Source organism: Kocuria sp. CNJ-770, from assembly GCF_001942375.1.
GTDB lineage: Bacteria > Actinomycetota > Actinomycetes > Actinomycetales > Micrococcaceae > Kocuria > Kocuria oceani.
This window is the reverse complement of record NZ_MKJW01000166.1, coordinates 1-56456: the sequence shown is the minus strand read 5'-3', so window position 1 is coordinate 56456 and position 56456 is coordinate 1. Positions and strand designations below refer to the sequence as shown.

At 73.5% G+C, this 56456-nt stretch carries 51 protein-coding genes, 1 tRNA gene, 2 pseudogenes and 1 riboswitch (1 of these 55 running past the window's edge); of the genes and pseudogenes, 23 read left to right on the top strand and 31 right to left on the bottom strand.

The features are described 5' to 3' along the window. Positions 1 to 1226, bottom strand: partial view of a molecular chaperone DnaK gene (gene dnaK / locus BJF77_RS19135; RefSeq protein ID WP_075873161.1) — the 5' portion only. Its footprint begins 631 nt before the window's first position; only the first 1226 of its 1857 coding nucleotides appear in the window; it begins with the start codon at positions 1224 to 1226; the stop codon falls past the left edge of the window. A 338-nt stretch (positions 1227 to 1564) separates the two neighbouring features. On the opposite strand from dnaK, the gene BJF77_RS19130 reads away from it, so the two are divergent. The 4 genes from BJF77_RS19130 (at position 1565) to BJF77_RS19115 (ending at position 5686) form a co-directional block, all read left to right on the top strand. Beyond that, positions 1565 to 3559, top strand: coding sequence for a BCCT family transporter (locus tag BJF77_RS19130; RefSeq protein ID WP_082157499.1), 1995 nt, complete (start codon positions 1565 to 1567; stop codon positions 3557 to 3559). Positions 3560 to 3648: 89 nt separating this feature from the next. Continuing rightward, entirely contained in the window at positions 3649 to 4185 is a 537-nt protein-coding gene (locus BJF77_RS19125) for a low molecular weight protein-tyrosine-phosphatase (RefSeq protein ID WP_075873160.1), read from the top strand. Further along, positions 4182 to 4775, top strand: coding sequence for a uridine kinase (locus tag BJF77_RS19120; protein ID WP_075873159.1), 594 nt, complete (start codon positions 4182 to 4184; stop codon positions 4773 to 4775). The genes BJF77_RS19125 and BJF77_RS19120 overlap by 4 nt, the downstream gene beginning before the upstream one ends. Positions 4776 to 4804: 29 nt before the next feature. Further along, a complete protein-coding gene (locus BJF77_RS19115) occupies positions 4805 to 5686 on the top strand; it encodes an aminodeoxychorismate lyase (RefSeq protein WP_075873158.1) in 882 nt (293 codons plus the stop codon). Positions 5687 to 5788: 102 nt separating this feature from the next. On the opposite strand, the gene BJF77_RS19110 is transcribed toward BJF77_RS19115, so the two are convergent. The 10 genes and pseudogenes from BJF77_RS19110 to BJF77_RS19060 form a co-directional block, all read right to left on the bottom strand. After that, positions 5789 to 6586 (bottom strand): energy-coupling factor transporter transmembrane protein EcfT, encoded by a 798-nt coding sequence (locus tag BJF77_RS19110; protein ID WP_075873157.1) that lies wholly within the window; start codon positions 6584 to 6586, stop codon positions 5789 to 5791. Further along, positions 6583 to 8348: pseudogene (locus tag BJF77_RS19760) on the bottom strand (ABC transporter ATP-binding protein). The gene BJF77_RS19110 and the pseudogene BJF77_RS19760 overlap by 4 nt, the downstream one beginning before the upstream one ends. Then, the gene (locus BJF77_RS19095; RefSeq protein ID WP_047804448.1) at positions 8345 to 8965 is read right to left on the bottom strand and encodes an ECF transporter S component; all 621 of its coding nucleotides are present in this window, start codon (positions 8963 to 8965) and stop codon (positions 8345 to 8347) included. Before BJF77_RS19095 ends, BJF77_RS19760 begins: the two are co-directional and overlap by 4 nt. 88 nt (positions 8966 to 9053) lie before the next feature. Beyond that, positions 9054 to 9175: riboswitch (TPP riboswitch) on the bottom strand. Between the two features lie 232 nt (positions 9176 to 9407). Further along, positions 9408 to 9686, bottom strand: coding sequence for a DUF4235 domain-containing protein (locus BJF77_RS19090; RefSeq protein WP_047804449.1), 279 nt, complete (start codon positions 9684 to 9686; stop codon positions 9408 to 9410). Positions 9687 to 9743: 57 nt separating this feature from the next. Continuing rightward, positions 9744 to 10232: a monovalent cation/H(+) antiporter subunit G gene (gene mnhG, locus BJF77_RS22950; RefSeq protein WP_369821449.1), complete on the bottom strand. Its 489-nt coding sequence runs from the start codon at positions 10230 to 10232 to the stop codon at positions 9744 to 9746. Between the two features lie 5 nt (positions 10233 to 10237). Continuing rightward, complete coding sequence (locus tag BJF77_RS19080; protein WP_047804451.1) at positions 10238 to 10510, bottom strand: monovalent cation/H+ antiporter complex subunit F; 273 nt, start codon at positions 10508 to 10510, stop codon at positions 10238 to 10240. Beyond that, positions 10507 to 11235 carry a Na+/H+ antiporter subunit E gene (locus BJF77_RS19075; protein WP_047804452.1) on the bottom strand — a complete coding sequence of 243 codons (729 nt, stop codon included), beginning with the start codon at positions 11233 to 11235 and terminating at the stop codon, positions 10507 to 10509. The genes BJF77_RS19080 and BJF77_RS19075 overlap by 4 nt, the downstream gene beginning before the upstream one ends. After that, positions 11232 to 12872, bottom strand: a complete 1641-nt coding sequence (locus BJF77_RS19070; RefSeq protein ID WP_075873153.1) for a Na+/H+ antiporter subunit D — start codon at positions 12870 to 12872, stop codon at positions 11232 to 11234. Before BJF77_RS19070 ends, BJF77_RS19075 begins: the two co-directional genes overlap by 4 nt. After that, positions 12869 to 13384 carry a Na(+)/H(+) antiporter subunit C gene (locus BJF77_RS19065; RefSeq protein ID WP_075873152.1) on the bottom strand — a complete coding sequence of 172 codons (516 nt, stop codon included), beginning with the start codon at positions 13382 to 13384 and terminating at the stop codon, positions 12869 to 12871. Before BJF77_RS19065 ends, BJF77_RS19070 begins: the two co-directional genes overlap by 4 nt. After that, a complete protein-coding gene (locus BJF77_RS19060; protein WP_075873151.1) occupies positions 13381 to 16491 on the bottom strand; it encodes a Na+/H+ antiporter subunit A in 3111 nt (1036 codons plus the stop codon). Before BJF77_RS19060 ends, BJF77_RS19065 begins: the two co-directional genes overlap by 4 nt. 272 nt (positions 16492 to 16763) lie before the next feature. Here BJF77_RS19060 and BJF77_RS19055 point away from each other — a divergent pair, with 272 nt between their 5' ends. Next, entirely contained in the window at positions 16764 to 18113 is a 1350-nt protein-coding gene (locus BJF77_RS19055) for an MFS transporter (RefSeq protein WP_075873150.1), read from the top strand. 127 nt (positions 18114 to 18240) lie between these two features. On the opposite strand, the gene dcd is transcribed toward BJF77_RS19055, so the two are convergent. Next, positions 18241 to 18816 carry a dCTP deaminase gene (gene dcd / locus BJF77_RS19050; protein ID WP_047804492.1) on the bottom strand — a complete coding sequence of 192 codons (576 nt, stop codon included), beginning with the start codon at positions 18814 to 18816 and terminating at the stop codon, positions 18241 to 18243. 124 nt (positions 18817 to 18940) lie between these two features. Between dcd and BJF77_RS19045 the strand changes: the two genes are divergently transcribed. From BJF77_RS19045 to BJF77_RS19015, 7 genes are all read left to right on the top strand, one after another. Beyond that, positions 18941 to 19011, top strand: a tRNA-Gly gene (locus tag BJF77_RS19045). A 169-nt stretch (positions 19012 to 19180) separates the two neighbouring features. Then, on the top strand, positions 19181 to 19627 hold the full coding sequence (gene panD, locus BJF77_RS19040; protein WP_075873149.1) for an aspartate 1-decarboxylase: 447 nt from the start codon (positions 19181 to 19183) through the stop codon (positions 19625 to 19627). Positions 19628 to 19738: 111 nt separating this feature from the next. Continuing rightward, entirely contained in the window at positions 19739 to 20665 is a 927-nt protein-coding gene (locus BJF77_RS19035; RefSeq protein ID WP_075873148.1) for an AEC family transporter, read from the top strand. A 212-nt stretch (positions 20666 to 20877) separates the two neighbouring features. Then, on the top strand, positions 20878 to 22200 hold the full coding sequence (locus BJF77_RS19030; RefSeq protein ID WP_075873147.1) for an extracellular solute-binding protein: 1323 nt from the start codon (positions 20878 to 20880) through the stop codon (positions 22198 to 22200). Beyond that, entirely contained in the window at positions 22197 to 23189 is a 993-nt protein-coding gene (locus BJF77_RS19025) for a carbohydrate ABC transporter permease (RefSeq protein ID WP_075873146.1), read from the top strand. Before BJF77_RS19030 ends, BJF77_RS19025 begins: the two co-directional genes overlap by 4 nt. Positions 23190 to 23193: 4 nt before the next feature. After that, entirely contained in the window at positions 23194 to 24027 is an 834-nt protein-coding gene (locus tag BJF77_RS19020) for a carbohydrate ABC transporter permease (RefSeq protein ID WP_047804461.1), read from the top strand. A 52-nt stretch (positions 24028 to 24079) separates the two neighbouring features. Then, the gene (locus BJF77_RS19015; RefSeq protein ID WP_047804462.1) at positions 24080 to 25339 is read left to right on the top strand and encodes an ABC transporter ATP-binding protein; all 1260 of its coding nucleotides are present in this window, start codon (positions 24080 to 24082) and stop codon (positions 25337 to 25339) included. A gap of 79 nt (positions 25340 to 25418) precedes the next feature. Here BJF77_RS19015 and BJF77_RS19010 read toward each other — a convergent pair whose 3' ends face one another. Next, positions 25419 to 26069 carry a hypothetical protein gene (locus BJF77_RS19010; protein ID WP_075873145.1) on the bottom strand — a complete coding sequence of 217 codons (651 nt, stop codon included), beginning with the start codon at positions 26067 to 26069 and terminating at the stop codon, positions 25419 to 25421. A 281-nt stretch (positions 26070 to 26350) separates the two neighbouring features. Between BJF77_RS19010 and BJF77_RS19005 the strand changes: the two genes are divergently transcribed. Further along, on the top strand, positions 26351 to 27331 hold the full coding sequence (locus BJF77_RS19005; RefSeq protein WP_075873144.1) for a hypothetical protein: 981 nt from the start codon (positions 26351 to 26353) through the stop codon (positions 27329 to 27331). 141 nt (positions 27332 to 27472) lie between these two features. Here the strand turns inward: BJF77_RS19005 and BJF77_RS19000 are convergent, their stop codons facing one another. From BJF77_RS19000 to BJF77_RS18945, 12 genes are all read right to left on the bottom strand, one after another. Continuing rightward, entirely contained in the window at positions 27473 to 29368 is a 1896-nt protein-coding gene (locus BJF77_RS19000; RefSeq protein WP_047804465.1) for an NHL domain-containing thioredoxin family protein, read from the bottom strand. A 40-nt stretch (positions 29369 to 29408) separates the two neighbouring features. Further along, positions 29409 to 31571 (bottom strand): cytochrome c oxidase assembly protein, encoded by a 2163-nt coding sequence (locus BJF77_RS18995; RefSeq protein WP_075873143.1) that lies wholly within the window; start codon positions 31569 to 31571, stop codon positions 29409 to 29411. Positions 31572 to 31878: 307 nt separating this feature from the next. Next, the gene (locus BJF77_RS18990; RefSeq protein WP_047804467.1) at positions 31879 to 32457 is read right to left on the bottom strand and encodes a copper resistance CopC family protein; all 579 of its coding nucleotides are present in this window, start codon (positions 32455 to 32457) and stop codon (positions 31879 to 31881) included. A 171-nt stretch (positions 32458 to 32628) separates the two neighbouring features. Continuing rightward, entirely contained in the window at positions 32629 to 33264 is a 636-nt protein-coding gene (locus BJF77_RS18985; RefSeq protein WP_075873142.1) for a hypothetical protein, read from the bottom strand. Positions 33265 to 33599: 335 nt separating this feature from the next. Further along, positions 33600 to 33884, bottom strand: a complete 285-nt coding sequence (locus tag BJF77_RS18980; protein ID WP_047804493.1) for an HU family DNA-binding protein — start codon at positions 33882 to 33884, stop codon at positions 33600 to 33602. A gap of 72 nt (positions 33885 to 33956) precedes the next feature. Further along, positions 33957 to 34262 (bottom strand): 30S ribosomal protein S14, encoded by a 306-nt coding sequence (gene rpsN, locus BJF77_RS18975; RefSeq protein ID WP_047804469.1) that lies wholly within the window; start codon positions 34260 to 34262, stop codon positions 33957 to 33959. A 4-nt stretch (positions 34263 to 34266) separates the two neighbouring features. Then, positions 34267 to 34434 carry a 50S ribosomal protein L33 gene (rpmG, locus tag BJF77_RS18970; protein WP_017832642.1) on the bottom strand — a complete coding sequence of 56 codons (168 nt, stop codon included), beginning with the start codon at positions 34432 to 34434 and terminating at the stop codon, positions 34267 to 34269. 1 nt (position 34435) lies between these two features. Then, positions 34436 to 34672, bottom strand: a complete 237-nt coding sequence (rpmB, locus tag BJF77_RS18965; protein WP_047804470.1) for a 50S ribosomal protein L28 — start codon at positions 34670 to 34672, stop codon at positions 34436 to 34438. Positions 34673 to 34930: 258 nt separating this feature from the next. Then, positions 34931 to 35830, bottom strand: coding sequence for an SGNH/GDSL hydrolase family protein (locus tag BJF77_RS18960; protein ID WP_075873141.1), 900 nt, complete (start codon positions 35828 to 35830; stop codon positions 34931 to 34933). 41 nt (positions 35831 to 35871) lie between these two features. Next, the gene (gene malQ / locus BJF77_RS18955; RefSeq protein ID WP_047804471.1) at positions 35872 to 38082 is read right to left on the bottom strand and encodes a 4-alpha-glucanotransferase; all 2211 of its coding nucleotides are present in this window, start codon (positions 38080 to 38082) and stop codon (positions 35872 to 35874) included. Positions 38083 to 38139: 57 nt separating this feature from the next. Continuing rightward, a complete protein-coding gene (locus BJF77_RS18950; RefSeq protein WP_075873140.1) occupies positions 38140 to 39186 on the bottom strand; it encodes an NAD(P)-dependent alcohol dehydrogenase in 1047 nt (348 codons plus the stop codon). A gap of 71 nt (positions 39187 to 39257) precedes the next feature. Then, a complete protein-coding gene (locus BJF77_RS18945) occupies positions 39258 to 40250 on the bottom strand; it encodes an LLM class flavin-dependent oxidoreductase (RefSeq protein ID WP_075873139.1) in 993 nt (330 codons plus the stop codon). Positions 40251 to 40385: 135 nt separating this feature from the next. Here BJF77_RS18945 and BJF77_RS18940 point away from each other — a divergent pair, with 135 nt between their 5' ends. Beyond that, complete coding sequence (locus BJF77_RS18940) at positions 40386 to 41102, top strand: HAD family phosphatase (RefSeq protein WP_075873138.1); 717 nt, start codon at positions 40386 to 40388, stop codon at positions 41100 to 41102. 34 nt (positions 41103 to 41136) lie between these two features. On the opposite strand, the gene BJF77_RS18935 is transcribed toward BJF77_RS18940, so the two are convergent. Together BJF77_RS18935 and BJF77_RS18930 are read right to left on the bottom strand one after the other, a co-directional pair. After that, on the bottom strand, positions 41137 to 41982 hold the full coding sequence (locus BJF77_RS18935; RefSeq protein ID WP_075873137.1) for a CoA ester lyase: 846 nt from the start codon (positions 41980 to 41982) through the stop codon (positions 41137 to 41139). 120 nt (positions 41983 to 42102) lie between these two features. Next, positions 42103 to 43181: pseudogene (locus BJF77_RS18930) on the bottom strand (glutathione S-transferase family protein). Positions 43182 to 43365: 184 nt separating this feature from the next. Here BJF77_RS18930 and BJF77_RS18925 point away from each other — a divergent pair. From BJF77_RS18925 to BJF77_RS18915, 3 genes are read left to right on the top strand one after another with little or no spacing between them, the layout of a single operon-like run. Then, on the top strand, positions 43366 to 43821 hold the full coding sequence (locus BJF77_RS18925) for a hypothetical protein (protein ID WP_075873136.1): 456 nt from the start codon (positions 43366 to 43368) through the stop codon (positions 43819 to 43821). Then, positions 43800 to 44042, top strand: a complete 243-nt coding sequence (locus BJF77_RS18920) for a hypothetical protein (RefSeq protein WP_075873135.1) — start codon at positions 43800 to 43802, stop codon at positions 44040 to 44042. The genes BJF77_RS18925 and BJF77_RS18920 overlap by 22 nt, the downstream gene beginning before the upstream one ends. Before the next feature lie 59 nt (positions 44043 to 44101). Further along, the gene (locus BJF77_RS18915; protein ID WP_255396369.1) at positions 44102 to 44506 is read left to right on the top strand and encodes a MarR family winged helix-turn-helix transcriptional regulator; all 405 of its coding nucleotides are present in this window, start codon (positions 44102 to 44104) and stop codon (positions 44504 to 44506) included. A gap of 482 nt (positions 44507 to 44988) precedes the next feature. On the opposite strand, the gene BJF77_RS18910 is transcribed toward BJF77_RS18915, so the two are convergent. Next, a complete protein-coding gene (locus BJF77_RS18910; RefSeq protein ID WP_047804479.1) occupies positions 44989 to 45876 on the bottom strand; it encodes a LysR substrate-binding domain-containing protein in 888 nt (295 codons plus the stop codon). 178 nt (positions 45877 to 46054) lie between these two features. Between BJF77_RS18910 and BJF77_RS18905 the strand changes: the two genes are divergently transcribed. Further along, entirely contained in the window at positions 46055 to 46669 is a 615-nt protein-coding gene (locus BJF77_RS18905; protein ID WP_047804480.1) for a flavin reductase family protein, read from the top strand. Positions 46670 to 46679: 10 nt separating this feature from the next. On the opposite strand, the gene BJF77_RS18900 is transcribed toward BJF77_RS18905, so the two are convergent. Beyond that, complete coding sequence (locus BJF77_RS18900; RefSeq protein WP_075873134.1) at positions 46680 to 48386, bottom strand: long-chain-fatty-acid--CoA ligase; 1707 nt, start codon at positions 48384 to 48386, stop codon at positions 46680 to 46682. A 74-nt stretch (positions 48387 to 48460) separates the two neighbouring features. Here BJF77_RS18900 and BJF77_RS18895 point away from each other — a divergent pair, with 74 nt between their 5' ends. From BJF77_RS18895 to BJF77_RS22410, 5 genes are all read left to right on the top strand, one after another. Next, a complete protein-coding gene (locus BJF77_RS18895) occupies positions 48461 to 49483 on the top strand; it encodes a hypothetical protein (protein ID WP_139318665.1) in 1023 nt (340 codons plus the stop codon). Between the two features lie 136 nt (positions 49484 to 49619). Next, entirely contained in the window at positions 49620 to 50336 is a 717-nt protein-coding gene (locus BJF77_RS18890; RefSeq protein ID WP_047804482.1) for a LuxR C-terminal-related transcriptional regulator, read from the top strand. Positions 50337 to 50369: 33 nt separating this feature from the next. After that, the gene (locus BJF77_RS18885; RefSeq protein ID WP_053005047.1) at positions 50370 to 51665 is read left to right on the top strand and encodes a sensor histidine kinase; all 1296 of its coding nucleotides are present in this window, start codon (positions 50370 to 50372) and stop codon (positions 51663 to 51665) included. Continuing rightward, positions 51662 to 52675: a hypothetical protein gene (locus tag BJF77_RS18880; RefSeq protein WP_075873132.1), complete on the top strand. Its 1014-nt coding sequence runs from the start codon at positions 51662 to 51664 to the stop codon at positions 52673 to 52675. Before BJF77_RS18885 ends, BJF77_RS18880 begins: the two co-directional genes overlap by 4 nt. Before the next feature lie 128 nt (positions 52676 to 52803). Beyond that, complete coding sequence (locus BJF77_RS22410) at positions 52804 to 53577, top strand: DNA-3-methyladenine glycosylase I (protein WP_083665273.1); 774 nt, start codon at positions 52804 to 52806, stop codon at positions 53575 to 53577. On the opposite strand, the gene BJF77_RS18870 is transcribed toward BJF77_RS22410, so the two are convergent. Both BJF77_RS18870 and BJF77_RS18865 read right to left on the bottom strand, forming a co-directional pair. Next, the gene (locus BJF77_RS18870) at positions 53543 to 54772 is read right to left on the bottom strand and encodes an aminotransferase class I/II-fold pyridoxal phosphate-dependent enzyme (protein WP_075873131.1); all 1230 of its coding nucleotides are present in this window, start codon (positions 54770 to 54772) and stop codon (positions 53543 to 53545) included. The two genes, BJF77_RS22410 and BJF77_RS18870, sit on opposite strands and share 35 nt — an antisense overlap. 487 nt (positions 54773 to 55259) lie before the next feature. Then, a partial coding sequence (locus BJF77_RS18865) for a dihydrolipoamide acetyltransferase family protein (protein WP_255396368.1) occupies positions 55260 to 56456 on the bottom strand: 1197 nt, incomplete at its 5' end.

The following is a 56456-nucleotide window of genomic DNA, read 5'->3' as shown; positions in this document are numbered from 1 at the left end:
TTGTCCTCGGCGGTGGTGAAGGTCTCGGACCGCTTCGTGGGGATGGCCGTGTTGCGCTCGATGAGCTTGGTCATCACGCCGCCCTTGGTCTCGATGCCCAGCGACAGCGGGGTCACGTCGATCAGCAGCACGTCCTTGCGGTCGCCCTTGAGCACACCCGCCTGGATCGCGGCGCCGACGGCGACGACCTCGTCCGGGTTCACGCCCTTGTTCGGCTCCTGGCCGGCCAGGCGCTGCACGGTCTCGGCGACCGCGGGCATGCGGGTCGAGCCGCCCACGAGGACCACGTGGTCGATGTCGGACACGGAGATGCCGGCCTCGGCGATGACGTCCTTGAACGGCTTCTCGGTGCGCTCGAGCAGGTCCCGGGTCAGCTCCTCGAACTTGGCGCGGGTGAGTCGCTCGTCCAGGTGCACCGGGCCCTCGGGGGTCACGGAGAGGTACTGCAGGGAGATGTTGGTGCTGGTCGCGGAGGACAGCTCCTTCTTGGCCTGCTCGGCGGTCTCCTTCAGCCGCTGGAGGGCGATCTTGTCCTTGGACAGATCGGCGCCGGTCTTGGACTTCACCTGCGACAGCAGCCAGTCGACGATGCGCTGGTCCCAGTCGTCGCCGCCCAGCCGGTTGTCACCGGCGGTGGCGCGGACCTGGATGGTGGAGAAGTCGTCCTCGTCCTTGCCGACCTCGAGCAGGGAGACGTCGAAGGTGCCGCCACCGAGGTCGAAGACGAGGATGAGCTCGTCCTCCTTGCCCTTCTCCAGGCCGTAGGCCAGGGCCGCGGCGGTCGGCTCGTTCACGATGCGCAGCACGTTCATGCCCGCGATCTCGCCGGCCTCCTTCGTGGCCTGGCGCTCGGCGTCGTTGAAGTACGCCGGGACCGTGATCACGGCGTCGGTGACCTTGTCGCCCAGGTAGGACTCGGCGTCGGTCTTCAGCTTCATGAGAATGCGCGCCGAGATCTCCTGCGCGGTGTAGTTCTTGCCGTCGATCTCCTTCGACCAGCCGGTGCCCATGTGGCGCTTGACCGAGGCGATGGTGCGGTCGACGTTGGTGACGGCCTGGCGCTTGGCGATGTCGCCGACCAGGGTCTCGCCGTCCTTGGAGAAGGCGACGACGGACGGGGTGGTCCGGTTGCCCTCGGCGTTCGCGATGACGGTGGGCTCGCCGCCCTCCAGCACGGACACCACGGAGTTGGTGGTGCCGAGGTCGATTCCTACTGCACGAGACATGGAGTGTTCTCCTTCGGGTCGAGCTGAACCGGGCGGGCCGTGACGGCCCCGTTGAGGTCCCGGAGGTCTCAGGTCTTGAGTTTTCCTGGCTCAAGTCTGCCATGCGACCGGCCGGTGTCAAGTCGACTTGAGTCGACCCGACTCAATTTCTCTGCGGTGCCTGGCGTGAGAGCGGATCCGCCCCCTGCTGCCGGGAGAGCTCTCCGGTAGACTGGGCTGCTGCGCCCGGGCCTCCGGGCCCTCCTCGACATCCCCGGGCCCGCCCCCGGGTCCGCCCCGCACGCCCACGCACGCATCCCGACACGACACCGCACGCACCCGACACCGCAGGAGCCTCCGTGAGCACCACACCACCCCATACGCCGCAGTCAGAGAGCCCGAACGGCTCACCCCACCGGCCCAAGCCGCGCGAGGTGCTGCGGGAGATCAACTATCCGCACGGCATCCACCCCGCGCTGGTCCCCGGCATCGCCGTGGAGGACCAGAAGCTGCGATACGGCACGGACAAGGTCGTCTTCCTCGTCACCGCCGCGCTGATCGTGGCGTTCATCGCGTGGGGCGTGCTCTCCACCGAGTCCCTGACCGCCGCCTCCACCGCGGCTCTGGGCTGGGTGACGGGCAACGCCGGCTGGTTCTTCACCGCGCTGTCCACGGCCGCCGTGCTGTTCATGCTCGTCGTCGGCTTCAGCCGCACCGGCCGCATCCCGCTGGGCATGGACGACGAGAAGCCCGAGTACTCCTTCTTCTCGTGGCTGGCCATGCTCTTCGCCGCGGGCATGGGCATCGGCCTGATGTTCTACGGCGCCTCCGAGCCGCTGAGCCACTTCGGCGCGGGCGTCCCCGGCTTCGGCGCGGATCCCGGGTCGGAGGAGATGACCGTCTACGCCCTCGTCCAGACGGCCTTCCACTGGGGTCTCAACCCCTGGGCCATGTACGCCGTGGTCGGCTCGGCCGTCGCCTACGGCGCCTACCGCCGCGGCCGTCCCCCGCTCATCAGCCGCATCTTCGTGCCGCTGATCGGCCAGCAGCGCGCCGAGGGCAGCCTGGGCCGGCTCATCGACGTGTTCGCCATCTTCGCGACCCTCTTCGGCACCGCGGCCTCCCTGGGGATCGGCGCGCTGCAGATCTCGCGGGGCCTCGAGATCGTGGCCGGATGGGGCCCGCTGGGCAACGGCGGCCTGATCGCGGTCATCGCCGTGCTCACCGCCGCCTTCGTGGTCTCCGCCGTCTCCGGTGTGGCCCGCGGCATCCGCTACCTGTCCAACACGAACCTGCTGCTGGCCTTCCTGCTGGCCCTGTTCGTGTTCGTGGCCGGGCCCACCGTCCTGATCCTGGACCTCGTGCCGGCCGTGTTCAGCACCTACCTGCAGGAGTATCTGTGGATGACCGGGCAGACCGGCGGCTGGGGCGAGGACTCGACCGCCTTCGCCGGCGGCTGGACCGTCTTCTACTGGGCGTGGTGGCTGTCCTGGTCCCCGTTCGTCGGCATGTTCATCGCCAAGATCTCCCGTGGCCGCACGCTGCGCCAGTTCGTGACCGTGGTGCTCGTGGTGCCCTCCTCGATGTGCGTGCTCTGGTTCGTGGTCATCGGCGGCACCGCCATGTACCTGCAGCGCACCGGGACCGACCTCGCGGCCGCGGGCGGCCAGGAGGCCGTGCTGTTCGGGATGCTCGACGCCCTGCCCCTGGGCGCGATCACGTCGGTGCTCGCCATGGTCATCATCGGCATCTTCTTCGTGACCAGCGCGGACTCGGCGTCCATCGTCATGGGCACCCTGTCCCAGCGCGGTCGGCCCGAGCCCAACCGCTCCATCGTCGTGTTCTGGGGCCTGTCCCTGGGCGGCATCGCAACGGTCATGATGCTCGTGGGCGGCGACGACGCCCTGACCGGGATGCAGAACCTCGTGACCGTCTCGGCCCTGCCGTTCGCGGTGATTGTCGCCTTCCTGATGGTCTCCTTCTACAAGGACCTGCGCAGCGACCCCGCCACGATCCGGCACGAGTTCGCCGTCACGGCCGTGCGCAAGGCCGTGATCCACGGCATCGAGGAGCACGGCGACGACTTCGCCCTCCAGGTGGAGCACGCCCCGGGCGCCCGGGCCGCCGGCGAGACGTTCGACTCGCACGACCCCGCCGTGACCGACTGGTACCGGCGCGTCGACGAGAACGGCCAGGAGATCGACCTCGACGCGGAGACCGGATCGCGTGCGGCCCCGGACGGATCGGTCCTGAACCCGGACGGATCCCGCCAGCACCCCGATCGGCCGCACCCGGAACCGGAACCGGCACCGGACGCGGATCTCCCGCTCCGTCAGGACCGGGACCGGACCTGACCCTCCCCCGGGACGAGAAGTGCGGCCGTCGCCTCCGGGCGGCGGCCGCACTTCTCGTCCCCGGCCCCGTCCGGCTTAGACTGCCCGCTATGTATTCGATCGTGGCCGTGTGCACCGGCAACATCTGCCGCTCGCCCATGGCGGAGTTCGCCCTGCGCCGCGCCTTCGAGGCCGCCGGTCTGGGCGAGCGCGTGCGCGTCGACTCGGCCGGCGTGAGCGACGAGGAGCTCGGCAACCCGGTCGACCCGCGGGCCGGGGACCTGCTGTGCCGCGAGGGGCTGGACGCCTCCGCGCACGCCGCCCAGGCCTTCGACCCGGCCCGGTTCGCGGACCGCGACCTCGTGCTCGCCCTGGACCTCGTCCACTGGCGGCGCCTGCGCGCCCTCGCCCCCGACGCTCCCGCCGCCGAGAAGGTGCGCCTGCTGCGGGAGTTCGACCCCGCCGTCGCCGGCTCCGAGCACACCGAGCTGGGCATCTACGACCCCTGGTACGGGGGCGCCGAGGACTTCGAGACCACCTACGGCATGATCGCCGCCGCCGTGCCGGGGGTGGTCCGCGCCGTCGCCGGGGAACTGGACGCCGCGGTCCCCGGCGCCGGCCGCGCCCGGGACGCCGGAGACGCGTGATCGACATCGAGCTGGAGGTGGACGCCGCGGTCGCCGCGGCCCACCCGGCCGGCACCAACCTGGCCCGGCTGCTTCCCACCCCCACCCGACGTCCCTGGCTCATCGGCATCGACGGGCGCTCGGGCGCGGGGAAGACGACCCTGGCCGAGCAGCTCGCCGAGGTGCTCCGTCCCGTGCGGGACGTGACCCTCTTCCACATGGAGGACCTCTACCCGGGCTGGGACGGTCTCCGCCCCGGCACCCGGACCTACGTGGAGGAGGTCCTCACCCCTCTCCGCGCCGGCCGGGACGCCGAGTGGAGCGCCTGGGACTGGGTCACCGGGTCCCCGGGCACCCCCCGCCTGACACGCGTCGCGGAGGTCGTCGTCCTGGAGGGCGTCGGGGCCTGCTCGGCCGCCGCCCGGACCCTGCTGGACGTCTCGGTCTGGGTCGAGCTGCCCACCGCGCTGCGCTACGACCGGGCCCTGAGCCGGGACGGCGCGTACTACGCCGAGCACTGGGAGCAGTGGGCCGCCCAGGAGGACGCCTACCTGGCGGAGGACCACGTCTGGGAGCAGGTCGACGTCCTGCACCCCGGCCCCGTCCACTGAGCGGGCGCCCGCACCGACAGGAGACAACCGTGACCAGCACCGTCGTCGTCCTCGACGCCGCACACCCGGAGGGGGTCCTCGCCGACCCGGCCGTCCCGCTCGTGCGCGTCGACGACCAGGGACTCACCCGCGGGGACGGGGTGTTCGAGAGCCTGCGCGTCGTCGACGGGCGGGTGCAGAAGTTCGCCGTCCACCACCGGCGCCTGTCCGCCTCGGCGCGCCTGGCCCAGCTCCCCGTGCCCTCGGCGCAGGTGCTGCGGCAGGCCGTCGAGCTGGGGCTCGCCCACGCGGCCCCCGGCGGGGACGGAGGGCTGGGCGCCGAGCACAGCGTCAAGGTGGTCGTCAGCCGCGGCACCCCCGAAGCCGGCCCGTGGTCGTGGGTGGCCGTGAGCCCCGTACCGGAGTCCACCTTCCGGCAGCGCCGGGAGGGAGTCTCCGCGGTGCTGCTGCCCCGCGGCCACGACCCGGCGCAGGACGCCGCGCATCCGTGGCTGCTGCCCGGGGCCAAGACCCTGTCCTACGCGATCAACATGGCCGCCCTGCGCCATGCCCGTTCCCTCGGCGCGGACGAGGCGATCTTCACGGCCCCGGACGGCCGGATCCTGGAGGGCGCCACGTCCTCCGTGGTCTGCGCCCGCGTGCGCGAGGGCGTCCGCACCCTCGTGACCCCGGAGCCCTCGCAGGGAATCCTCCCCGGCACCACACAGGCCACGATCTTCGACGCCGCCCGGCGCGACGGCTGGGAGCTGGGCCACGGACCCCTGCAGTCCGCCGACCTCCTGGCGGCGGACGCCCTCTGGCTCGTCTCCAGCGTGCGGCTCGCCGTACCGGTGCGCCGGCTCGACTCCCACCCGCTGCCCGTGGACGCGGAGCTCACCCGCCTCGTGACGGGCTGGGTGGCCCGGGCGTGACGGGCACGGCCGCGCGACCTGCAGGGGCGAAGGCCGTGACGGGTGGGGACACGCAGGCCTGACGGGTGGGCGACAGGCATCCGCAGGCGCGGCGCCCCGGCCTCAGGCCCAGATGAACCGGTGCGTCCCGAGCAGGACGGAGACCACCGGTCCCGCCACGGCCACGGCGGCGCACCCCGCCAGCACCACGGCGTCCCTCCAGGAGTGTCCCGGGACCCGGACCCACGTGCGCGGGCCCGCGCCGAAGCCGCGCGCCTCCATGGTCACCGACAGCCGCGTGGCACGGCGCAGGGACTGGACCAGCAGGGTGAACGCCTGCCCGCCGAACTCCCGCAGCACGCCCACCGGGCCGTGCCCCGAGCCGGCGCCGCGGGCCCGGCGGGCCATCGCCAGCGTGGACCACTCGGTGAGCATCACGCCCACCAGGCGCAGGGCCGCCAAGGAGGCCAGCACGAACCGGGCGGGCAGCCGCAGCGTCTGGGCCAGTCCGTCGGCGAGGTCCGTCGGATCCGTGCTGAGCACGACGAGCAGGCCCGAGAGCGCCAGCGCGAGCCCGCGCAGGGCGATCGCCGCGCCCGCGGCGAGCGACCCGGCCGAGAGCTCGGTGATCCCCAGGTCGAGCAGCACCGGCCCGGAGTCCTCGGCGAGCAGCGCCGTGCCCCATCCGCTCACGAGCGCCGCGAGCAGCAGGGGCCAGGCGCGCAGCAGCTGCGCCGGCGGGCGCCGTCCGGCCAGCGTCAGCAGCAGCACTTCGCCCAGCAGCACGATCCCCGACGTCACGGGATCCGCGCTGAGCAGCAGCGTCACGGTCAGGGCCAGGGCACCGGCCAGCTTCACCACGGGATGGGCGCGGCCCAGCAGGGAGGCCCGGGCCGCCGGGCCGATCACGGGCGCGCTCACCGGACCTGCTCCGTGGCCGCCCGGAGCCCCGGCACGGGCGTGCCCGACTCCGCCACGACGCCCTGTGCGGGCGCACCGGACTCCACCACGGCACCCCGTCGAGGAGCACCCGACTTCAGCACGACGCCCCGTCCAGGAGCACCGGGCTCCACCACGGCGCCACGTGCGGGAGCGACCTGCTCCGGCACGATCCCGGGGGCGGACGTTCCCAGCTCCAGCACCTCGGCCCCGAGCGCCCGCACGAAGTCCTCGTCGTGGGTGACCGCGAGCACGGCCGTGCCGGCGTCCACGACCTCCAGGAGCAGGTCCACGAGCTCGGCCCAGGTCAGGGCGTCCTGGCCGAACGTGGGCTCGTCGAGCACCAGGACGTCCGGATCGGTGGCCAGCACCGTGGCCACCGACAGCCGCCGCTTCTCACCGCCGGAGAGGGTGAAGGGGTTCGCGTCCGCCAGGTGGGTCAGCCGCAGCCGGTCGAGCAGCTCTCCCGTGCGACGGTCCCGGTCGGCCGCCGGGGTGCCCGCCAGACGGGGGCCGAGCTCGAGCTCGGCCCGCACGGTGGCGCGCAGGAACTGGTGCTCGGGCTCCTGGAAGACCGTCCCGACGCGGGCCACCAGGTCCGGTCCGGCCCACTCCAGCGGGTCCGGTCCGGCGCCGCGGGCCAGGGCCGGGTGCGCGGTCACGGTGCCGCGCACGGGCGCCAGCAGGCCCGCCAGGGTGAGCGCGAGGGTCGACTTCCCGGCGCCGTTGGCGCCCGTCACGGCCAGTGCCCGGCCACGGAGCAGGTCCAGTCCCACGCCGGTCGCCGCGGCCGGGAGGTCCCGGCCCGCCGCGGGATCGCTCAGCGCCCGGCCCCGCCGCCGCGCCCGGCGCCGGCGCGCAGCTGCCGTGCGGAGGGCTGGGTGCGCGAGACGGCCAGCGCGGCCGCGCTCAGCAGCGGCTCCGCGTCCCCCCGGGGACGGGCGGGCGCGCGGGTGGGCGGGACCCGCCCGGGAACCCAGACCCCGGCGCGGCTCAGCTCGTCGGCGGCCTCCCCCAGGACCTGCGCCGGGGACCCGTCGTGCGTGATCCCCCCGTCGCGGCCGAGCACGACGACACGGTCCACGACGTCGGCCCACACCGCCACGCGGTGCTCCACGACCACCAGAGTGGCCCCGCTGCGGTCCAGGCACCGTGCCACCGCGTCCCGGACCTGCCGCACCCCTGCGGGGTCCAGGTTCGCGGTGGGCTCGTCGAGCAGGAGCAGCCCCGGGCTCATCGCCACGGCACCGGCGAGCGCCAGGCGTTGCTTCTGCCCGCCGGACAGGGCGGCGGTGGGATGGTCGAGCGGCAGGGCCAGCCCCACGTCGTCGAGGGCGGCGCGGACCCGGGGCCAGATCTGTTCCCGGGGCACGGCGAGGTTCTCGAGGCCGAAGGCGGTGTCGTCCCCGATACGGGACAGGACCACCTGGGACTCGGGGTCCTGCTGCACGAGCCCGGCGCGTCCCCGTGCCCGGTCCGGGTCCGTGCCGTCGAGCAGCAGCTCCCCGTGGCGGGAGAGCCCGTCGTCGTCGTGCAGGACCCCCGCGAGGGCGTGCAGGAACGTCGACTTGCCCGCCCCGCTCGGCCCCAGCAGCAGCACCCGCTCCCCCGGCTCGACCACCAGGTCGATGCCCCGCAGGGCGGGGGCCTCCCGGCCGGGGTGGTGCCAGCCGAAGCCGCGGGCCTCGACGCGGGCCCCCGCGGCGGCGGGCGTGCCGGGAGGACGCACCGCCGCGGCGGTCATCGCCGTGCGACCCGGCCCGAGGCCAGGCCCTGCAGCACGCCGGTGGCTGCGAGCGCCTTCACCACGGCCCACATCAGCAGGCCGGCGAGCACCGCGCCCGAGAGGGCCGCGAGGACCACGTAGACCACCTGGTGGCCGAGGGCCCACTCGTAGTTGTAGATGATGCTCTCGTTGACGCCCAGGAAGATGCCGCTGACCGCGCCCGCCGCGGCGGCCACCGCGGCGTTGTAGCGGCGGTAGCGCACCGCGGCGAAGACCAGCTCGGCCCCGATGCCCTGGAGGAGGCCGGACAGGATCACGGTCCAGCCGAAGTGGGTGCCCAGGAAGCCCTCGATGACGGCGGCGAGCAGCTCGCAGAACAGCGCGGCGCCCGGCTTGCGGATGATCAGACCGCCGAGCACACCGGCCACGAGCCAGCCGCCGGCGATCAGCCCCACGGCGGGCGGATAGGTCACCGCGGCGGCTCCGACCACGGGATAGAGCAGGTTCGACCACGCCCAGAAGACGACCGCGCACACGGCGGCGAGGACGGCGGCCACGACGATGTCGACGACCCGCCAGGACGAGGACCCGGGCGCACGGTTGCGGCCGGCGGGACGGTGCGTGGTGGTGTTCATGGTGCGTTCCTCCTGGGCTCAGCGAGCCATCGGTGCCAGGAGGGGAGGGGTCCGCGCGGACACGGCCGGAGCTCATGTCCGCGAGTCGTCCCTGAGGTGCTCGACTCCCTTCGCCGGTGCTAACCGGAGCAGGTTCGAGGGTCTGCGGTGATCCGCACTCTCAGCGCTGTGCCGCCGTTGCCGGCGGGGTGCGCTCCCCTGTCGTTTCAGTGGCACCGAGTCTACCCCTCCCCTGCCCGCACCGCCGCACGCACTGACATCCGGACTGTCGCCTGGACTGTCGCCGGTGCTGCCGCCCGCACGTCCGCCGTTCCGTTCCTGCCCGCGGGGCGTCCGGCGCTCCTCCCGCGGCGCGTCCGCCGGACGGCGAAGGGGCCGGTCCGCCCGGACACCGTTGCGGTGTCCGGGCGGACCGGCCCCTTCGTGAGGTGGTCCCCGGGGATCAGACCTCGGCCTGGCTGGAGGCCTTGGGGTTGTTCCGGGGCTGGTTCTCCATCTTCGCGACCTGGCGGGAGATCGCGACCTTGATCACCGTGCCGACGAGGCCGGTGACGAGCGACCAGATGATGATGCCGGTCCACGCCTCGTCCGGGTCCGGGTTCTTGGCGGGGGGCGGGTCCCCCGTGATGCGCGTCCACGCGGCGCCGAGCACCTTGTGCGAGAGCGCCACGCCGCCCAGCGAGAGGCCGGTGCCGGCGAGTTCGAGGATCTTCGTGTTCATGGACTGCTGCTCCTTGTCGTCGGGGCGGCGCGGATGCGCCCGTCGATCGTGCCCAGCCTAACGCGTCCTCCCGGATCCGTCAGTCTGCTGTCCGTCGGCGTGCTGCCCGTCCGCGCCCGGCGGGTCGGTGAGGGCCGCGTCGGTGAGGGCCGCGTCGGTGAGGGCCGCCCCGGCCGCGGCCTGCCCGCCGCCGTCCTGCTCGCCGGCACGGTTGAGCACCTCCTGCAGGTCGTCCTGCGTGAGGGTGGCCCGGTTGAGGTGCTTGGTGCGGTAGGTGGAACGGCCGACCATGTGCGCCGAGACGGGCACGGTGAGCAGCTGGAAGACCCAGCCCAGGATGATCAGCGGGATCATGACCGGGTCCCGGTTCTCCAGGGCGACGGCGGTGAGCATGAGCAGCAGCCCGAACACCTGCGGCTTGGTCCCGGCGTGCATGCGGGTCAGCAGGTCCGGGAACCGGACCAGCCCGATCGCCGCGGCCAGGGACATCAGCGCTCCGAGGACCAGGCACACGGCGGCGGCGGCGTCCAGGACGGTGTCCAGCACGGGGCTCACTTCCCGTGCTCGGCGGTCTGGGTGGCGAAGCGCGCCACCGTCACGGCGCCGATGAACCCCACCAGGGAGACGATCACCATGAGGATGAGGTTGTCGAGATGGCCGTGGTAGGCCATCTCCACGGCGAGCGACGCCGCCACGATGGCCAGCAGGACGTCGGTGGCCACCACCCGGTCCAGCAGCGACGGCCCCTTGGCCAGCCGGTACAGGGTGCCCGCGGCGGCCGTGCTGAGCAGCACGGCCGCGACGGCCACGGCGATCTCCATCACGAGCGGTCCTCCTCGGTGGTCTGGGGGTTCTCGGCGGCCCGGGGATTCTCAGTGGTTCCGGTGTTCCCGGTGGACCCGGCGGGGACGTCTCCTCGCCGGCCGCCGACGATCTGCTGCTCGGCCGTGACCGGGGAGCCGATCGCCGCGCTGTCCCGCTGCTCGGACTCCGCCGCGCCTCCCCCGCGGCGTTCGGCCCGCAGGGCGGTGAGCTCCTCCCGGGTGCCCATGATGCGGATCCACGCGGCCTCGACCTGCCGCACGGAGCGCCGGAAGGACTCGGCCTCCTCGGGGGTGCGGACGTTGAGCGCGTGGAAGTAGAGCGTCCACCGGGAGCGGTCCACCTCCACGAGGATGGAGCCCGGGATCAGGGCCATGGTGTGGCCGGTGGCGGTGAGCAGCAGGTCCGAGCGCGTGCGCAGCTCCACGCCCACGACCGCGTTGCGGGCCCGCGGGCCCACGAGGATCGCGACGAGCATGACGCCCACGCTGGCCTTGGCGACCTGCCACACGAAGGTCACTGCGAAGAGGGCGAACTGCAGCAGGTTGAACCGGCCCGAGAGCTGCACCGGGGGCAGGTAGAGCACCCAGGTCACGAGCAGTGCCAGCAGCGCGCCGAACAGCAGGTTGCCCAGGCCGAAGTCGCCCCACAGGGCACCCCAGACGAGCACGAGCCACACCAGCAGCGGCAGCTCGACGAGCAGGGAGTTCTTGGGACGCGAGCTCACGGAGCCTCCTCCACCACGGGGCGGGGAACCGATCCGGGGTCCAGCACGGCCGCGACGTAGCGCTCGGGACGGACGAGGTTCTCGGCCGCGTTGTCCGCGAGCTGGAAGATCGGGCCGGCGAAGACGGTGAGGGCCACGCCCACGACGACGAGCGCGGAGGCGCCGCCGAGCATGGAGGGCGACATCAGCCGCACGTCGCCCTTGCCGGCGAACTGCCCCTCCTGGTCGTCGACGGACCCGGAGGTCAGGAGGAAGCGCGAGCCCGCCGGGACCGGGGCCAGCAGGATCGGGTCCGGGTACTCCGCGTCCTCCGGGGTGCGCAGGAACACGCGGTTCCACACGCGGATCATGGCCAGCAGGGTCAGCAGGGACACCGCCACGGAGCCCGCCACCAGGACGTAGGCGAGCGGGTCGCCCCGGTTCACACCGGCCTGCAGCAGCCCCGTCTTGCCGAGGAAGCCGGAGAACGGCGGGATGCCGCCCAGGTTCAGCGCGGGCACCAGGTAGAGCAGCGCCAGCAGCGGCGAGATCCTGGCCATGCCCGCGAGCCGGTCCACGTTCGTGGATCCGCCGCGGCGCTCGATCAGCCCGGCCACCAGGAACAGGCTGGTCTGGATCACGATGTGGTGGGCCACGTAGTAGACCGTGGCGGAGAGCGCCTCCTGGCTGCCCACGGCCACCCCGAAGATCATGTAGCCGATGTGGCTGATGAGGGTGAAGGACAGCATGCGCTTGATGTCGATCTGGGCGAGCGCGCCCAGGATGCCCACCACCATGGTGAGCAGCGCGACCCACATCAGCAGGGTGTCGAGCCGGTCCCCCGGGAACAGCACGGTCTCCGTGCGGATGATCGAGTAGACGCCCACCTTGGTCAGCAGCCCGGCGAACACGGCGGTGACGGGGGCGGAGGCCGTCGGGTAGGAGTCCGGCAGCCAGAAGGACAGCGGGAACACCGCCGCCTTGATGCCGAAGGCGATGAGCAGCATGACGTGCAGCTGCATCTGGGTGCCCACCGGCAGGTCGGCGAGCTTCACGGAGAGGTCGGCCATGTTGATGGTGCCCGTGGCCGCGTAGATCATGGCGATGGTGATCAGGAAGAGCACCGAGGAGATCACGGAGACCACCACGTAGGTGACGCCCGTGCGGATCCGCTGGACCGTTCCGCCCATCGTCATGAGGACGTAGGACGCGGTGAGCAGGATCTCGAAGCCCACGTACAGGTTGAACAGGTCACCCGCGAGGAAGGCGTTGGAGACCCCGGCCACGAGGATGAGGAAGGAGGGGTGGAAGATCGAGATCGGGCCCTCCTTGTCGCCGTCGGCCACGCCCTGGCCGCTGGCGTAGACCAGCACCGCGAGCGAGACGACCGTGGAGACCACGAGCATCAGCGAGGAGAGCTGGTCGACGACCATGACGATGCCCCAGGGCGCCGCCCAGCCGCCCAGGTGGACGGCCTGGGGACCGACGTCCCACGTGCTCACCAGCACCGCGGCCTCGACCACGAGGGTGAGCACCAGCGAACCGATCGCCACGGCGCGCTGCAGGGCGTTGCGCCGCAGCAGCACGAGGCTCAGGGCCGCGCCCAGGAAGGGGATGATGACCGCCAGCGGGGCCAGCTGCGCGAGGTGGAGGGTCATCGGGTCCCCTCCCGCCGGGGCCCGGGAAGACCGGGCGTCTCGAGGTCCTCGCCGAGGTCCTCAGCGGGGTCGTCGTCGGGGTCGCTGCGGCGGGGCGCCTCCTCGAACTCGGTCGTCTCGGCGGGCACCTCGGCGTCGTCCTCCAGGTCGTAGGAGGACTGCCGGGCCACGCGCCGGTCCTCCACGTCGTCCTGGATCTCGTCGCGGCGGCCGAGCACCCAGGAGCGGTAGATCATCCCGAGCAGGAACGCGGTGACGGCCAGCGAGATGACGATGGCGGTGAGGATCAGCGCCTGGGGCAGCGGGTCGCTGTAGTCCTCCGCGGCGATCGAGCTGTCGTAGAGCGGAGCGAGTCCGGGGATGCCGCCCGCGTGCAGGATCAGCAGGTTCGTGCCGTTGGTGAGCAGCATCAGTCCCAGCAGCACCCGGGTGAGCGAGCGCTCGAGCAGGAGGTACACCCCCACGGCGTAGAGCACGCCCATCACGACCAGCAGGGTCAGGTTCACGCTCATCGGTGCTCGTTCCCTTCGTCGGGCCCCGCCCCGGCGGTCGTGACCGGGGTGGGTGAGGTCGCCGACGTCGCCACGGACGATCCCGCGGTGACCCGGCGCTGCCGGGTGACCCTGATGCGGGTGCCGCGTCCGGGCGTCCTCCGGCGCCGGCGCACGGCGTCCTCCTCGATCCGCTCGTCGATCCGCCCGCCCAGCGAGCGCAGGATGTCGAGGACGAGCCCGACGACGATCAGGTAGACCGCGATGTCGAAGACCAGTGCGGACACGAACTTCTCGTGCCCGAAGACCGGCAGCTCCACCTCCACGGTGTAGCTCTGCATCACGGAGCCGCCCAGGAACACCGGGGTGAGGGCGTAGAGGGCGGCCAGCGCCAGCCCCGTCCCCAGCATCGTGCCGGCGTTGATGGGGGTGGCGCGCTCCAGCTCGAAGCGCCCGCCCGCGAGATAGCGCACGGTCAGGGCCAGTCCGGCCATGAGCCCGCCGGAGAACCCGCCGCCCGGGTCGTTGTGCCCGGCGATCAGCAGGTAGAGGGAGACCATCATGAACGTGTGGAAGAGCAGGCGGGTGACCACCTCGAAGACGATCGAGCGCCGCTCGGGCGCCAGGGTCCGCCCCGCCAGCAGGTAGGGGTCCTCCGGGTCCTCGGGGGTGCGCCGGTCGACCACGGCGTCCAGCTCCGCGCCGGACGGGACCACGGCCGCGGCGCTGCGCCGGCGCAGGATCCGCAGCTGTTCGGTGTTCGGGTCGTCGCCGGAGCGCACGATCCGGTCCCCGCGGCCGGTGACGAAGATCAGGGACGCCACACCGGTCGCGGCGAGCACCAGCACGGAGATCTCCCCGAAGGTGTCCCACGCCCGGATGTCCACCAGGATGACGTTGACCACGTTCTGCCCGTCGCCCAGCTCGTAGGCCATCCGCGGCAGCTGCAGGGAGATGGGCTCGGCCGTGCGCGAGGAGATGCTGAAGGCCGCCAGAGCCATCATGAACAGCCCGAAGGCCACCGCGATGGTGCCGCGCAGGAGCCGGCGCCCGGCGGGGTTGCGGTGCCACAGCGGCGCGGGCAGCGAGCGCAGCGCCAGCACGAACGCCACGAGCAGGATGGTCTCCACGAGCGTCTGGGTCAGGGCGAGGTCCGGGGCCCCCTGCAGGGCGAACATCAGCGCCAGGCCGTAGCCGGTGACCGAGACCAGGAGCACGGCCAGGAAGCGCTTCTTCGCCAGGGGCACCAGCAGGGCCGCCACGACCATGGCCGCCCCGGCGATCAGCTGGGCCGGCCCGTCCGAGAGCCGCAGGGTGCCCAGCGGCGGGGTCTCCTCCACGACCAGGGCCACGAGGGGCACCACGATCGCGGTGACGAGGATGACCGAGAGGTAGAACATCAGCGATCCGCGCTGGGTGCGCCCGGTGATCCACACCGCGACCAGGTCCAGGACGTTGATGGTCCGCCGGTAGAGGAGCTCTCCGGGCGGCAGCGAGGGCAGCGCGCGCTGGAGGTCGGCGACAGGGCGCCGGGCCAGGAACATGAGCAGCCCGCCCGCGACGATGACCGCCGACAGGCCCAGGGCCGGGGTGAGTCCGTGCCACAGGGCGAGGTAGAACTCGTGCCCGCCCGGGTCGGGGAACTGGTCCACGTAGGGCTGGAGCATGGCGGTGACCGGCTGCGGCCAGAGCCCGTAGGCCACGGTGAGGACGGCGAGCACGAGCGGGGCGGCCAGGAAGCCGGGCTCGACGCGCTCCATGTCGCTGATCACGGCCTTGCCGTCCGCCCCGGCGTCGAGCTCGGAGAACTCCGCGGACTTCTGCGCGAAGCCGCCCCACAGGAAGCGGGCGCTGTAGGCGAAGGTCAGCACCGAGCCGAGCACCAGCCCGGCGAGCACCACGATCCCCGCCGCGCTGTCCGCCTCGTGGGTGAACGCGGCCAGCACCGACTCCTTGGCCACGAAGCCCGCCAGCGGCGGCAGCCCGGCCATGGAGGCGGCGGCCACGGCGGAGACGGCGAACAGCACGGGCACGCGGCGGGCCAGGCCGGAGAGCCGCCGGATGTCCCGGGTGCCCGCCCGGTGGTCGATGATGCCGACCACGAGGAACAGCGTGGCCTTGAACAGGCCGTGGGCCAGGAGCATGGCCATGCCGGCCTGCGCGGTGTCGGCCGCGCCCCGGCCCACGACGACGACGAGGAAGCCGAGCTGGCTGACGGTGCCGTAGGCGAGGATGAGCTTGAGGTCGTACTGCTTCAGCGCGGCCCAACCGCCGAAGATCATGGTGCCCAGGCCCAGGATCATCACCGTGGGCTGCCACAGCGCCGTCTCGGCGTAGCCGGGGGCGAACCGGGCCACCAGGTACACGCCGGCCTTGACCATGGCGGCGGCGTGCAGGTACGCGGACACGGGCGTGGGCGCGGCCATCGCGGCGGGCAGCCAGAAGTGCAGCGGGATCAGGGCGGACTTGGTCACGGCGCCGACGAGGAGCAGGAACACCGCCACGTCCACCAGGGTGCCGCGCTGGGCCAGCTCGGGGGCCGCCGCGAGCACCTGGGAGATCCGGTAGGTGCCGGCGGCCTGGCCCAGCATCACGATGCCCACGAGCATGGACAGTCCGCCGGCCGTGGTCAGCACGAGCGCCTGCAGGGCCGCGCGCCGGGCGGACAGCCGGGCCCGGCTGTAGCTGATGAGCAGGAAGGACAGGACGGTGGTGATCTCCCAGAAGACGAACAGCACCAGCATGTCGTCGGCGGTCACCAGCCCGAACATGGCCCCGGCGAAGGCGAGCAGCTGGGCGCCGAAGCCCCCGAGGTCACCGGCGCCGGGCTTGAAGTAGCGGGCGCAGTAGAAGAGGACGAGGGACCCGGCCCCGAGCACGAGCAGGGACATGGTCCACGCCAGGGCGTCCATCCGCAGGGCCAGGTCCAGTCCCAGGGAGGGGATCCACTCCACCGCCTCGGTCCACCCGCCGTCCGGGCCGTACACCCGCGGGGCGGAGGACAGCAGCCACAGGAACCCGGCGAGGGGAACCGCAGCCAGCAGGTAGAAGGCGCTGCGTCCCATGCGCGCGAACAGCAGGGGCGCGACCGTGGCCACCACTGCGTGGAGCAGGAGCACAACGGTCATCAGGCGCCTCCGGGGAGCGGTGAGCAGTTCAGCGGGCGGGCGTCGAGGGGCCCGGACGCGGGGCACGGAGGACCTGTGCGAGCACGGGGATGCCGGGGCGCGCCCGGGGCACCCAGACTATCAAAGGGGCTCTGCGGCCCTCCGCGGTTGCCCGCGGACGAGACCTGGACGCTCCCGGTCAATCCGCTGGGCAATCGCTCCGCAGCGCCGGGATGCGCGGTCCCGGCGAGGCCGACGCCCCGGCGGGGCACCGCGGGCCTAGCATGACTGCCATGGACACCGCGCCCCCTGGTTCCCCCTCCCCTCCGTCCGCGCCGCCCGCGGCCCCCTTCACGCCGCGCCGCTCCCACGTGTGGGCCTGGAGCCTGTGGGACGCCGGCTCCGCGGCCTTCAACGCCGTGATGACCACGTTCGTTTTCACCGTCTATCTCACCGGCGACCCGTTCGGCGGGGAGGACCACGCCTCCCAGGTGCTGGGGTACGGGATCGGCGCCGCGGGCGTCGTCGTGGCGCTGCTCGCCCCCGTGGTCGGGCAGCGCAGCGACGGCGCCGGGCGCCGGAAGCTGTGGCTGGGCGTCAACACGATGCTCACCGCGCTGCTCACCGCGCTGTGCTTCCTGGTCTACCCGGAGTACCCGTTCCTCTACCTGGGCGTGGCGCTGCTGGCCCTGGCCAACGTCTTCGACGAGTTCGCGGTGGTCAACTACAACGCGATGCTCCCCGGCATCGCGGGCCGCGAGCACATCGGCCGGGTGAGCGGGCAGGGCTGGGCGCTGGGCTACTTCGGCGGGATCGTGGCCCTGTCCATCGTCCTGTTCGGCTTCGTGAGCCCGGGGTTCCTCGGCCTGCCCGAGGAGGAGGCGCTCAACATCCGGGCCGTCGCACTGTTCTCGGGCCTGTGGATCGCCCTGTTCTCGATCCCCGTCCTGTTCGTGGTGCCCGAGATCCGCCCCACGCACCGGGGCCCGCGCCCGTCCGTGCTCCGGTCCTACCGGCAGCTGTGGGCGAGCCTGCGGGAGCTGTACCGGGACGCCCCGCAGACGCTGTGGTTCCTGCTCTCCTCCGCGGTGTTCCGGGACGGGCTCAACGCCGTGTTCACGTTCGGCGGCGTGATCGCGGCCGGGACCTTCGGCTTCACCCTCACCGAGGTCATCGTCTTCGCGATCGTCGGGAACGTGGCCGCCGGTGTGGGAGCGCTCGCGGGCGGACAGCTCGACGACCGGGTGGGCCCCAAGCGCGTCATCGTGGCGTCCCTGGTCTGCATCCTGCTGGCGGGCACCCCGCTGCTGTTCCTGGACGGCACCGCCGCGTTCTGGGTCTGCGGGCTGCTGCTGTGCCTGTTCGTGGGTCCGGCGCAGTCGGCCTCCCGGACGTTCCTGGGCAGGCTCACCCGCACCGGCCACGAGGGCGCCCTGTACGGCCTCTACGCCACCACCGGCCGGGCCGTGAGCTTCCTGGCACCCACCCTGTTCGCCGTGTTCGTCTCCGTGCTCGGCGCCCAGCGCTGGGGGATCCTGGGCATCCTCCTGGTGATCGGCGCGGGACTGCTCCTGCTCTTCGGCGCACGTGACCCCGAGCGCGTCCGGGACCTCGGCGGCGCCGGGACCACGCGGCGCGCCTGAGCCGCGGCGCGGAACCGATCACCGCAGCGCCGCCCACGGTGCGCGGCGGGGCAGGGAGCCGGTGCGCGGACGGACCCGGCGCGAGGACGGGGGCGCCGGGCCGGGGGCCCGGAGCGGGCGCCGGACCTCAGATGCGGGTGCGGGAGAACCCGAGGTGGCTGCGCGAGGCCGTCGGGCCGCGCTGCCCCTGGTACCGGTTGGCGTAGGCGCCGTCCCCGTACGGGTGCTCCGCGGGCGAGGACAGCCGGAAGAAGCACAGCTGCCCGATCTTGGAGCCGGGCCACAGCTTGATGGGCAGCGTCGCCATGTTGGAGAGCTCGAGCGTGACGTGCCCCGAGAAGCCCGGGTCGATGAACCCGGCGGTGGAGTGCGTCAGCAGCCCCAGCCGCCCCAGGGAGGACTTGCCCTCCAGCCGGGCGGCGATGTCGTCCGGGAGGCTCACCTTCTCGTAGGTGGAGCCCAGGACGAACTCCCCGGGGTGGAGCACGAAGGCCTCCTCCGGGTCGACCTCCACGAGGCGCGTGAGCTCCGGCTGCTCCACCGAGGGGTCGATGTGCGCGTACTTGTGGTTGTCGAAGAGCCGGAACCAGCGGTCCAGCCGCACGTCGATGCTGGCCGGCTGGATCAGGGCGGGGTCGTAGGGCTCGAGGACGACCCGGCCACCGTCGAGCTCACGGCGGATGTCGCGGTCAGAGATCAGCACGGTCCCCAAGGTAGCGCACGCCGCTCCCCCGGGCCCTGTTCCCCGGTCCTGCCCGGCCCCGGCAGATCGTGTACAGTGTTGTGGTGTCCCCGTCCGGCGCACGCACCGGACGGATCACGGATGCGCGGCTGTAGCTCAATGGTAGAGCGCACGCTTCCCAAGCCTGATACGCGGGTTCGATTCCCGTCAGCCGCTCTCGCACCGAACGCCCCGCGCCCCCACGGCCGGGGCGTTCGTCGTGCCCGGGGCGGCCCCGGTAGAATGTTCTCGCGCCCCGGCCCTCCCCGGACCCCGGCGTCCGACGCTCCGGCGCCCGACCGGAGCCGCACCCCGCACCCCGCCCACGAGGAGCAGATCTCCCGTCATGCTGCGCACCATGTTCAAGGCCAAGATCCACCGGGCCGTCGTGACCCAGGCCGATCTCCACTACGTTGGCTCGATCACCGTGGACCAGGACCTCCTGGACGCCGCCGACATCCTGCCGGGCGAGCTCGTCTCCATCGTGGACGTCACCAACGGCGCCCGGCTGGAGACCTACACCATCGCCGGCGAGCGCGGCTCCGGCGTCGTCGGGATCAACGGCGCCGCCGCGCACCTCGTGCACCCCGGCGACATCGTCATCCTCATCAGCTACGCCCAGATGGACGACGCCGAGGCGCGCACCCACGTGCCCCGCGTGGTGCACGTGGACGCGCAGAACCGGATCGCCGACCTCGGCGCGGATCCCGCCGAGGCCCTGCTCGACGGCGTCGCCCGCCCCCCGCTCTCCCGGACCCTCGCCGCGGCGCGGGCCGACCTGCCGCTCGGCTGACGCGACCGTCGCCGCCCGCCCTCGGGGACGTCCTGTCCGGAGGGCCCTCCGCCATGGGATAGAACTGTAGGGGCCCGATCCCGCGGGTCCCGACAGTCCGAGGAGGAACCCGTGGCCGGAGTGTTCTCGGGGTTCTTCATCGTGTGGGCCGTCATCGGCGCCGGATACGTGGTGGGCCGCCGCCGGGTGCTGGGGCCGCAGGGGCAGCTGGTGCTGAGCAAGTTCGCCTTCTACGTGGCCAGCCCGCCGCTGCTGTTCCTCACCATCTCCGAGGCCGACATCGGCCGCCTGCTCTCCGCCCCCCTGCTGGTGGCGGCCGTCTCGGCGGTGGCCACCGCCCTCGTGCACGCCGGGCTCGCCCGGTGGGTGCTGCACCGGGACGCGGCGACCACCGTGATGGGCGCCCAGGCCGCCTCCCAGGTGAACTCCGCCAACCTCGGCATCCCGATCGCCACGTTCGTGCTCGGGGACGCGACCATGGTGGTGCCGGTCATCCTGTTCCAGCTGGCCCTGAACACCCCCGTGTACCTGACGATCATGGACGTCCTGACCGACGGCCGCCGGCCGAGCCTCGGCAGCATCCTGGGCAACGTGGTGACCAACCCGATGATCATGGGCTCCGGGCTCGGGATCCTGTTCGCGGTGACCGGCTGGCGGCTTCCCGAGGTCGTGCACGAACCGGTGGAGCTGGTGGCCGGGGCCTCCATCCCCGCGATGCTGATGGCCTTCGGCGTCTCCCTGGTGGGCGCCTCCCCGCTGCGGGCCGGGACGAGCCCGCGCCGGGACGTGGTGCTCGCCGCCGCCCTGAAGCTGCTGCTGCACCCGGTGCTGGCCTTCCTGTTCGCCCGCTACGCCCTGGGCCTGGAGGGGCACCTGCTCTACGCCGTGGTGGTGATGGCGGCGCTGCCCACCGCCCAGAACATCTACGTCGCGGCCGTGCGCTACGGGAGGGCCGAGCAGCTGTGCCGCGACACGGTGCTGCTCACCACGGTCGTGGCCATGCTGACCATGGCCGGCGTGGCCCTGCTCCTCGCCTGACCCGCGGCCCGGCACCCCGCCCGCGCAGCCCGCGCCCGTTCGCAAAACCACAGGTTACTGGTCTGTGACGTACCGCACTCATAGACTGAAGCTCCGCGCAGGGGTGGTCACCCGGCAGCACGCACCACCGACCGTCCCGCCGAGCAGGTCCCACCGGACCCTTTCGGCGCCCCTCGCGGGCCGCCACATCGCCGAAGGGGAGGAACAGACCGTTGACCACCACCTCACACCCCCACAGGGCCCCCGGGAGGCGACGGCGCAGCGCTGCCGCCGCCCTGGGCGCCGTGGGCGCCCTGATCCTGACGGGATGCGGTGACGCCGACGCCGGCGGCACCCCCACCCTCACCTGGTACATCAACCCCGACGCCGGCGGGCAGGCGGAGCTGGCCCAGCGGTGCTCGGAGGAGTCCGGGGGCCGGTACAACATCGAGACCTCGTTGCTGCCGCGCGACGCCGCGTCCCAGCGCGAGCAGCTCGCCCGGCGTCTCGCGGCCGGGGACACGTCGATGGACATCATGAGCCTGGACCCGCCCTTCATCCCCGAGCTGGCCGAGCCGGGCTTCCTGGCCCCCGTGCCCGCGGGCGTCGAGCAGGCCACCACCCAGGACGTCCTGGCCGGTCCCCTCGAGGGCGCGAAGTGGAAGGACGAGCTGGTGTCGGTGCCCTTCTGGGCCAACACGCAGCTGCTCTGGTACCGGGAGTCCGTGGCGGAGGCCGCCGGCCTGAACATGGACGAGCCGGTGACCTGGAAGCAGATCATGGACGCCGCCCGGCAGCAGGACAAGTACCTGGGCGTGCAGGGCACCTCGGCCGAGTCGATGACCGTGTGGGTGAACGGCCTGATCAAGTCCGCCGGCGGCGACATCATCGAGAACCCGGAGGCCCCGGCCGACGAGATCGTGATCGGCATGGACTCGGAGGCCGCGCAGCAGGCGGCCGAGATCGTGGGCACCATCGGCCGTGACGGGCTCGGCGGGCCGGGCCTGCCGACCTCGGACGAGAACGCCTCGATGATCCAGTTCCAGTCCGACGACGGCTCCTTCATGGTCAACTGGCCCTTCATCTACGCGGCCACCGCAGCGGCCGTGGAGGGCGGGACCGTGGAGCAGTCCATGTTCGAGGACATCGGCTGGGCCCTGTGGCCGCGGGTGAACCCGGACGAGCCCTCCGCTCCCCCGCTGGGCGGGATCAACCTGGGCGTGGGCGCCACCTCCGAGCACCAGGACCTGGCGTGGGAGGCGGTGGAGTGCATCGTCCAGCCCGAGAACCAGGCCTACTACTTCGTGAGCAACGGCAACCCGGCCGCGTCCGAGGCCGCCTACGAGGATCCGGAGGTCCGGGAGGCCTTCCCGATGTACGAGACCATCCGCGAGTCCCTCGACCAGGCCGCGCCGCGCCCGCAGACCCCCTACTACAACGAGGTCTCCACCGCCATCCAGCAGCAGTGGACCCCGCCGGCGTCCGTCACCGAGGACACGCCCCGCACGACCGCGGAGTTCATCGAATCCGTCCTGAAGGGAGACCAGCTGCTATGAGCACCGTCGTCAATCCCAACGCGCCCGGCACCGGTCCCCGGGAGGCCGCCCCGGCTCCGGTGAGCGGACGGCGCAGCGCGAAGCCGCTCATGTCCGACCGCGCCCGGTCGGAGCGCAAGCTCGGCTGGATGCTCGCCGGCCCGGCGTTCATCGTGATGCTCCTGGTCACCATGTACCCGATCCTGCAGGCCCTGTGGGACTCCCTCTTCTCGTTCCGGCTCACCGACCCGGGGAACAAGGAGTTCATCTTCCTCGGCAACTACGCCACGGTCCTCTCCGACAACGTGTTCTGGCGGGACCTGGGCGTCACCGTGCTGATCACGGTGGTCACCGTGGTCGTGGAGCTGGTCCTGGGCTTCGCCCTGGCGCTCGTGATGAACAACGCGATCCGCAGCACCAAGGGCCTGCTGCGCACCGCGATCCTGGTGCCCTACGGCATCATCACTGTGGTCTCCGCCTTCGCGTGGTTCTACGCGTTCGACATCACCACCGGCTACATCAACAACTGGTTCGACTGGGTCCCGGGCATCGGCCCCGACTTCAACTGGTTCTCGAACACGTGGTCGGCCCTGTTCGTGATCATGGCCTCCGAGATCTGGAAGACCACCCCGTTCATCTCCCTGCTCCTGCTGGCCGGCCTGGCCCAGGTCCCCAGCGAGTACACGGAGGCCGCCCGCGTGGACGGCGCCACGTGGTGGCAGAGGATGTCCCGGGTGATCCTGCCGAACATGAAGGCCGCGATCATGGTGGCCGTCGTGTTCCGCGCGCTGGACGCGTTCCGCATCTTCGACAACATCTTCATCATGACGCAGGGCCAGTACGGCACCGAGACGCTGTCCCTGCTCGCCTATCGCACCTCCATCGGCCGACTGGAGATCGGGCTCGGCTCCGCGATCTCCGTGATCCTGTTCGTGTGCGTGCTGCTCATCGCCTTCGTCGCCATCAAGGTGTTCAAGGTCGACCTCGCCGGCGCCGGGAAGGGAAGGTAATCCCATGACCACCAAGCAGAAGTGGGGCTGGGCCGTCGTCACGGTCCTCGTCCTGTTCTACGCCCTCTTCCCCGTCGCCTCGATCCTCATGACGTCCTTCAAGACGCCGGCGGACCTGACGTCCGGGAAGTTCCTGCCCACCCAGTGGGTCGGGGAGAACTACTCGTCCATCTTCGTGGGCCAGGCCCGCGACCTGTTCGTGCCGTCGCTGATCAACTCGATCGGCATCTGCCTGATCGCCACGGCCATCGCGGTGGTCCTGGCCACGCTGTGCGCCTACGCGATCGCCCGCCTGGACTTCCCCGGCAAGAAGATGATCCTGACGGTCGCCCTGGCGGTGTCCATGTTCCCCGTGGTCTCCATCGTCACCCCGCTGTTCAACCTGTGGCGCCAGATCGGGCTCTACGACACGTGGCCCGGCCTGATCATCCCCTACCTCTCGCTGACCCTGCCGATCTCCATCTGGACCCTGACGGCGTTCTTCCAGCAGATCCCGTGGGACCTGGAACGGGCGGCGCAGGTCGACGGCGCCACCACCTGGCAGGCCTTCCGCAAGGTGATCGTGCCGCTGGCCCTGCCGGGCGTCTTCACCACCGCGATCATCGCGTTCTTCATCGCCTGGAACGACTTCGTCTACGGCATCGGCCTGACCTCCACCGAGGCCGCCCGCCCGGTGCCCGCGGCTCTCGCGTTCTTCACCGGAGCCTCGCAGTTCGAGGACCCGGCGGGCGCGATCTCCGCGGCGGCCATCGTCGTCACCATCCCGGTGGTCCTCCTGGTGCTGCTCTTCCAGCGCCAGATCGTCTCCGGCCTGACCCAGGGCGCGGTCAAGGGCTGAGCCCGCCCGCCGCCCACGCATCTTCCGAACCGAACGAAGGACTGAGTCCCAGATGGCATCCATCACCCTCAACCACCTCGTCAAGAAGTACGGCGACGGCTTCCCCGCGGTCAACGACGTCTCCATCGACATCGCCGACGGCGAGTTCCTGATCCTCGTGGGGCCCTCCGGCTGCGGCAAGTCGACGCTGCTGCGGATGATCGTGGGCCTCGAGGACATCACCTCGGGGGACCTGCTGATCAACGGCCAGCGCGTCAACGAGAAGGAGCCGCGGGAGCGGAACCTCTCGATGGTGTTCCAGAACTACGCGCTGTACCCGCACCTGACCGTGTACGAGAACATCGCGTTCCCGCTGCGGCTGTCCAAGGGCAAGTTCTCCGACGAGGAGATCGACCGCAAGGTGCGCGCCGCGGCCTCGACCCTGGACCTCGACGAGCACCTCGAGCGCAAGCCGGCCAACCTCTCCGGCGGTCAGCGCCAGCGCGTGGCGATGGGCCGGGCCATCGTGCGGGACGCGGACGCGTTCCTGTTCGACGAGCCCCTGTCCAACCTGGACGCCAAGCTGCGCGGGCAGATGCGCACCGAGATCGCGCAGCTGCAGCGGCGGATGGGCATCACCTCCGTGTACGTGACCCACGACCAGACCGAGGCCATGACCCTCGGCGACCGGGTGGCGGTGCTCAAGAAGGGCATCCTGCAGCAGATCGCCTCGCCGCGGGAGCTCTACGAGCAGCCGGCCAACCTGTTCGTGGCGGGGTTCATCGGCTCGCCGTCGATGAACTTCCTCCCCGCGCACGTCCAGGGCAACGTGTTCGGCACCCCGCTGGGCGACATCCCGGTGCCCGACCACGCGGCCGGCAAGATGCCGCCGGACGGCTCCATCGTGCTGCTGGGCCTGCGCCCGGAGCACTTCGAGGACGCCAAGTTCGTGGACGAGGCGATCGCCGCCCGCGGCACGACCTTCGACGCCCGGTTCACCCACACGGAGTGGCTGGGCAACCAGCAGTACGGCTACATCCGGTACCAGCCCGACGAGGGTGTGCAGGCCAAGCTCAACGAGCTGGCGCAGGACCTGGACGCGGACGAGATGCAGCCGCAGCTCGTGGTCTCCCTCGACGCCACGTCCCGCATCCGCGGCGGCGCAGAGGGACGGATCTGGGTCGACACCCGCCGGATGCACGTCTTCGACCCCGAGAACGGGGAAAACCTCACCCGGGACGCGGAGGCCGGCGCCGAGCTGACCCGTGAGGCGGCCGAGGAGCGGCAGGCCGAGATCGAGCGCGCGCGTCAGGAGCTGGCTGCGGCCGGTTGAGCCAGCCCTGCCACCAGGACGAAGGAGCCTGCCCCGGCGTCGCCGGGGCAGGCTCCTTCGTCGTGGTGGCTCCCGTCCGTCAGCCCGTGCCGGGCAGGTCCAGCGAGAGCCATACGGCGAGCGCGAGAACGGCGATCACTGCCGCCGAGGACGCGGCCGAGCACAGCCGCTGGTGCCGCAGCCGCCACGGCACCAGCCGCGGCCAGCGCGCGGCGGCCTGTCCGGCCGTGAGCTGCTCCACGTGCGTGCGGGGCGCGTCCAGGGCCTCGGCGACCTCCCCCAGGGCGCGTGCGTCCCACACGTCGCCGTCCAGGGCGAACACGCGGCGGCCCGACCGGTCGGCCGCCCACAGGTGGGGCCGGCCGGCGCGCCGCGGGCTGTCGGCCGAGCGGTGCAGGGCGCCGACCGTGACCACGGAGTCGAGCCGTGCGAGCGGCGTGGCCGCGAAGCCCACGGTGCGGGAGCGCAGGAGGTGGCTGTCGGTCCGCACCACGAGCGCGGGGCGCAGCCGCAGCCAGCAGGCCAGGGCGGCCACCAGGACGAGTCCCAGCAGCACGACCGCCACGGCCGGGCCCGGCCGCTGGGACCAGAGCAGCAGCAGGAGCACCGCGCCGGCGAGCATCGGGGCGGAACAGGCCAGCAGGCGCCGGCCGTAGGAGCCCAGCCGCGGGCGGAGCACGGCGCGGACGGGACCGTACTTCTCTGGGACCTGCCGAACGGCATCGGCCATGGGATTCAGCTCCAGACGGGGACGGGGACGGAGAAGGGGCAGCAGAGGAGGACCGGGAACGACGAACGGGGCGGCGGGCGACGACGGCGTCGCGGGAGCGTGCACAAGGACGACGCACGGGGACGACGGACAGGGAGAGCGGACAGGGACGGCGCAGGAGAGCACGGCGCGGGAAGGGCCGCGGCACGCCAGCGTACCCGCCCGGGCGGGCCCGTGCGTCCCCGGCCGCCCGCGCGGCCCCGTGGCGGGCGGGCAGGAGGGGGATCGGTTAGCGTGAACGGATGGAGTCCAACGCCCGCGTGCTCAAGGCCCTCGGGGCCTGGCTGTTCCTCGTGCTGCTCGGGGTGGCCGCCGCCGCCGTCACCATCGCCCTGGTCAACAAGTACATGTACGGCCCCGAGACGGACGTGCGGGCCTACTTCGAGGACCTGCAGGACGGCGACGGCGGGCGGGCCCTGGGGCTGCTCAACGCCAGCGTGCCCGAGGCCAACGCCGCGATGCTCGACGGCGACCCGCTGGAGGCCGCGGCCGAGGAGCTCGAGGACCTCGAGGTGTCCACCGCGAGCAACGACGGCGAGCAGGCCGTCGTGCGCGCCGACTACAGCCTCGGCGGCGAGCGGCATAGCTCCGAGTTCAGCCTGCACCCGGTGGACACGCAGTGGGGCTTCTTCACGGTCTGGGCCTTCGACGAGACCCCGCTGCCCACGCTGACGGTCAGTCTGCCGGGCGTGACCTCCGTGGACCTCAACGGCATGTCCGTGGCGCTGCCCGACTCCGCCGGGGAGTTCTCGGCGTTCTTCCCGGGGACCTACACGGCCTCCTACACCTCCGAGCTGGTGGAGGCCGATCCGGTCAGCACCACGCTGACCGCCCCCGGCCAGGAGGCGGAGGTCGTGCTGGAGCCCCGGCCCACCGCGGCCCTCGAGGAGGAGGTGGACCGGCAGCTGAAGGAGCACCTGGACAGCTGTGCCGGGCAGAACACCCTCTTCCCCGCGGGCTGCCCGTTCTCCTACGAGTTCGACGGGCGGGTCCAGGGGGACGTGCGGTGGACGATCGAGTCCTATCCGGACCCGCGGATCGAGGTCGGCACGGAGAGCGGCGGCTGGTCCCTGGAGTCGGCGCGGGGCACCGCGCGGATCGAGTTCGACTCCCTGGACCTTTTCACCGGCGAGGTCGAGCGGCTCGAGCGGACGGTGCCGTTCGAGGTCGCGGCGGGCCTCGCCGTCGACGGCTCGACCGTGCGGGTCACCCCGCGCGGCTGACAGGGCCGCGCGGGACGGACCGGAACGGCGCGCTCCGGGGCGGCCGGCCCCCGAGCGGCAGGCCGCCCAGCGGGAGCCCCGGGGCCGTCCCGGGACCCCCGAGGAGGACGTCCCGGAACGGCGGCCCGCCGCCGGGCAGGCTCAGTTGACCCCGCGCAGGTCCAGGACGAGCTCGGTCTCCCCCTCGGTGTCCAGCACGAACGGGATCCCCCAGTCCTGCTGGTACAGGTGGCAGGCCGCGTGGTCGGGGATCTCCCCGCCGGGCTCGCCGTCGCAGGCCGCGGCGCGCGCGGTCAGGTGCAGGACGCCCTCGGTGACCCCGTCCGCGAGCACGAGCTCTCGGCGCAGGCCCTGCGCCGTGCCGGCGCCCGCCGCGAGCGCCCCCTCCGGGGAGGAGGAGATCTTCAGCTGCGTGGGGTCGCCCCAGCGGTCGTCGAGCTTCTGACCCGTCGGCGCCGCGAAGCGCACGTCGATCGTGAGTGCGCCCGGGGCCAGCTTCGTGCGGGCCCGCTGGGTCTGCGAGGCCCCCTCGTCCACGCGCTGGGCGGCGGCGGGGATCGGCACGCGGACCAGGCGGTGCGCGTTGGCCTCGACGACCACGAGCAGCGGCTCCCCGCCCGAGACGTCGAGCAGCACGTCCGAGGGCTCCGCGAGTCCGCGCGCCAGGGTGGCCACCTGCCCGGTCCGCGGGTCGTAGTGGCGCACGGCCCCGTTGTAGGTGTCGGCCACGGCCACGGAGCCGTCGGGCAGCTGGGCCACCCCGAGGCAGTGCTGCAGCCGCGCCTGCCCGGCGTCGCCGTCGCGGAAGCCGAAGTCGAACAGCCCCTCGCCCACGGCGGTCTCGACCGCCACGGCGCCGTCGTCGTCGAAGCGGAGCACGCGCAGCGCCGAGGTCTCCGAGTCGGCGATCCACACGTTGCCGAGGTGGTCCTCCGCGAGCCCGGAGGACTGGGCGAACCACGCCTCCGCGGCAGGCCCGTCCTTGAGGCCCTCGTCCCCGGTGCCGGCGAGCACGGCGAGCTGCCCGCTGCGCGGGTCGAAGGAGAACAGCTGGTGGGTGCCGGCCATGGCCACCAGCAGCCGGCCGGCCCGGGTGGACCACACGACGTCCCAGGGGGAGGACAGCGCCACGGTCAGCGGATCCGCGCCCGCGGGCACGGCGTTGGGCTCCGCACCCCGGGCACGCTCCTCGTCGAGGAGCCGCTGGACGCCGCTGCCGGCGACCGTGCGGACCGTGCCCGTGGCCAGGTCCACGCCGCGCAGCCGGTGGTTCACGGAGTCGGCGACGACCACGTCGTAGCCGACTGCGGCGCGGACGTCCTCGGGCAGCAGGGTCAGGCCCTGGGGCTCGGTGAAGCGGGCCGTCGCCGCGTCCCCGTCCTCGTGGCCCTTCTGCCCGGCGCCGATCACGCGCTGGACGGTCTCCAGGTCGTTGCCGAGCTGGACGAGGCGGTGGTGGCCGGTGTCCGAGACGAGGAAGGAGCCGTCCGGCAGCGGGAGCACCTTGCCGGGGAAGCGGAGGTCGCCCTCGGGCGCGGGGCGCGGGACGTAGGGGCCGTCGCCGCGGTGCAGGGTGCCGCGGGCCTCGTGCTCGGCCACGAGCTCCTCCACCAGGGAGACCAGTCCCTGCACGTGGCCCTCCCCGGACAGGTGCGCCACGATGTAGCCCTCGGGGTCCACCACCACGAGGGTCGGCCAGGCCCGGGCGGTGTAGGCGTCCCAGGTGGTGAGCTCGGGGTCGTCGAGCACCGGGTGGTGGACCTCGTAGCGGTCCACGGCCGCGGCCAGCGCCTCGGGGTCGGCCTCGTGCTCGAACTTCGGGGAGTGCACCCCCACGGTGACGAGGACGTCGGAGAAGCGCTCCTCGAGGGGCCGCAGCTCGTCGAGCACGTGCAGGCAGTTGATGCAGCAGAAGGACCAGAAGTCCAGGATCACGACCTTGCCGCGCAGGGCGGCGAGGTCCAGGTCCTGGCCGCCGGTGTTGAGCCAGGCGCGGCCCTGCAGTTCAGAGGCGCGGACGCGGGAGGTGAGGCGCATGGAGGTGGGGTCCTTTCGGGTGGGTGCGATGGGGCGGGGCTCAGCGGCGGGCGGCGCGGTCGTCGCGCTCCGCGAGCCGGGCCATCATGTCGTTGTAGGCCTTGAGCTCGGCGTCGTCGGTGCGGTCCGCCTGGCGGTCCACGCGGCGGTTCTCCTTGCTGCCGGCCAGCGCCCACAGGACGGCGACGACGACGGCGACGACGACGGTGGGGAACTCCCCGATCCCCCACATGAGGGCCCCGCCGAACTGCTGGTCCTCGATGGCCGACCGGCCCCAGTCCCGCCCGGTGTTGCCGAACCAGGAGGCCTGCAGCAGGGTGTCCGAGCCCATCAGGGCCACCCCGACGAAGGCGTGGTAGACCATCGTGGCGAGCAGCAGGATGAGGCGCATCATGTAGCCGGGACGGTACGGGATCGGGTCGCTGCCGATGAGCACGAGCATGAACAGGTACCCGGTGATCAGGAAGTGCGTGACCATGAACACGTGGCCCACGTGGTAGTGCAGCGTGAAGTGGAAGACCGGGGTGAAGTAGAAGACCACGATCGAGGCGGCGAAGTTCACGGCGGCGAAGATCGGATGGGTCACGATCCGGCCGAACGTGGAGTGCACGAGGCGCAGGATCCACTCGCGGGGCCCGCGGGTGCCGTCACGGCGGGGTTCCAGGGCCTTGAGCAGCAGCGAGACCGGGGAGCCCAGGACCAGGAAGATCGGCACCACCATGGTCAGGGCCATGTGCTCGACCATGTGCGCCGAGAACAGCACCCGGCCGTAGACGGCGACCCCGCCGGAGGTGACGTAGAACAGGGCGAGGAGGCCGGTCAGCCAGGACAGGGTGCGCAGCACCGACCAGGAGTCCCGGCGGCGGCGCACCCGCACGAACGCCCAGAGGTAGACGAGGGCGAGGAACAGGCACACGGCCAGCCACAGCCAGTCGACGCGCCACGTGGTGAACCAGGAGGCGGCGGTGGGCTCCGGCGGCAGCTCGTACCAGGTGAGGATCAGGGCCGGGGAGGCGTCCGGGGCCAGCTCCTCGGGCACCGGCGGAGCCGTCCGGGACAGGGCCACCGCGACCCCCATGACGGCGCCCATGAGCAGCAGCTCCCCGAGCACCAGCTGCCACACCGCGCGGCGGGCCGTGAGCCGGCCGGCCTCCAGCGCGGGCACCAGCCACCGGCGGTGGGCCAGCCCCGCGGCGCCCAGGGCGAGCGTGAGGGCGGCCTTGACGAGCACCAGGGCCCCGTAGCCGCTCGTGAGCTGGTCCCAGGACCCGATCCGCACCGCGGCGTTGACGGTTCCGGAGAGGAACACCAGGAAGAAGGCGCCGAACGCGACCGCGGAGAAGCGGCGCAGCACCACGGCCGCGATCGGTGCCCGGTCCCGGGGGCCGGCCACCGTCCGGCCGCGGGCGGCGCCCTCCGGCAGCGTGCCGGTGCCGGCGTCCGGGGCGCTCAGCTGCGGCGAGAGCCAGGCGAGCACCACCAGGCCGCCGGTCCACAGGCACACCCCGAGCAGGTGCAGGCCCAGGGAGTTGACGGCACCCATGTGGTCGTTGCCGCCCGCGGAGTGGCCGTTGAGGGCCATCGCCACGAGTGCCGTGCAGGACAGGGCCAGGGTGAGCAGCAGCCCGAGCCGCGCCCGGATCCCGAACACGAGGGTGGTCACCACGGCCGCCGCCACGACGATCGCCGTCTGCGCCTGGCCCGTGGGGATGTCCGTGGCGTAGTGCAGCAGCTGCTGGGTGTAGGTGCCGTCCCCGCCCACGGGCACGCCCGCGACGTCGGAGTAGGACAGCACGAGCACGGCCAGGGCCGCCACGGTCCACACCGCGGCCGCGGCCTCGGCCAGGCGCAGCGTCGTCGTGAACAGCGGGTGCTCCGGTGCCGCGTCCCCGCCGTCCGTGTCCGTCCGGGCGCGGCCGGCGCGCCGGGTGCTGGGCACGATCCCGACGGCGAACAGCAGCGCGCCGATCACCACGACCAGGGCGCTGTTGTGCACCAGCTCGGCGGCGGGCAGGCCCCAGCGCACCAGCGCCCCGGGATCGGCGGCCAGCCGGGCGGCGCCCGACCCGGTCCAGGCCATCGCCACGACGAGTGCCGTGAGGGCCACGACGGGCACGGCCGCGAGCAGCCAGGGATCCACCCCGCGTCCGCCCGCCGGCGCGGCGGTGCCGTGGTCGGCGCGCTCGGCCGTCCTCGTGCTCATGGTGCGTCTCCTTCTTCCGCGTCCCCCATAGGGGCGGCTCCGTCCATTGTCCCCCGCGGCGCAAATCCGCCCGGACCCGGGGGCAGCGCCCGGGCGCCGGTCCGGCGGCCCCGTCCGGGCGCCGGGCCCGTGCTGTGCCGGCCCGGCGCCGAGCCCGGTTCGGCGGCCGTCGCAGGGCTCCGGCCGGCTCGGGGAACCAGCCCGACCGCCGGCCCAGGAGTTCTGGCGGCTCCACGGCCCGGTCCGGGATCCTGCCGGCTCCGCCACCGGGCCGGGGACCCTGCCCCGCTGATGCCCGGCGGCCCGGTCAGTCCCCGCGGCGCCGCCGGGAGACGACGCTCACGGCGCCGAGCACGGCCAGGGCGACCGCCGCTCCGGCAACGGCGACCAGCCAGAGCGGGGTGTCCCCGGTCGAGGCCTGGGCCGCGGCGTCCTCGGCCGGCGGCTCGGGGACCTCGGCGGTGGGCGTCACGCCGGGGGACGGCTCCGACCCGGCGCCGACCTCGTAGGCGAAGGTGCCCTCGATCGGGTGCCCGTCGCTGGAGACGACGCGCCAGACGACCTGGTAGGTCTGGTCCTCCGCGCCGGGGTCGGTCAGGGGCTGGACGATCCGGTTCCCCTCGGTCTCGAGCGGTCCGTCCGTCACGGAGCGGCCCTCGGAGTCGGTGACCTGCACCTGGTGGCCGATGTCCATCACCTGCCCGGAGAAGGTCAGCTCGAGCTCCTCGGGGGCGGTCGTCAGGGTGGCGCCGGGTTCCGGGCTCACGCCGGTGAGCTCGTCGTGGGCGGAGGCGGGCAGGGCGGTCAGGACGGTGACGGCGCCCGCCGCCAGCAGCGCCGCGGCGCCTCGTGTGCTGGGTCGTGCGGTGTGTCGTGCGGTGCGCATGGGTGGTCTCTCCTCGAGGGGCCCGGGCAGGGCATCGGTCGGCTGTCGGTGCGGGGCGTCGGTGTGTGCCGTCGGCACGGTCCGCGGACCGGGACGGCCGGCGGCGTGCACGGGGGCGCCGCTCGTCCCGCCGCGGGCCGGTTCCGGGACCCCGCCGCGGCACCGGCCGGATCAGCCGACGGGCAGCGGGGCGGGTCCGGCCGGGAGCAGGAGCCGGCGCCGAGGCCGGGGCGGACCGCGGTGGGAGCGCACGGGGCGCAGCAGGGACTGGTCGGTGAGCGCGTGCGGGCGCCCCGGCCGCACCGCGCGCGGACGGCGGGCGACCACCGGGGAGGACAGGGACCGCCACAGCCGCCGGACCCGCAGCCGCAGCGCCTCCAGGAGGACCACGGCCGCGACCTCTCCGTGGCGCGTGAGGGCGTAGCCGGCGAGCGCGGCCAGCAGGTGGGCCGTGAGCATGACGGACCCGCCGTGCTCCGGATGGGGGCCGGCCTGCAGCACGAAGACGGGTCCGCCCCCGGCCGCCCCGTGGTGGGAGGCGCCCGGAGCGGCGCTGACGGTGCCCGACGCGGCGAACAGGGCGTGGAACAGGGACTGGCTGAGCAGCACGCTCAGCGCCAGCGCGGACCGGGACAGCGCCCGGCCCGCCAGCGCCATGCACAGCGGCCCGGACAGCGCCAGGGACAGGAGCACGAGCAGCGGCGGCGGGGGCTGTCCGCCCGCGACGGTGTGGGAGACCGCGGCCGCCGAGGTGGCGAGGGCCGCACCGGCCCAGCCGCGGGCGAGACGGCGTGCACGTGGGCTCACGCGCCCCCTCCCCTCGGATCGCCGGCCGGTCGGCTCGGTGCTCCCATTATGCGCGGCACCGCGAGGGCCGGGCCAGTCGCGGTGGGCCGGGCCCGGGCGCCCTGCAGTCACGACCCCGACCGGACCACGGCCCTCCGGCGCGGCGGAGAGGCCGAGCCGCCCCGGCCGGGCGTCCGGGCAGCACGCCGGAACGATCTCGCGCGGACCGGGCGCCGGGCACGAGGAGGACCGCGCCCGCGCACCGGGTCCCCGGCACGGCGAAGGGGCGGCCCCGGTGGGGGCCGCCCCTTCGGACGAAGCCATGGAGAAGGTCCAGGACGGACCCGCGGGTGTCCCTACTTCTTGGACACGGCCGCCTTGAGCTTGGAACCAGCGGTCAGCTTGACGCCGTGGCCGGCCGGGATCTCGATGGTCTCACCGGTCTGCGGGTTGCGGCCCGTGCGCGCGGCGCGGTCGGTGCGCTCGACGGCCAGCCAGCCCGGGATGGTGATCTTCTCACCGGCGGAGACGGACTCCTCGAAGACCTGGAACAGCGCGTCCAGCACCCCGTTGACGGCGGCGTTGGTGGTGCCGGCCTTCTCGGCGACCTCGGCGACGAGTTCACTGCGGTTCTTAGCCATGTTCATGTCCTCCTGGACTTGGGGTCGTGGGGAAGCGCGCGCCGGGAACCGGTCGCGCTCCTGCGTCAGAAATTACCAGCTGGACTTCGAGATGCCGGGCAGCTCGCCACGGTGCGCCATCTCGCGGAAACGGACGCGGGAGATGCCGAACTTCTGGATGGTGCCGCGGGGGCGCCCGTCGATCTGGTCGCGGTTGCGCAGGCGGACCGGGGAGGCGTCGCGGGGCAGCTTCTGCAGGCCCAGGCGAGCGGCCTCGCGGGCCTCGTCGGTGGCGTTCTCGTCGACCAGGGTCTTCTTCAGCTCGGCACGCTTCGCGGCGTAGCGCTCGACGACGACCTTGCGCTGCTCGTTCTTGGCGATCTTGGACTTCTTGGCCATGGATTCAGCGCTCCTCGCGGAAATCGACGTGCTTGCGGACGACCGGGTCGTACTTCTTGAGCACCATGCGGTCCGGGTCGTTGCGGCGGTTCTTGCGGGTCACGTAGGTGAAACCGGTGCCGGCGGTGGACTTCAGCTTGATGATGGGACGAACGTCCTTGTCCTTGGCCATGCTAGATCTTCTCCCCACGTGCGATCATGTCGGTCACGACAGCGTCGATGCCGCGGGCGTCGATGACCTTGATGCCCTTGGCGCTGACGTTGAGCGTCACGCTGCGCCGCAAGGACGGCACCCAGTAACGCTTCTTCTGGATGTTCGGGTCGAACCGGCGCTTGGTACGGCGGTGCGAGTGCGAAATGCTGTGCCCAAAGCCCGGCTGAGCTCCGGTCACCTGGCAGTGCGCTGCCATAGTGTTCTCCTCCAATGTTGACGAAATGACGGCACGCAGTGGGAGCCGCAGGATGATCACTCACCTGCGGCCGCGAGCGTCCCGTCACCTTCAGAATTGCCACCGTTCGCCAACCGGGCCCTCTCGTGAGACCCGCGGTCGGAACCGGCGAAGGCCTCGCCACGATGAAGACGGTGAAGATCAAGGTGCCGGACGGTGGACTCCACCCCACGACAGCCTTGAAGTCTAGGCCCGTACGGACTTCCCCGCAACCTGACGTCAGGCGTGACCAGCTTCTGGCCAGTCTACCGGCTCCCCGGACCCCCGCAAACCGGCGGCGCCGCGGGGGGCGGGCCCGGCGGGGACCACGTCCCGCGGGAACAGGGTCGTCCACCCGGGGTGCCGGGCGGCGACCGTGTCCCCGGAGGAGGTGCCCCGCAGCCGGCGCCCGATCCAGGGCAGCAGGTACTCGCGGGCCCAGTACAGGTCCTCCTTGAGCACACCCGGGCTGGCGGTGACGGGCAGCTGCTCCGTGGGCGGCAGCTCCAGCGCGTGCGCGACGCCGAGCAGCTCGAGCATCCGGGCGGCCACGTAGGTGTGCCCGGCGGCGGACATGTGCAGCCGGTCCACCGCCCAGTAGCGCCAGTCCTGCAGCGTGCGCATCCGCCAGTAGTCGAGCACCCGGCACCCGTGCCGGTCGGCGATCTCGCGGACGTGCTCGTTGTACAGGGCCTGCCGGGGACGGGTCCAGGACGTGGGCGCGTCCCGGCCGGGGTCGAAGGCCGTGAACAGCACCACCTCGGCGCCGGAGGCGCGCAGCCGGGCGACCGCCTGCTCGTAGACCTCCATGAGGGCGTCCACGTCCGCCCGCGGGCGGAGCATGTCGTTCCCGCCGGCGTAGAGGCTCACCAGGGTCGGCTCCAGGGCCAGGCACGCGTCCAGCTGCCCCTCGACGATCCCGCGCAGCAGGCGTCCGCGGACCGCGAGGTTCGCGTAGCGGGTGTCCGGGTGGGCGGCCGTCAGCTGCTCGGCCACGAGGTCCGCCCAGCCGCGCACGCCGTTGGGGCGGGCGGGGTCGGGGTCGCCCACGCCCTCGGTCATCGAGTCGCCCAGGGCCACGTACCGGATGGGCCGGGAGGGCGGGACAGGGGCAGGGCGGGACGCCGTCGGCTCCGTCATGCGGTGTGCTCCGTTCGGGGGGGGTGCGGGGCGGCCCGGGCTCAGGGCGCCGTGCGGTCGGTGTGCTGCGGCTGCGCCGGCTCCCCCACGCCCTGGAAGCGCGGACGGGTGCCGAGGGCCTCGTTGATCGCGCGGACCAGCGAGTTGGCCCGCGCGTTCTCCGGCAGCGTCTCGATCAGGACGGGGTTGCCCGCCCCGTCGGCCAGGGGGATCCGCCAGTTGGGGTACTCGTCGCCGGTGCCGGGCTGGTTCTGCATCCGCCGCTCGCCGACCGCGTCCACGAGGGAGACGTTGAACAGCAGCGCCGGCGCCTGGCCCAGCCAGCGGTGCAGCGCCTCGACCCGGGCCTGCTCGCCCGTGGCCCCGCCCTCGGGCAGGAGCCCGTCCGCGGCCACGGCGGCGAAGAACGTGTCCAGCTGCTTCCGGGCCTCGGCGCGCTCCTCCTCCACCGGGCGGGCCAGCAGACCGAGCTGCTCGCGCACGTCCACCTGCACCCCCTGGAGGAAGCCCGCGGTGGGCGGGAAGTCGTGGGTGCTGACGGAGGCCATGCTCAGCTCCCGGTACCGCGCCGGCGGCAGGGGCTCGTCGCCGTCCGTCTCGAACCACAGGATCGAGGTCCCGAGCACGCCGCGCTCGGCGAGGTACTCCCGCACCCACGGCTCCAGGGTGCCCAGGTCCTCGCCGACCACCACGGCCCCGGCGAGCTCGGCCTCGAGCGCCAGGATGCCCACCATCGCCTCGTGGTCGTAGTAGACGTAGGCGCCCTCGGAGGCCTGCTGGCCCTCCGGGATCCACCACAGCCGGAACAGGCCGAGGACGTGGTCCACCCGGATGCCGCCGGCGTGCCGGAAGATGGTGCGCAGCATGTCCCGCCAGGGCAGGTAGCCGGCCTCGGCGAGGCGCTCGGGGTGCCACGGGGGCTGGGACCAGTCCTGGCCCTTCTGGTTGTACATGTCCGCGGGCGCGCCCACGCTGACCCCGGAGGCCAGCACGTCCTGCAGCGTCCACGCGTCGGCGCCCTGCTTGTGCACCCCGACCGCGAGGTCGTGGATCACGCCGATGTCCATCCCGGCCAGGTGGGCGGCGCGCTGGGCGGACTCGAGCTGCTCGTCGAGCAGCCACTGCATCCACACGTAGAAGTCGACCCGGTGGGACAGCCGGGTCCGCGCCTCTGCCGCGTAGGGGGAGTCCGGGGCGGCGGCGACGTCGTCCCACTCGGGGGCGTCCTCGCCGAGCTCCTCCCGCAGCGCGCACCACAGGCCGAAGTCCTGCAGGCCCTGCCCGCCCTCGGCCACGAACCGGCGCAGCTGCTGCTGGCGGTGCGGGGAGCGGCGGACCGTGAACAGCAGCTCGAGGCTCTTCAGCTTGGCGGCGTACGCCTTGTCCCGGTCGATGGTGCTGGTGTCGAGGTTCTCCCGGCGCTGGATGGCCGCGAGCGTGTTGACCACCTCGAGGTCGGCCGGGCGCAGGTAAGCGTACTCGGGGACCTCGGCGATGCGCAGGTAGAGAGGGTTGAAGAAGCGGCGGCTGGTGGGCAGGTACGGCGAGGGCTCCACCGGCGGGGCGGGCTCGGCGGCGTGCAGCGGGTTGACCAGCAGGTAGTCCGCGCCCTGCTCCCCGGAGACGGCCGCGAGGCTCGCCAGGTCCGAGACGTCCCCCACCCCCCAGGAGCGCCCCGAGGTCACCGAGTAGATCTGCGCCATGTAGCCCCAGCGGCGCCGGCCGTGCAGCCGGTCGGTGGTGGAGAGCCGGCGCGGGGTCACCGCCAGCGGCGTGGTGACGGCCTGCCCGCCGTCGACGTCGGGGCACTCGGCCCGGACCTCGTACCAGCCCGGGCCGAGGTTCTCGGGGACCTCGAAGGTGACCTCCCCGGTGAGCACGCCGTCGACGTCGCGCGGGGAGCGCCAGCTGTCCGTCTGCGCGGCCGTGGTCCGGGTCCCGTCCTCCCCCACGAGGGAGACGTGCACGGCCGAGCCGTGCGGGACGTGGACAGCGAAGCGGGTGCGGGCGCCCTCGACGGCGACGACGACGGGCGGCAGCACCCGCCGCCACGGCGCCAGCTCCCGCCGGGCCAGGCAGGCCTCGACGGCGTCGTCGTCGCCGGCGTCGGCGCCCAGGGCGTCGAGGACGGCGCGCAGGGTGGCGGCCGGGACCTCTCGCTCCTGGCCGTCGAACCCGGAGTAGGTCGTGGAGACCCGGTACGCCTCGGCGAGCCGGTGCAGGGGGTCGGCAGTGCTGGTGGTGTCGGCCATGGGGACCACTCTAGCCAGAGCCCGCCCCGAGTCGCAGGGTGCTGATGATCCCGGCCGCTACGCCAGGGTGCGGGCGACGTCGACGACGAAGCGGTACCGCACGTCCGAGGCGACCACCCGGTCGTAGGCGGCGTCGACCTCGTCGGCGCCGATCAGCTCGATCTCCGCCTCGACGCCGTGCTCGGCGCAGAACTCGAGCATCTCCCGGTGCTCGGGGATGCCGCCGACCATCGACCCGGTGAGCACGCGCTGCGGGGCGATGAGCGCGCCGGGGCGGACGCTGTACGGCTCGGTGGGCAGTCCCACGGAGCACAGCACGCCGTTGACCCGCAGCAGGGACAGGTAGTCCTCGATGGGCAGGTCCGCGGAGACGGTGTTGATGATCAGGTCGAAGCGGCCCCGGTTGCGCTCGAACGTCTCCGGGTCCTTCGTGGCGAAGTAGTCGGTGGCCCCGAAGGCGAGCCCGTCCTCCTGCTTGGACAGGCTCTGGCTCAGGACGGTGACCTCGGCGCCCATGGCCGCGGCGATCTTCACCGCCACGTGGCCCAGCCCGCCCATGCCCACGACCGCGACCTTGCTCCCGGGGCCGGCGCCCCAGCGCTTGAGCGGGGCGTAGGTCGTGATCCCGGCGCACAGCAGCGGGGCGGCCTTCGCGGGGTCCAGGGCCTCGGGCACGCGCAGCACGAAGCGCTCGTCGACGACGATGCCCGCGCTGTAGCCGCCGCGCGTGGCGCTCCCGTCGGGCAGCGCGGTGTTGTAGGTGGCCACGACGCCCTCGGCGCAGAACTGCTCGAGGCCCTGGGTGCACTGCTCGCAGCGCCCGCAGGAGTCGACGAAGCAGCCGACGCCGACGGTGTCACCGGCCGTGAAGCCGGTGACCTGCTCCCCCACCGCGCGCACGCGGCCCACGATCTCGTGGCCGGGGGTGACGGGGTACCGGGCGCCGCCCCACTCGTCGCGCACGGTGTGGATGTCGGAGTGGCAGATCCCGGCGTAGTCGATCTCGATCTCGACGTCGTGGGCGCCGACCGGGCGGCGCTCGATCGTGGTGCGGCGGAAGCCGGAGTCGGCGGAGACGGCCTCGAGGGCGGGGAACGTGGTCATGGGGTGCTCCTGTCGTGGGACGGGTCGTGCGGAACGTCGTGGGGGTGCGGTGCGGGCTGTCGCGCAGGCGCCTACCAGGCGCGGGCCACCAGCTCGTAGGAGCGGGCGCGCACCTCGGGGTCGTGAGCATAGCTGTTGAGCATCAGCTCGTCGGCGCGGGTGATCTCGACGATCTGCTCGAGGTCGGCGACGACCCGGTCGGGCGTGCCGACCGCTGAGACGGCCAGGTGCTCCTCGACCATGCTCGCCTCCGCCGCGGTCAGCTCCACGCGCCCGGTGGGCGGCTGCAGCGGGCGCCGGTCGTTGCGGGCGATCCCGCGCACGAGCAGCTGGTGGGTGCTGAACTGCCGGCGCGCCTCCTCGTCGGTGTCCGCGGCCAGGACGTTCGCCGCGACCACCACGTACGGGCGCTCCACCGTGGCGGTCGGGGCGTCCGCGTCGAAGCGCTGCCGGTAGAGGGCGATCGCGTCCATGATCATGGCGGGGGCGAAGTGCGAGGCGAACGCGTAGGGCAGGCCGAGCCGGGCGGCGACCTCGGCGCCGCCCGTGGAGGAGCCGAGGATCCACAGGGGCACTCCCGTGCCCCGGGCCACGGGCGCCCGCACGACCTCCTGCTCCTGGCCGCCGAACAGCCGCACCAGCCGGCGGACGTCGGACTCGAAGGTGTCGTGGCCGGCGTGCCCGCGCCGCAGCTCGAGCGCGGTGCGCATGTCGGTGCCCGGCGCCCGGCCCAGGCCCAGCTCCACCCGGCCCGGGTAGAGGTTGGCGAGCGTGCCGAAGGCCTCGGCCACGGTCAGCGGGACGTGGTTGGGGAGCATGATCCCGCCCGAGCCCACCTGGATGCGGTCGGTGGCGGCCAGGGCCTGGCCGATCAGCACCGCCGTGGCGGAGGAGGCGAACGCCTCCGTGTTGTGGTGCTCGGCGTACCACAGGCGCCGGTAGCCGGACGCGTCGAGCCGGCGGGCGAGGTCCACGGCCTCCCGGAGGGCGTCCGCGGTGGTGCGCCCCTCGGACAGGGGCACGAGGTCGAGGGCGGACAGCGGGACGCGGGGCGGGGTGGGCAAGGGCGGCTTCTTCCGTCGGGGAGGGGCACGAAGGGGTCCGCTGGCGGCAACACCCCGGGTCGGGGCGCTTATTCCGGGCCGTTGTCCTCCTCACATCCCGGCGACGGCCCGGTCCCGGTGAGGCACGATGGGACCATGACGACTTCCCCGCACCCGACCACCTCGCCGTCCCCGGCCCAGCCCGGGCCGCCCGCGCCCGCCGCGGACTGGTCGCCGGCGTGCGTGGTCTTCGACTGCGACGGGATCCTGATGGACACGGAGGCCAACTGGGCCCGCGTCCAGCGCGCCGTGGCGCAGCGCCACGGGCTGGCGTACACCGACGCGATGGAGCGCGCCATGATGGGCTGGTCCGCGGCGGACGTGGCCACGGCGATCGCGGACGCCGCCGGCGCCGATCGTGCCCTGGTCCACGCCGACGTGCTGCGCACCGAGGAGCAGACCCTGACCGGGCAGATCGTCCCCCTGCCGGGGGCGCTGGAGACCGTGCGGGAGTTCGCGGAGCGGCTGCCGGTGGCCGTGGCCAGCAACTCCACGCGCACGATCCTCGGGGTGAAGCTGGAGCAGGCGGGCTTCGCCCCGCACCTCGCCACGTGGGTCTCCTCGGAGGACGTGGCGCGCGGCAAACCGGCCCCGGACATCTACGCCGAGGCCGTGCGGCGGCTGGGCTTCGCCCCGGCGGAGGCGCTGGCCGTGGAGGACTCCGTGGTGGGTGCGACCTCGGCCGTGGCGGCGGGGCTGGTGGTCGTGGCCGTGCCCTCGGTCCCGGACGGGGACCCCGTGCCCGCACACCACCGGGTGGTGTCGCTGACGGACCCGGCGTTCCGGTCGCTCGTGGCCCGCTGGCTGGGCTGAGCGGGACGCCGGCCCGGCGTCCCGCCCGGCCGGCTCAGCGGTTCCAGATGCCGTAGGTCTGGGCCAGCTCGGAGACCTTGCGCGCCCGGGCCAGGCGGGGCAGGTAGCTGCCGTCGCCCACGACGTGCCCGGAGTCGTGCTGCGTGATGAGCTCGCGCGCCCAGGTGATCTCCTGCTCGCTCGGGGCGAGGTTGCGGTTGATCCCGTCCGTCTGCTCCGGGTCCAGGCACAGCTTGCCCGTCATGCCCATCGACTGGGTCACGGCGCACGCCTGCGCGAGCTCCTCCCCGGAGGCGCCGAGGGTCGGCCCGTCGATGGGGCCGGGCAGCTCGCCCACGCGCGAGGCCACCACGAGGCTCGAGCGCGCGAAGGCCAGGGCCATCGGGTCCGCGCTGACGCCGGTGTCCCGGCGGAAGTCGCCGACCCCGAACGCGAGCCGGAACACGCCCGGCGCGCGCGCGATGTCGTTGGCGTTCATGATGCCCACCGCGGACTCGATCAGCGCCACCACCGGCGTGCCGGCGGGCGCCATCATGGCGGCCTTGGTGATGTGGTCGGGGTGCTCCGTCTTGGCGAGCATGATCCCCCGCAGGCGTCCCACCCGGCTCAGCGCGGCCAGGTCCTGCTCCCAGTACGGCGTGGTGATGTCGTTGATCCGCACCCAGGCGCTCGCGCCGGCCTCCAGGGCCTCCACGACGTTGCGCCGGGCCTGGTCCTTGCCGTCGGCCGGGATCGCGTCCTCGATGTCGAAGACGACCGAGTCGGCCTCGGACGCGAGCGCCGTCGGGAAGGCGGACGGGTCGGCGGCGGAGGTGAGCAGCCACGAGCGGGACAGGCGGGCCGGCAGCGCGGCGGCGCGCTGGTTGCGGTAGGGGGCCACGGGAGGTCCTTTCCGGGACGAGGGGCGGAGGGCGGAGGGCCCGGCGGTCCGCCTCCTGGCGCGCGGACCCGGACCGCACCAGCTGACCAGTCTAGGCGGCGCGCCGCGGCGGGGCGCCGCTCAGACGGCCAGCGGGGTGTGACGTCGGTCAACCCGCTCCTCGGGCCGGACGGGGCCCGGCGCCGTCCCCTCCCCGAAGGGCGAGCCGCCGAGGGCCTCCCGGCCGTGCGCGGAGACCCAGTTCCGCAGGTCGGGCCCGACCGGCACGATCTGGGACGGGTTGATGTCCTCGTGGACGATGTAGTAGTGCTCCTTGACCTGCTGGAAGTCCACGGTATCCCCGAAGCCGGGGGTCTGGAAGAGGTCCCGGGCGTAGCCCCACAGGTGCGGCATCTCGGTGAGCTTGTTCCGCGAGCACTTGAAGTGGGAGTGGTAGACCGGGTCGAAGCGCACGAGGGTGGTGAACAGCCGCACGTCGGCCTCGGTGATGTGCTCGCCCATGAGGTAGCGGCGGGTGGCGAGGCGCTCCTCGAGCCAGTCCAGCGCCGCCCACAGCCGCTCGTAGGCCTTCTCGTAGGCCTGCTGGGAGCCCGCGAAGCCACACCGGTACACGCCGTTGTTGACCTCGGTGTAGACGCGCCGCATGACCTGCCGCATCTCGTCCTCGAGCCCGGCCGGCCAGAGGTCCGGGGCGCCCTCCCGGTGGAAGGCGGTCCACTCCTTGGCGAGGTCCTCGGTGAGCTGGGCGAAGTCGTTGGTCACCACCTTCCCGCTCGCGACCTCCACGACGGCCGGCACGGTGATGCCCCGCGGGTAGTCCGGATAGCGGGCGAGATACGCCTCCTGGAGCCGCTCGATGCCCAGGACGGGGTCCCGGCCGTCCGGGTCGAGGTCGAAGGTCCAGGACCGGGCGTCGTGCACCGGACCGGGCAGTCCGACCGGGAGGCGTCCTCCAGCCCCAGCAGACGGCGCACGATCAGGGTGCGGTTGGCCCAGGGGCAGGCCCGGGCGGCGACGAGCCGGTAGCGCCCGGCCTCCACCGGCCAGGCCCGGGCCCCCTCGCTCAGCCGGGCGCGCTCCGGGTCGCGCACGATCCGGTCCTCGATGTAGGTGGTGTCCCGGGTGAACTCCTCCCCCGGGTGCACGTAGGCGCCGGCGGTGCTGTGCTCGTCGGACTGGCGGGTGCTGCGTGGGGACATGCTGGCTCCTCGGGGCTGCGCTGCCGGACGGTGGGTCACCGGCGGGCCGGTGAGGGAGCGGCCACTGGGCCGCCCCCGGTTTTGATGATACGTCAATGATGTGCTCGGGTACCAGCCCCGGTTCCGTCGGGGGTGAGGTCTACAGTAGAGCCGTCCAGCACCCCTCCACCACGGGACCCCGCCCATGAGCAGCCACGGCCACGAGCCCGAGTACGGGCAGCGCATCCCTCACCGGGACCTCCCGGCGCCCGCACCGGCGCCGCGGCCCTCCCCGGCCTCACCGCGGGCGACCCGCCGGATGGCCCGCGGCCTCTCGTTCACGCTGATCATGCTGGGCGTCCTGCTGGGTGCCGGGCTCGCCGCACAGGAGGTGGTCTGGGGCTGGGTCGTCGGCGCACTGCTGGCCGCACCCGGGGCCGCCGGGTTCGTCGCCGTCCAGGCCCAGCTGCACCCTGCTCTGCGGGACCCCGCGGTGCCGCCGCTGCGGAGCCGCTCGAGGTGGTGGCTGGTCCCCGCAGCCCTGCTGCTGCTCGGCCTGCTCCCCCTCGCCGGGCGTTCGCGGTGGGGCCCGCCCTCGAGGGCACCGCACGCGCCGACCTGGTCGACGAGTACGTCAGCGTGCTGGTCGTCGCCGGCATGACACTGGTGGTCTCGGCAGCCCTGGGCTTCGGTCTGGTCGCCATGGCGACGTTCACCCGTCCCGACGACGACGACTCCCCGCTGCGCCCCACCGGCTACGCCGAGCGCCTGCGGCGGACCGACCCCCGGGAGCACTACGACTCGGACTGGATACGGCGCGGCCGAGGACCCCGGCACGGCCCCGACGGCGGCCCCTCACCCGGCGGACCGCCCCGCGTTTGACTTTAGTTGACGCGTCAATATAAGCTGGGAGGTCCTGCCCCGCACGAGAGGATCCCCGCATGAACACCCCGGAGCCCGCCGAGGTCAACTGGCTGACCGCCGAGGAGCAGTGCGCCTGGCGGAGCTTCCTCGCACTGAGCCGTGGCATGCAGACCGCGATCGACCGCCAGCTGTCCCGGGACAGCGCGCTGTCCGGCTCGGAGTACGAGGTCCTCGTGCCGCTCTCCGAGAGCGGCACCGGGGTGATCCGGTCCCGGGACCTCATGCACGCGCTCGGCTGGGAGCGCAGCCGGCTGTCCCACCTGCTCTCGCGGATGGCCCGCCGCGGCCTGCTCGAGCGCCTGCCGTGCGACAGCGACGCCCGGGCCTCGACGTGCGGATCACCCCGGAGGGCCGCCGCGCCATCGAGGCCGCCGCCCCCGGCCACCTCGAAATGGTGCGCGCGGCGTTCGTCGACCACCTGACCCAGGAGGAGATGGACACCCTGCGCCGGGTCTCGGGCAAGGTCATCCCCCGGCTCGAGGAGCTGGGGCTGTGCTGACGCCGGCCGTCTGACCCGCTCGGGTCCCTCCCGGGCGGACCCGTGCGGGCGGGGGCGCCCGGACGCGGCGAGGACAAGGGACAGGCCCTGCCGCATGGGGGGATCGGCAGGGCCTGTCGGGCATCCCTATCGGGGGGAACGGGACGCCGGTCATCGGCAGGAACCATCCGGGCGCCGATGGGGGGATCGCGCCCGGGCCATCGCCGACGACAGATTCACTTTAGACTGAGTGATCTGCATGGGCAAGCCACCTCCGGGGCGCGTCCGGAATACAGACCGGGTGCCGCGAGGGCGTCCTCCCGGTTGCCGCTGCGCCCCGGTTCCCGGCGCCGGTCGGGGCGGAGGAGCCGTGCCGGACGACGGACGACGGGCCAGCGACGGCCGGCCGACGCGGCGACGGGCGGCCTACGGGTCGGCCACGGGCCCGAGGTCGGCGACGAGGTCGAGGAAGCGGTGCAGCAGCGCGGACCGGTCCTCGCGCCGCCACGCGACGGCCAGCTCGAGCTCCGGGGCGTGCTCGATCCCGCGGTACTCGACGCCCGCCAGCTGCACGGCACGCGCTCCGGCGGGCACCACGGCCACGCCGCCGCCGGCGGCCACGAAGGACAGCAGCGCGGACGTCCCGCTCGCCACGCGGACGATCCGGGGCTGGAACCCGGCCTGGCGGCAGAGGTCCGCGCCGGCCCGGTAGAGCACGGAGTCCGGCGGGCAGGCCACGAAGTCCTGGTCCTGCAGCTCGTGCACGGCCACGGGGCCGTCCTCGTCCAGCGCACCGCCGGAGGGCACCGCGACCACGAGCGGTTCGCGGGCGACGACCCGGTGCTCGAGCTCCGGGGAGGCCACCGGGGGGCGGAGCAGCGCGGCGTCCAGCGTGTGCCCGCGGAGCCCCTCCTCCATGGCGGGGGTCAGCATCTCCCCGTGCAGCGCCAGGGAGAGCCCCGGCAGCACCTGCGCGGCCCGCCGCACCAGGCCGGGCATCGTCCCGTAGGTGGCGGAGCCGCAGAAGCCGACCCGCAGCACCCCCGTGGTGCCCTGGCCCACCTGGTGGACGTCGGCCTCGAGGGCCTCGAGCTCCCCGACGATCCGGCGGCCCCGGTCGAGCAGCACCTGACCGGCGGCGGTGAGGTCCACCCGGCGGGTGGTGCGGTCCAGGAGGCGCACCCCGAGCTGCTCCTCGAGCTGACGGATCTGCTGGGACAGTGGCGGCTGGGCCATGTGCAGGCGCTTGGCGGCCCGGCCGAAGTGCCGCTCCTCGGCCACGGCGATGAAGTAGTTGAGCTGCCGGAGCTCCATCGTGGACGGCCGTCCTTCCGCTCGTTCCGCGGGATCGTCGTCGACCCCGGGCACCTGTTCCCCCGCAGACTACCCGGGGAGGACGCCGCGGTGACAGCGCCCGGGGCCACGTCCGGCTCGCCGGTCCCGGCTCGGCGGTGTCCGTGACCGGGGCGAGCCGGGGTGGTGGAATGGGCGCATGCGCACCGACATCCCCGCCGACCGGCACGGCTCCTTCGCCCGGGCGGTCAAGTCCCTGGTCGTCCCCCGCCCCATCGCGTGGATCAGCTCGCGGTCCGCGGCCGGTGTGGACAACCTCGCCCCGCACTCGTTCTTCACGGTGGCCTCCAGCACGCCCACGATCGTCCAGTTCGTCTCGGTCGGGGAGAAGGACAGCCTCCGCAACATCCGGCAGACCGGGGAGTTCGTGGTGAACTTCGCGTCCGCGGAGCTGTTCGAGCAGATCAACGCCACGGGCACCGACTACCCCCCGGAGGTCAGCGAGTTCGACGCCGTCGGGCTCACCCGCGAGCCGTCCCTGACCGTGGGTGTGCCCCGGGTGGCGGAGTCCCCCGCGGCCATCGAGTGCCGGCTGCACGCGGAGCCGATGCCGATCGGCGACTGCTTCCTCGTCTTCGGCGCGGTCACGCACGTGGCCGTGGACGAGACGGCCCTGGACGGGCGGGGTCCGCTCGTCCAGGCCCTGCAGCCGATCGCCCGGCTCGGGCGCGACGAGTGGGGAGAGCTCGGCCGGATCCGCTCGATCCGGCGCGTGCCCTACCGTGAGGCCGAACCGGAGGCCGACCTGCCCTGAGCGCCCGGCCTCAGAGCCGCACGCCCGTGCGCTCCAGCTGCCGGCGGACCTCCCGGCGCTGGACCTTGCCGAGCATCGTGCGCGGGAGCTCGTCGACGGCCACGATCCGCCGGGGCACCTTGTAACGGGTGACCTCGGCGTAGCAGTGCTCGCGCAGGGCGCCCTCGTCGAGCTCGCGGCCCGGTGCCAGGACCACGGCCGCCACGACGACCTCGGTGCCGCGCGGGTCGGTGAGCCCCACGACGGCGGCGTCCTCGACGTCCTCGTGCCGGCGCAGCGCGTTCTCCACCTCGGTGGGGGCCACGTTGAACCCGCCGGTGATGACGACCTCCTTGAGCCGGTCGACCACCCGCAGGAAGCCGGCGTCGTCGACCGTGACGATGTCCCCGGTGCGCAACCAGCCGTCCGTGCTCAGGGCCCGGGCCGTCTCGTCGGGACGCCTCCAGTACCCCTGGAAGACCTGCGGTCCCCGCACCCACAGCTCGCCCTCGTGGCCGCGGGGGACGTCCTCGAGGGTCTCCGGGTCGACGAGCCGGATGTCGGTGGAGGGGAAGGGGACGCCGATGGACCCGGCGCGGCGGGAGTCGTTGAGCGGGTTGCACGCCACGAGCGGGGAGCACTCGGTGAGCCCGTAGCCCTCGATCAGGATGCCGCCCGTGGCCTGCTCCCACCGCTCCACGAGCGGGACGGGCAGGCTCATGGCCCCGGAGACGGCCACCGAGATGCCCCGCAGGTCGGTGCGCTGCTCCTGCGCGGCGTCGAGCAGCTTCTCGTAGACCGGCGGCACGGCGGGCAGCACGGTGGGCCGGGAGCGCTTCATCGCCCCGAGGACGAGGTCGGTGCGGACGGTCGGGAACAGCACGAGCTCGGCGCCCAGGGACATCGCGAAGGTCACCCCCAGGGTCAGGCCGAAGGCGTGGAAGAGGGGCAGCACGCCGTGCACCACCTCGTGCTCGGTGGAGCCGAGCCAGTGCCGGCCCATGAGGGCGTTGGACTCGAGGTTGCGGTGGGTGAGCATCGCCCCCTTGGGCAGTCCGGTGGTGCCGGAGGTGTACTGCAGCAGGGCGAGGTCGTGGGCGGTGGGCCGCGGGTGGTCCACGGCGATCGGGTGCGCGGCCAGCAGCTCGCGCCACCGCATCGTGCCCGGGGCCGGCCCGGTGAGCTGGGCGCGCGAAGCCCGGGCCGCGGGCAGCGGCAGGCGCAGGGCCATCCGCTGCGCGAGAGGCATGGCCGCGGTGATGTCCACGGCCACGACCGTGTCCACCGGCAGGTCGGGGCCGAGGGACCGGACCCGCTCGGCCGCACGGTCCCACACGATCGCCACGCGCGCGCCGTGGTCCTCGAACTGGTGGCGCAGCTCGTGCGCGGTGTAGAGGGGGTTGTGCTCCACGACGACGGCTCCGAGGCGCAGCACGGCGTAGAACGCCACGATGTGCTGCGGGCAGTTCGGCAGCACGAGCGCCACCCGGTCCCCGTGCCGCACGCCGAGCCGGCGCAGGCCCTCGGCCGCGCGCTCGACCTGCCGCCCGAGGTCGGCGTAGCTGGTCCGGGCCCCGAAGAACTCGAGCGCGGTCTTCCGGCCGTGCCGGGCCACCGACCGCTCGAGCATGTGCGCGAGCGAGGTCTCCGGCAGGTCCAGGTCCGCGGGGACCCCGGGGTCGTAGCTGGCGGTCCAGGGGCGGGCACGCAGGAAGTCGCGGGCGGATTCGGCAGGCATGGCCCGTACCCTACTCGGCGGTCGCCGCGGGCTCCCAGTCCCGCCGGGGGCGCCCGCCCGTAGACTTCGATGACATGACTCCCTCCTCGACACCCGGCTCGCCCTCCGCCGACGACCCGATGCCCTGGTCGGACACCGGCCCGCACGACGCCGGCGACGACGCCACGCGCCCGCTGCCGCCGGTCAGCCGGTTCCCCGCGACCGGCTCCTCCGGCCACGGCGCCGCCCCGCAGGACCGGGCGCCGGACGCCGGGTCCGGGTCAGAGTCCGGGAGCGAGGACGAGGACTGGTCGTGGTACGACGACGACACCCAGCACACCCGGCCGCTGCCGGCGGTGAGCGCCCAGCGCCCGATGCCGGAGGACCCGCCGCGGGCGCCCGAGCTGGGTCCCCGCACCGATCCGACGCCCGCGGTGGGCACCGGCGGGGCCGCGCACCCGTTCCCCGGCGGCACCGCCGGGGAGCAGCCGCCCTCCGGACACCTCTCCCCCGGCTATCCGCCCTCCGGGTACCCGGCCCCCGGTGCCGGCCCGGTGCCGGCCGACCCCGCGACCCGCTATGCCCGGCAGCGGGAGGAGTTCGGCGGCCTGCAGCTCGTCCCCGGCTTCTTCGGCTGGCTCAGCGCCCTGGCCGTGACCTGGCTGCTGCTGGCGCCGGCGGGGCTGGCCGCGGCGGCCCTGGGCTTCCGGGTCGACAGCGGCATGGGCGGGGTCGTCGACGACCTGGCCGCCGGCTCCGCGGCGGCCTGGACCGGGGCGGCGGTGCTCGGCGTCGTCGAGTTCCTCGCCTTCCTCGCCGGCGGGTACGCCGCCGGCCGGATGGCCCGCTTCTCGGGCGCCCGGCAGGGCGTGTCCGTGTGGCTGTGGTCCCTGTTCGGCCGGTCCGTGGCGACCGTGGCCGGGCTGCTGTGGGCGGACACCGTGGGCCTGGCGCCGGTCGGCGTCTCGGCGCAGGCGCTCATCGGCGACCTGCTCGTCCCGGGCCTGCTCGCCGTGGCCGCCGTCCTGCTCGTCGATCTGCTCGGGGCGGTGCTCGGCGGGATGTGGGGCATCCGCTACCACCGCCGGGTCGACCGCTGGGGGGACACGGGGAGGTAACGTTCGCACCCGGAGCCGTGTCGGGTTCGCTTCCCCCGGGACGAAGGGGGACAATCGGAGCACCTCGGTGAGATCCGTCACCCCCACGCAGAAATCTGCGGACCGGCCCACCGAGCAGCACCCGGAGGAAACACCCATGCCGTCCACCCTTGTCGCCGTCGTCGATGACCACGAGGTCGTCCGGGAGGGCGTCCGCCTCGTCTCCATGACCTCCCAGGCGGACGTGAAGCTCGTCGGATCGGCCTCCAGCGTGCCGGACCTGCTCGACCAGCTGGGCCGGGACCCCGAGAACCCGGCCCTGACCGCCCAGGGCGCGAAGCGGATCGAGTGCGAGGTCGTGCTCCTGGACCTCTCCCTGAACGACCTGTCGCGACCCGCCGCCAACGTGGAGCTGCTCCGGGCCGCGGGCATGAAGGTGCTGATCTTCAGCATCGGCGAGAACGCCGCGCTGATCCGCGAGGCGCTGCGGGCGGGGGCACTGGGACTCGTGCGCAAGTCGGACCCGCTCGAGCACGCCATCGAGGAGGCCCGCAACATCGCCGAGGGCAAGCCGGTGATCACCAAGGAGCTGGCCGCCGCGATCGACGGCGACGTCGAGTTCTCCCGGGCGAGCCTCTCCCCGCGCGAGCAGGAGACCTTGCGGCTCTACGCCTCCGGCTTCGCCCAGGTCCAGGTGGCCCGCCGGATGGGGATCAAGCAGAGCGCCGTGAAGACCAACATCGACCGGATCCGCGAGAAGTACGCGCGCGTCGGCCGCCCGGCCCCCACCAAGATCGACCTGCGCATCCGGGCGATCGAGGACGGTCTCGTGGAGCCGACCGCGGACATCACCACGGCGGAGAAGCACCTGTGAGCCGCTCCCGGCGCCGCTGAGGACCGCCGCTCCGTGAGCCACGTCGCGCCCCGGTCCCCGCTCGCCTACCGGAAGGTCCCGGCCCGGCGGCGCCGCACCAGCCTGCTGGTGCCGGCCTCGCCGCAGGAGCTGGGGATGAACTCCTACCGGCTCCTCCTGCTCGCCAACATCTGCCACGGCCTCGTGGCCGTCGCACTGTTCCTGGAGTCCCTCACCATCCTGGAGGACCAGCTGCGCTCCTTCGGGCGGTGGCACCTGGTCTTCCTGGTCGCGCTGCTGCTCAACGGGTCCGTGCTGCTCCTGCAGTCGGCCCGGCAGCGGGTCCGCACGTGGCCGATCATCGTGGCGCCGGTGCTGGTGGCGCTCGCCGTCGTCACGCTGCCGCTGGCCTGGACGGGCCAGGCACCGCCGCAGGACCCGTGGGTGGAACCGTTCATCCTGCTCGCGGCCTGCGCCACCGTGGTCGTGTGGAGCCTCGAGCTGGCCGTGGCCTACCTGACGTCCGTGACGGTCCTCTACGTCCTCGTCATGGTGCGGACCGCGGCCGTCCCGGACATCATGGACGTGCTCTTCGACGCCACGAGCCGGATCGCGTTCGGCGTGGTGCTCGTGGTGCTGATCAGCTTCGTCCTCCGGGGCGGGAGGAACGCGGACCAGGTCTACGCGGACGCGATCGCCCAGGAGCTGCAGCTCACCCGCTCCCGCTCCCAGGCCGAGGAGCAGGAGCGGCTGGATCGCCTGATCCACGACAACGTCATGGCGGCCCTGCTCGACGCCGGCCGCGCCACGGGCCCGGTCCAGCGCCGCACCCGGGAGCTCGCCCAGCGCGCCCTCGACGTCCTCGTCTTCGAGGAGCGCCGCGCCCAGGGCAAGGACACCACGATGGTGCACACGCTGCTGGACGACCTGCTGGAGTCCCTGTCCCCGTGGCGCAACCGGGTGCGCTTCAACAGCATCACGCCCTACATCCGGCCGCCCGGCGAACCGCGGCCCCTCATCCCCGTGGAGACGGCGCAGGCGCTGGTCCAGGCCATCACCGAGGCCGTCTCCAACAGCGCCCGGCACTCCGGCACCGACATCACGTTCGTGACCATGGACGGGGGGGCGTGCCCGCCCACCGCGATCAACCCGGAGGGCTTCTACCTGCGCTTCCAGGTGGTCGACCGGGGCCGGGGCTTCCAGCCGCGCAGCGTCGACTCCCGGCGGCTCGGGGTCCGCGTGTCCATCCTGGGCAGCGTGCGGCAGGTGGGCGGCGAGGTCGAGGTCGACTCCGCACCCGGGCGGGGCACCAGGGTGACGATCCTCTGGCCGCGGGACGCCCGCCCGTGATCTCCCGCGCCTTCTTCCACCCGCTGACCCTGGTGGCCGCCGCGGTCTTCTTCCTGATCCCCGTGGTGCTCGGCATCCTGCAGACCCAGAGCATGGACAAGCCGGAGCTGATGCAGGCCGCGCTCGTGACCTACGTGATCGCCGTGGCGCTGGTCGTCTACCCGTACGGGCGGCGGCGGCTGCCGGACCTGCCCACCGCTCTGGCCGTGCTGCTCATGCTGGTCTCGATCCAGCGCTCCTACGACGCCCTGGACCCGCGGGCCGAACTGTTCGGCGGGCAGTGGTTCACCCTCGGCTTCGACGGCTTCATCGTGGCCCTGGGCATCCGTCGCCGCGGCGGCTGGGGGTGGGTCACGCTGGTCATCGCCGTGGCCATCTCCATGACGTGGGGCGCCCGCTCCGCGACCGGGCTGTGGGACGCCGCGCTGAGCAACGCGGCGACCGCGGCGCTGCTGCTCGCCAGCCAGCTGATCGCCCGCGAGTACGACCGCGCCTCCATCGCCTTCGCGGAGGCCCGGGACATGGTGATCTCCGCCCGCTCCCACGACGAGGCCGAGAAGGACACCGTCAACGCCTCCGTCCAGCGGGTGCACGAGGTGCGCCGGCTGGCGGGAGGACTGCTCGAGCGCATCGCGCACGACCCCTCCCCGGTCTCCGACTACGAGATCGAGCAGTTCCGGCTCACGGAGGCGCAGCTGCGGGACTCCATCCGGGGCCGCTCCGTGGCGACCCCCTACCTGCTCGAGGTCACCCGGGCGGCGCGGGCGCGCGGCGTGCAGGTGGACATCCTGGACGAGCGGGGCAAGCCCCTGCCCACCGCCGTGCTGCGGTCCGCGACGCGCCGGTCCATGGAGGTGCTCAACGCCGCGACGTCCGGGTCGGTGACGATCCGTGCCTTCCCCGAGGGGGACCCCACCGCCGTGTTCATCGTCCACGACGGCAACGCGGGGGACGAGGAGCCCGTGGCCATCGAGATCGCCGACGTGACCGGAGAGGTCTCCCGCTTCTGAGCCGGCCCGCCGCGGGCACCGTGCCGGTTCCACTGCACCGGCCCGCCGGCTCGGGCGGACCGGCACGGACCGTCCACAACCGGGTGCCCGCCGGTCGGGACCGGCGCGGCCGCTCCTACGGTGGGCGCATGGACACCGTCTCCGCCGGGCACGGCCCCGGCCGCACCGCCGATCTCCCCGACCCCGACGGCCCCGCGCGCACCGCCGCTCCTCCTCACGACGCCGGCCGTGCCCGCACCGCTGATCCGCCGCGCACCACCGGCTCCCACGACAGCCCCGACCGTGCCCGCAGCGCCGGCTCCCACGCCGACGACGCCTTCCGGGCCGTGCTCTGCGGGGACGGCCTGCGCCGCTGCCCCTGGGCGCCCACGGGCCCGGCCGCCCTCGAGGAGCACGACCACCGCTGGGGAGCCCCGCCCGTGGACTCCCCCGGCTGGTTCGAGGCGCTCAGCCTCGAGATCTTCCAGGCGGGCCTGGCCCGGTGGAGCATCGCCCAGCGGCGGGACGGTCTCCGCCGGGCGTTCCGCGGCTTCGTCGCCGGGAACGTGGCGGAGCTGACGGAGGACGCCGTCGACGAGCTCCTGCTCGACCCGGCGATCATCCGCAACCGCGTCAAGATCGAGGCGGTGGTGCACAACGCGCGGGCGTGCGCGGGGCTCGCTCCGGCGGACTGGGCGGAGCTGGCCGGCGAGCCGCCGGCGGGCGCGCAGCCGCCCGGGACCGTGCTGGAGCTGACCCGCCGGTCCCCGGAGGCGGAGCGGCTCGCCGCCCGGCTCAAGGATCTCGGCCTGGTCTTCGTGGGCCGCACGACCGCCCACGGGTTCCTGCTGCGCACCGGGGTGCTCCCCGGTCACCTCGCGCAGTGCTTCAGGACCGGGCCTGGAACCGCAGGATCCGGGTGACGGCCTCCTCGACCTGGGCGGGTCCCGCCGCGAAGGACAGCCGGACGGTGCGGTGACCGCGCGCGGCGTCGAAGTCCAGTCCCGGCACGACCGCCACGGCCTCCGTTTCGAGCAGGCGGCGGCACCACTCCAGGGAGCTGCCGTGGCGCTCGAGCTGCTCGCCGAGGTCCGCGTAGAGGTAGAACGCCCCGTCCGCCGGAGCGCTCTCGCCCCAGCCGAGAGCGGGCAGGGCCTCCAGGAGCAGGCTCCGGGAGCGGGCGAACTGCTCCACCGCCCGGTCGGCCTCGGCATAGGCCTCCTCCGAGAACGCCTCCACGGCGGCGTACTGGGCGGCGGCCGGCGGGCAGAGGCTGAGGTTGCCCGCGAGCGCGTCGACCGGAGCCACGAGGTCCCGGGGCAGCAGGGCCCAGCCCAGCCGCCACCCGGTCATCCCCCAGTACTTGGAGAAGGAGGAGATGACCACGGCGTCGGGGTCGTGCTCCCACGCGCTGGTGCCGCGGTACGGCGCCCCGTTCCGCGGGCCGCTCCCCGTGGGGGCGGCGTGCACGATGCCGTGGTAGATCTCGTCGCTGATCAGCCGCGTCCCGTGCTCGGCGCACCATCGCGCCAGCGCCGCCAGCTCGCCGGGCTCGAGCACGGTGCCGGTCGGGTTGGCGGGACCTGCCACGACCAGGCCGTGCAGCGGGCCGTGCGCGGCGACCGCGGCGTCGAGCATCGCGGGGGTGGGCTGGAAGCGCGTCGCCGCACCGCAGTCGAGCTCGACGACCTCCGCGCCCAGCGCGGCCAGGGTGTTGCGGTAGGCCGGGTAGCCCGGGCGGCAGACGGCGACCCGGTCCCCCACGTCGAAGGCCGCGAGGAAGGTCAGGACCAGCGCTCCCGAGGCGCCCGTGGTGACGGCCACCTGCTCCGGCGCGACGTCCAGGCCGTACCACCGGGCGTAGTGCCCGGCCACGGCGCGGCGCAGCGGCTCGATGCCCAGGGCGGGGGTGTAGCCGAGTCCCTCGTTGCGGGCGTGCACGCGGGCGGCCTCGCGGGCGACGGCCTGCGGGGCGCCGCCGGAGGGTTCACCGGCGCAGAGCGAGACGACGTCCCGGCCGGCGGCGCGCAGCCGTTCGACGTCGGCGAGGATCTCCATCACCCGGAACGGCGGGACCGTGGAGCGTGCGGACGGGTGGGGCGGCGGGTGCGGCAGCATGGCCCCAGCCTACGGCCGCGGCCGGCGTCCGGGCCGGGTGCGGTCCGGGGACGACCTCCCGTCCGTGCGGCCGCCGGCGATCGGGCCGGGTGCACATCGGGGGACAGACTTTCGTCCAGGCCGGTGGCCATAATGGACGCAGTCCTGGATCCCCGAGGACCGCGCTGAGGCGGTCGTCCGGGGGCGTGGACCAGGTCGCCGGTGGCAGCACCGGGGGCCGATCGGGCAGGTCGCCACCGCGGCCGGCGTCGCACGAGTGATCCGTCGTGAATGAGATGTGTGATTGTGTCTGGGGGGATTTCAATCACGGGTCCACGAGCGCTGCGGCACCGCGCGGTCGGCGGCGACCACCTCGTTCCGCGTCCGCGTGACGCCGGGCACCCGCCCGGCGGGGAGAGCCGCAGACGTGGAGGCGCTCGTCGACGACGCAGCACACGGCCCCGCACCGACCGGTGCGGGGCCGTTGCCGTGCCGGCCGGCCCGGAGCTCAGTCCAGCAGCAGCGCGGGCTCCTCGAGGATCCGGGCGACGTCCGCGGTGAAGCGGGCGGCGAGGTCGCCGTCGACCACCCGGTGGTCGAAGGAGCCGCCCAGCGTGGTGACCCAGCGGGGCACCACGGCGCCGTCCACCACCCAGGGCTTCTGCTTGATGCTGCCGAAGGCCACGATGGCGACCTCTCCCGGGTTGATGATCGGCGTGCCGGTGTCCAGGCCGAGGGCGCCGATGTTGGTGATGGTCAGGGTCCCGTTCTGCATGTCCGCGGGCTGGGTGCGCCCGGCCCGGGCGGTGCGCGAGAGCTCGTCGAGCGCCACGGCCAGCTCGCGCAGGGACAGGTCCTGGGCGTCCTTGATGTTCGGGACCATGAGCCCGCGCGGCGTCGCGGCGGCGATGCCCAGGTTCACGAAGTGCTTGACGAGGATCTCCTCGTCCGTCCACGTGGCGTTGACCTGCGGATTGCGCGCCACGGCCCAGATGACGGCCTTGGCCAGCACCAGGAGGGGTGTGACCTTGACCCCCTCGTAGTCCGGGGCGGTCTTGAGCCGCTGGACGAACTCCATGGTGCGCGTGGCGTCGAGCTCCACGAACACCGAGGCGTGCGGGGCGCTGAACGCGCTGCGCACCATGTTCTGCGCGGTGGCCTTGCGCACGCCCTTGACGGGGATCCGATCGACCCGCTCCTCGGGGGCGGGCGGGCGGCGCCGGGTCGCGGCCTCACCGAGCCGGGCGACGTGGGCGAGGAGGTCCTGCTTGGTGATCTGCCCGGCGGCGCCGGTCGCCGGGACCTCGGCGAGGTCGACGCCCAGGTCGCGGGCGGCCTTGCGGACGGGCGGCTTCGCCAGCGCGGGACGGCGCGGGACGGCGGCCGGAACCGCGCCGGCCGGGACCGCGCCCGTCGGCACTGCGCCCGTCGGCACCGAGCCAGCCGGCACCGCATCGGCTCGGACCGCGTCGGCCCGGACTGCGCCGGCCGAGGCCGTGCCCGGCGTGCCGGCGCCGTCCGGGCGGCCGGGCCGGCGCCAGACGCCGCTGTCCCCGGCGAGCCGGGCAGCGCGATCGGCGATGCCCTGGGCGGCCGTGCCGATCCCCCCGATCCCGCCGCCGAGCCCGGTGCCCAGCGGACCGCGGCCGAGCTTCTCCGCCCATCCCGCGGGGCGGGCCGGCTCCGGAGCCGGCCCGGCGGCGGC

Bases quoted from the DNA above. Each gene is read 5' to 3' on its own strand.
- BJF77_RS18980 (WP_047804493.1), bottom strand. From the start codon at position 33,884: ATGGCTAAGAACCGCAGTGAACTCGTCGCCGAGGTCGCCGAGAAGGCC.
- BJF77_RS19000 (WP_047804465.1), bottom strand. From the start codon at position 29,368: ATGCGCCTCACCTCCCGCGTCCGCGCCTCTGAACTGCAGGGCCGCGCC.
- BJF77_RS19025 (WP_075873146.1), top strand. From the start codon at position 22,197: ATGAGCACCGTCGTCAATCCCAACGCGCCCGGCACCGGTCCCCGGGAG.
- panD (WP_075873149.1), top strand. From the start codon at position 19,181: ATGCTGCGCACCATGTTCAAGGCCAAGATCCACCGGGCCGTCGTGACC.
- BJF77_RS19065 (WP_075873152.1), bottom strand. From the start codon at position 13,384: ATGAGCGTGAACCTGACCCTGCTGGTCGTGATGGGCGTGCTCTACGCC.
- BJF77_RS18925 (WP_075873136.1), top strand. From the start codon at position 43,366: ATGAGCAGCCACGGCCACGAGCCCGAGTACGGGCAGCGCATCCCTCAC.
- rpmG (WP_017832642.1), bottom strand. From the start codon at position 34,434: ATGGCCAAGGACAAGGACGTTCGTCCCATCATCAAGCTGAAGTCCACC.
- BJF77_RS18960 (WP_075873141.1), bottom strand. From the start codon at position 35,830: ATGACGGAGCCGACGGCGTCCCGCCCTGCCCCTGTCCCGCCCTCCCGG.
- BJF77_RS19005 (WP_075873144.1), top strand. From the start codon at position 26,351: ATGGAGTCCAACGCCCGCGTGCTCAAGGCCCTCGGGGCCTGGCTGTTC.
- BJF77_RS19095 (WP_047804448.1), bottom strand. From the start codon at position 8,965: ATGAACACCACCACGCACCGTCCCGCCGGCCGCAACCGTGCGCCCGGG.
- rpsN (WP_047804469.1), bottom strand. From the start codon at position 34,262: ATGGCCAAGAAGTCCAAGATCGCCAAGAACGAGCAGCGCAAGGTCGTC.
- malQ (WP_047804471.1), bottom strand. From the start codon at position 38,082: ATGGCCGACACCACCAGCACTGCCGACCCCCTGCACCGGCTCGCCGAG.
- BJF77_RS18890 (WP_047804482.1), top strand. From the start codon at position 49,620: ATGCCGTCCACCCTTGTCGCCGTCGTCGATGACCACGAGGTCGTCCGG.
- BJF77_RS18910 (WP_047804479.1), bottom strand. From the start codon at position 45,876: ATGGAGCTCCGGCAGCTCAACTACTTCATCGCCGTGGCCGAGGAGCGG.
- BJF77_RS18995 (WP_075873143.1), bottom strand. From the start codon at position 31,571: ATGAGCACGAGGACGGCCGAGCGCGCCGACCACGGCACCGCCGCGCCG.
- BJF77_RS19070 (WP_075873153.1), bottom strand. From the start codon at position 12,872: ATGACCCTCCACCTCGCGCAGCTGGCCCCGCTGGCGGTCATCATCCCC.
- BJF77_RS18870 (WP_075873131.1), bottom strand. From the start codon at position 54,772: ATGCTGCCGCACCCGCCGCCCCACCCGTCCGCACGCTCCACGGTCCCG.
- BJF77_RS19055 (WP_075873150.1), top strand. From the start codon at position 16,764: ATGGACACCGCGCCCCCTGGTTCCCCCTCCCCTCCGTCCGCGCCGCCC.
- rpmB (WP_047804470.1), bottom strand. From the start codon at position 34,672: ATGGCAGCGCACTGCCAGGTGACCGGAGCTCAGCCGGGCTTTGGGCAC.
- BJF77_RS19020 (WP_047804461.1), top strand. From the start codon at position 23,194: ATGACCACCAAGCAGAAGTGGGGCTGGGCCGTCGTCACGGTCCTCGTC.
- BJF77_RS18950 (WP_075873140.1), bottom strand. From the start codon at position 39,186: ATGACCACGTTCCCCGCCCTCGAGGCCGTCTCCGCCGACTCCGGCTTC.
- BJF77_RS19060 (WP_075873151.1), bottom strand. From the start codon at position 16,491: ATGACCGTTGTGCTCCTGCTCCACGCAGTGGTGGCCACGGTCGCGCCC.
- BJF77_RS22410 (WP_083665273.1), top strand. From the start codon at position 52,804: ATGGACACCGTCTCCGCCGGGCACGGCCCCGGCCGCACCGCCGATCTC.
- BJF77_RS18940 (WP_075873138.1), top strand. From the start codon at position 40,386: ATGACGACTTCCCCGCACCCGACCACCTCGCCGTCCCCGGCCCAGCCC.
- BJF77_RS18895 (WP_139318665.1), top strand. From the start codon at position 48,461: ATGACTCCCTCCTCGACACCCGGCTCGCCCTCCGCCGACGACCCGATG.
- BJF77_RS18915 (WP_255396369.1), top strand. From the start codon at position 44,102: ATGAACACCCCGGAGCCCGCCGAGGTCAACTGGCTGACCGCCGAGGAG.
- BJF77_RS19010 (WP_075873145.1), bottom strand. From the start codon at position 26,069: ATGGCCGATGCCGTTCGGCAGGTCCCAGAGAAGTACGGTCCCGTCCGC.
- BJF77_RS19125 (WP_075873160.1), top strand. From the start codon at position 3,649: ATGTATTCGATCGTGGCCGTGTGCACCGGCAACATCTGCCGCTCGCCC.
- BJF77_RS19015 (WP_047804462.1), top strand. From the start codon at position 24,080: ATGGCATCCATCACCCTCAACCACCTCGTCAAGAAGTACGGCGACGGC.
- BJF77_RS18990 (WP_047804467.1), bottom strand. From the start codon at position 32,457: ATGCGCACCGCACGACACACCGCACGACCCAGCACACGAGGCGCCGCG.
- BJF77_RS18905 (WP_047804480.1), top strand. From the start codon at position 46,055: ATGCGCACCGACATCCCCGCCGACCGGCACGGCTCCTTCGCCCGGGCG.
- BJF77_RS19090 (WP_047804449.1), bottom strand. From the start codon at position 9,686: ATGAACACGAAGATCCTCGAACTCGCCGGCACCGGCCTCTCGCTGGGC.
- BJF77_RS18900 (WP_075873134.1), bottom strand. From the start codon at position 48,386: ATGCCTGCCGAATCCGCCCGCGACTTCCTGCGTGCCCGCCCCTGGACC.